The 40,680-nt window shown below is 68.9% G+C and carries 37 protein-coding genes and 1 tRNA gene (1 of these 38 only partly in view); 23 read left to right on the forward strand and 15 right to left on the reverse strand.

Annotated features, from left to right (window positions below; translation table 11 throughout):
* Positions 1–561, forward strand: partial view of a PP2C family protein-serine/threonine phosphatase gene (locus tag L632_RS0113405; protein WP_028713131.1) — the end only. It extends 711 nt beyond the left edge of the window; only the last 561 of its 1,272 coding nucleotides appear in the window; its start codon lies off the left edge, out of view; the stop codon is at positions 559–561.
* A gap of 6 nt (positions 562–567) precedes the next feature.
* Here the strand turns inward: L632_RS0113405 and L632_RS0113410 are convergent, their stop codons facing one another.
* Together L632_RS0113410 and L632_RS0113415 are read right to left on the reverse strand one after the other, a co-directional pair.
* On the reverse strand, positions 568–1,008 hold the full coding sequence (locus L632_RS0113410; RefSeq protein ID WP_028713132.1) for an NUDIX domain-containing protein: 441 nt from the start codon (positions 1,006–1,008) through the stop codon (positions 568–570).
* 198 nt (positions 1,009–1,206) lie between these two features.
* Positions 1,207–1,291, reverse strand: a tRNA-Leu gene (locus tag L632_RS0113415).
* A gap of 277 nt (positions 1,292–1,568) precedes the next feature.
* On the opposite strand from L632_RS0113415, the gene L632_RS22695 reads away from it, so the two are divergent.
* The 7 genes from L632_RS22695 (at position 1,569) to L632_RS0113450 (ending at position 13,068) form a co-directional block, all read left to right on the forward strand.
* On the forward strand, positions 1,569–3,167 hold the full coding sequence (locus L632_RS22695) for a GMC oxidoreductase (RefSeq protein ID WP_036698228.1): 1,599 nt from the start codon (positions 1,569–1,571) through the stop codon (positions 3,165–3,167).
* A gap of 31 nt (positions 3,168–3,198) precedes the next feature.
* Positions 3,199–4,191 carry a complex I NDUFA9 subunit family protein gene (locus L632_RS0113425; RefSeq protein WP_028713133.1) on the forward strand — a complete coding sequence of 331 codons (993 nt, stop codon included), beginning with the start codon at positions 3,199–3,201 and terminating at the stop codon, positions 4,189–4,191.
* Positions 4,188–4,994, forward strand: coding sequence for an undecaprenyl-diphosphate phosphatase (locus L632_RS0113430; protein WP_028713134.1), 807 nt, complete (start codon positions 4,188–4,190; stop codon positions 4,992–4,994). The genes L632_RS0113425 and L632_RS0113430 overlap by 4 nt, the downstream gene beginning before the upstream one ends.
* A gap of 150 nt (positions 4,995–5,144) precedes the next feature.
* The gene (locus L632_RS0113435) at positions 5,145–6,638 is read left to right on the forward strand and encodes an NAD(P)-dependent oxidoreductase (RefSeq protein ID WP_028713135.1); all 1,494 of its coding nucleotides are present in this window, start codon (positions 5,145–5,147) and stop codon (positions 6,636–6,638) included.
* Between the two features lie 67 nt (positions 6,639–6,705).
* Complete coding sequence (locus L632_RS0113440; protein ID WP_232220979.1) at positions 6,706–7,413, forward strand: hypothetical protein; 708 nt, start codon at positions 6,706–6,708, stop codon at positions 7,411–7,413.
* Positions 7,413–11,960 (forward strand): glutamate synthase large subunit, encoded by a 4,548-nt coding sequence (gltB, locus tag L632_RS0113445; RefSeq protein ID WP_028716955.1) that lies wholly within the window; start codon positions 7,413–7,415, stop codon positions 11,958–11,960. The genes L632_RS0113440 and gltB overlap by 1 nt, the downstream gene beginning before the upstream one ends.
* 220 nt (positions 11,961–12,180) lie before the next feature.
* Complete coding sequence (locus L632_RS0113450) at positions 12,181–13,068, forward strand: cation diffusion facilitator family transporter (protein ID WP_028713138.1); 888 nt, start codon at positions 12,181–12,183, stop codon at positions 13,066–13,068.
* Positions 13,069–13,077: 9 nt separating this feature from the next.
* Here the strand turns inward: L632_RS0113450 and L632_RS0113455 are convergent, their stop codons facing one another.
* The 5 genes from L632_RS0113455 to L632_RS0113475 form a co-directional block, all read right to left on the reverse strand.
* A complete protein-coding gene (locus L632_RS0113455; protein ID WP_028713139.1) occupies positions 13,078–14,070 on the reverse strand; it encodes an ABC transporter ATP-binding protein in 993 nt (330 codons plus the stop codon).
* Positions 14,071–14,095: 25 nt separating this feature from the next.
* Positions 14,096–14,935 carry a carbohydrate ABC transporter permease gene (locus L632_RS0113460; protein ID WP_028713140.1) on the reverse strand — a complete coding sequence of 280 codons (840 nt, stop codon included), beginning with the start codon at positions 14,933–14,935 and terminating at the stop codon, positions 14,096–14,098.
* A gap of 10 nt (positions 14,936–14,945) precedes the next feature.
* Entirely contained in the window at positions 14,946–15,863 is a 918-nt protein-coding gene (locus L632_RS0113465) for a carbohydrate ABC transporter permease (protein WP_028716956.1), read from the reverse strand.
* A 112-nt stretch (positions 15,864–15,975) separates the two neighbouring features.
* Positions 15,976–17,235, reverse strand: coding sequence for an ABC transporter substrate-binding protein (locus tag L632_RS0113470; RefSeq protein WP_028713142.1), 1,260 nt, complete (start codon positions 17,233–17,235; stop codon positions 15,976–15,978).
* Between the two features lie 48 nt (positions 17,236–17,283).
* Positions 17,284–18,162 (reverse strand): N-acetylmuramic acid 6-phosphate etherase, encoded by an 879-nt coding sequence (locus tag L632_RS0113475; protein WP_028713143.1) that lies wholly within the window; start codon positions 18,160–18,162, stop codon positions 17,284–17,286.
* Positions 18,163–18,315: 153 nt separating this feature from the next.
* Here L632_RS0113475 and L632_RS0113480 point away from each other — a divergent pair, with 153 nt between their 5' ends.
* From L632_RS0113480 to L632_RS0113500, 5 genes are all read left to right on the forward strand, one after another.
* Positions 18,316–19,149, forward strand: a complete 834-nt coding sequence (locus tag L632_RS0113480; protein WP_028713144.1) for a BadF/BadG/BcrA/BcrD ATPase family protein — start codon at positions 18,316–18,318, stop codon at positions 19,147–19,149.
* Complete coding sequence (locus tag L632_RS0113485) at positions 19,149–19,916, forward strand: GntR family transcriptional regulator (protein ID WP_036698233.1); 768 nt, start codon at positions 19,149–19,151, stop codon at positions 19,914–19,916. The genes L632_RS0113480 and L632_RS0113485 overlap by 1 nt, the downstream gene beginning before the upstream one ends.
* Complete coding sequence (locus L632_RS0113490; protein ID WP_028713146.1) at positions 19,916–20,941, forward strand: SIS domain-containing protein; 1,026 nt, start codon at positions 19,916–19,918, stop codon at positions 20,939–20,941. Before L632_RS0113485 ends, L632_RS0113490 begins: the two co-directional genes overlap by 1 nt.
* On the forward strand, positions 20,941–22,065 hold the full coding sequence (gene nagA / locus L632_RS0113495) for an N-acetylglucosamine-6-phosphate deacetylase (protein ID WP_028713147.1): 1,125 nt from the start codon (positions 20,941–20,943) through the stop codon (positions 22,063–22,065). Before L632_RS0113490 ends, nagA begins: the two co-directional genes overlap by 1 nt.
* 93 nt (positions 22,066–22,158) lie before the next feature.
* A complete protein-coding gene (locus L632_RS0113500) occupies positions 22,159–22,833 on the forward strand; it encodes a Crp/Fnr family transcriptional regulator (protein WP_028713148.1) in 675 nt (224 codons plus the stop codon).
* A 45-nt stretch (positions 22,834–22,878) separates the two neighbouring features.
* Here L632_RS0113500 and L632_RS0113505 read toward each other — a convergent pair whose 3' ends face one another.
* The 8 genes from L632_RS0113505 to L632_RS0113540 form a co-directional block, all read right to left on the reverse strand.
* The gene (locus L632_RS0113505; protein WP_028713149.1) at positions 22,879–23,112 is read right to left on the reverse strand and encodes a cytochrome C oxidase subunit IV family protein; all 234 of its coding nucleotides are present in this window, start codon (positions 23,110–23,112) and stop codon (positions 22,879–22,881) included.
* Positions 23,113–23,115: 3 nt separating this feature from the next.
* Positions 23,116–23,652 (reverse strand): cytochrome c oxidase subunit 3, encoded by a 537-nt coding sequence (locus L632_RS0113510; protein WP_028713150.1) that lies wholly within the window; start codon positions 23,650–23,652, stop codon positions 23,116–23,118.
* Positions 23,652–25,568, reverse strand: coding sequence for a nitric oxide reductase activation protein NorD (locus L632_RS0113515; protein WP_028716957.1), 1,917 nt, complete (start codon positions 25,566–25,568; stop codon positions 23,652–23,654). The genes L632_RS0113510 and L632_RS0113515 overlap by 1 nt, the downstream gene beginning before the upstream one ends.
* A gap of 15 nt (positions 25,569–25,583) precedes the next feature.
* Positions 25,584–26,396, reverse strand: a complete 813-nt coding sequence (locus L632_RS0113520) for a CbbQ/NirQ/NorQ/GpvN family protein (RefSeq protein ID WP_028713152.1) — start codon at positions 26,394–26,396, stop codon at positions 25,584–25,586.
* Positions 26,397–26,399: 3 nt separating this feature from the next.
* Complete coding sequence (locus tag L632_RS0113525) at positions 26,400–27,788, reverse strand: cbb3-type cytochrome c oxidase subunit I (protein WP_028713153.1); 1,389 nt, start codon at positions 27,786–27,788, stop codon at positions 26,400–26,402.
* A 13-nt stretch (positions 27,789–27,801) separates the two neighbouring features.
* Positions 27,802–28,254, reverse strand: a complete 453-nt coding sequence (locus tag L632_RS0113530; protein ID WP_028713154.1) for a cytochrome c — start codon at positions 28,252–28,254, stop codon at positions 27,802–27,804.
* 90 nt (positions 28,255–28,344) lie between these two features.
* Positions 28,345–29,241: an FAD:protein FMN transferase gene (locus tag L632_RS0113535; protein ID WP_028713155.1), complete on the reverse strand. Its 897-nt coding sequence runs from the start codon at positions 29,239–29,241 to the stop codon at positions 28,345–28,347.
* Complete coding sequence (locus tag L632_RS0113540) at positions 29,238–31,283, reverse strand: NosR/NirI family protein (protein WP_051476451.1); 2,046 nt, start codon at positions 31,281–31,283, stop codon at positions 29,238–29,240. The genes L632_RS0113535 and L632_RS0113540 overlap by 4 nt, the downstream gene beginning before the upstream one ends.
* 127 nt (positions 31,284–31,410) lie before the next feature.
* Here L632_RS0113540 and L632_RS0113545 point away from each other — a divergent pair, with 127 nt between their 5' ends.
* From L632_RS0113545 to L632_RS0113590, 10 genes are all read left to right on the forward strand, one after another.
* Positions 31,411–33,201 (forward strand): nitrite reductase, encoded by a 1,791-nt coding sequence (locus L632_RS0113545; protein WP_028713157.1) that lies wholly within the window; start codon positions 31,411–31,413, stop codon positions 33,199–33,201.
* Between the two features lie 65 nt (positions 33,202–33,266).
* Positions 33,267–34,181 carry a uroporphyrinogen-III C-methyltransferase gene (cobA, locus tag L632_RS0113550; RefSeq protein ID WP_028713158.1) on the forward strand — a complete coding sequence of 305 codons (915 nt, stop codon included), beginning with the start codon at positions 33,267–33,269 and terminating at the stop codon, positions 34,179–34,181.
* Entirely contained in the window at positions 34,174–34,485 is a 312-nt protein-coding gene (locus L632_RS0113555; protein WP_028713159.1) for a cytochrome c, read from the forward strand. Before cobA ends, L632_RS0113555 begins: the two co-directional genes overlap by 8 nt.
* Positions 34,482–35,633: a cytochrome D1 domain-containing protein gene (locus L632_RS0113560; protein ID WP_036698254.1), complete on the forward strand. Its 1,152-nt coding sequence runs from the start codon at positions 34,482–34,484 to the stop codon at positions 35,631–35,633. Before L632_RS0113555 ends, L632_RS0113560 begins: the two co-directional genes overlap by 4 nt.
* Positions 35,634–35,635: 2 nt before the next feature.
* Positions 35,636–36,607, forward strand: coding sequence for an AsnC family transcriptional regulator (locus tag L632_RS0113565; RefSeq protein ID WP_036698256.1), 972 nt, complete (start codon positions 35,636–35,638; stop codon positions 36,605–36,607).
* Entirely contained in the window at positions 36,604–37,077 is a 474-nt protein-coding gene (locus tag L632_RS0113570) for an Lrp/AsnC family transcriptional regulator (protein WP_028713162.1), read from the forward strand. Before L632_RS0113565 ends, L632_RS0113570 begins: the two co-directional genes overlap by 4 nt.
* Positions 37,074–37,556, forward strand: a complete 483-nt coding sequence (locus L632_RS0113575; RefSeq protein WP_028713163.1) for an AsnC family transcriptional regulator — start codon at positions 37,074–37,076, stop codon at positions 37,554–37,556. Before L632_RS0113570 ends, L632_RS0113575 begins: the two co-directional genes overlap by 4 nt.
* Before the next feature lie 13 nt (positions 37,557–37,569).
* Positions 37,570–38,793 (forward strand): heme d1 biosynthesis radical SAM protein NirJ, encoded by a 1,224-nt coding sequence (nirJ, locus tag L632_RS0113580; protein ID WP_028713164.1) that lies wholly within the window; start codon positions 37,570–37,572, stop codon positions 38,791–38,793.
* Positions 38,768–40,222: a nitrite reductase gene (locus tag L632_RS0113585; RefSeq protein ID WP_028713165.1), complete on the forward strand. Its 1,455-nt coding sequence runs from the start codon at positions 38,768–38,770 to the stop codon at positions 40,220–40,222. The genes nirJ and L632_RS0113585 overlap by 26 nt, the downstream gene beginning before the upstream one ends.
* Positions 40,179–40,445, forward strand: a complete 267-nt coding sequence (locus tag L632_RS0113590) for a hypothetical protein (RefSeq protein ID WP_028716960.1) — start codon at positions 40,179–40,181, stop codon at positions 40,443–40,445. The genes L632_RS0113585 and L632_RS0113590 overlap by 44 nt, the downstream gene beginning before the upstream one ends.
* Positions 40,446–40,680: the final 235 nt, after the last annotated feature.

The raw sequence follows: 40,680 nt of genomic DNA on the forward strand, positions 1-40,680 counted from the left end.
GCGGCGCTGCTCTCGGGCGCGACCGACCACAACATCGCGCTGCGCATCACCGAGCTGGGGCTCTACGACGCCCGCCCGCCTGCCGAGATCCTGCGCCAGCTCAATATGCTGATGCTCGAGGAATTGCGCACCGAATCCTATTTCACCATGGTCTATGCCGACCTGGACTTCCTGACCGGCCGGCTGCGGCTGGTGCAGGCGGGCCACCCGCATCCCGTGCTGCAACGCGCCGATGGCCGGATCGAGCGCATCGGCGGCGGCGGCCTGCCCGTAGGCGTCTTTTCCCATGCCGAATACGAAGAGGTGCAGCTGACCCTGAGCCCCGGCGACCGGCTGTTCATCAGCTCGGACGGGCTGACCGAAAGCGAGAATCCCCGCGGCGAGCCCCTGGGCGAAGAGGGGCTGCACGCCATCCTGCGCACCAATGCCATGCTGCGCGGCGACGCGCTGCTGGAATCGATCTGCTGGTCTGCGGCGCATTATGCCGGCGGCCAGCGCAGCGACGACATTTCGGCGGTGCTGATCGAGCGGCGTCCGGACGGGCAAGACCCTTGGGGCTGATCCGCCTCAGCGCCGGCGCAGCGCCGCCCGCACCACGGCGCGCGATCCCGGGTCGGGCAGCAAGGCCGCGACGCGCGGCAAGGGCACCCAATGCGCCTCATGCCCCGGCTCGGCTGGCGTGCCCAGGCGGGCGACCGGCCGCGCCAGCCAGACGGTGCAGAGCTTTTCCGCCCAGAACCCGTAATCCGGCATATAGCAGAAGCGCCGATAGGCACCGAAGCGGCGCGGATTGCCGATGCTCCAGCCGGTCTCCTCGCGCACCTCGCGATGCAGGGCGGCCAGCGGCGATTCGCCCGGATCGATGCCCCCGCCGGGCAGCTGGAACTCCGGCGCGGGCGCCTGCTGGAAGGTCAGCAGCGCCGCCCCGTCGCGGACCAGCAGCGCATAGGCGCCCGGACGCAGCCGATAGGCGCGCCGTCCGGGCGGCGGTCCGAAACGCGGTATCATGCAGGCCCCTTTTCTTCCCCGCCCCATGCTGCAAGCCTGCCGGGGCCGGCTGCCGCGACCCCAGCACCGAAAGCCGGCGGCTTCTTCGTTCCCCAAATACCCATGCGACGCCGCCGCAGGCAACAAGGCCCGCCTGCCCGGCCCTGTCGTCAAAGCAAAAGCCGCGCAAACCCAAGGGCTTGCGCGGCTTTTGTATCATGGTGCCCAGGAGAGGACTCGAACCTCCACGCCTTGCGGCACACGGACCTGAACCGTGCGCGTCTACCAATTCCGCCACCTGGGCAGGTCGCGTGAGCCGGGTGATTAAGCCCAGCCGCGGGGGGTGTCAACGGGGGGGCAACAAAAATCTTCGCCCACCCGAATCTTTTTTCCGCGCCGCCGCGCGGGTCGCGATATTCTTTCGCCAGCCGCGGCCCGCAGCGCCGCATCGAACGCCGTCCACAACCGCAGCGGGCGATATCCTATCCTTTCGGTCAGGTTGCTGCCGGGAAGCGCCCGGGACTAGAAACCCTTCACAGGAAGTCATTTGTTGCCAGTGCTCTGATAAACGGAATTTTTCCATGGACGACCTCAAGACCCGCGAATGGGACGCCATCGTGATCGGCACGGGGATCGGCGGGGGAACCGCGGGCCGGCGCCTGGCCGAGGCGGGGCTTTCCGTGCTCTACCTGGAAAAAGGGCCCGACCTGGGCGACGCCCCCCTGCCCGCGCTTGGGATCGAGACCCGCGATCCCGAGGCGCGGATGGCCAACGGCGCCTGGCCCTGCATGCTCGAGGCCAAGCTGGACGGCGCCTGGTGCGAGCTTGACGGCATGATCGGCACCGGGGTGGGTGGCACCTCGGCCTATTACGCGGCGACGCTGGAGCGTCCCGAGCGGCACGACCTGGACACGACCGAGGCGCTGCCGCATCCGACCGGCGGCTGGCCGGTCGGCTATGACGAGATGCTGCCCTGGTTCTCGCTGGCCGAGAAATATTTCCATATCAACGGCGAGGTCGATCCGCTCGCCCCCGCGGGGGCCGAGCTGCTGCCGCCGATCCTGCCGCTGCCGGCCTCGGATGCGGCGCTGATGGCGGCGCTGCGCCGGTCGGGCATGCATCCCTATCGCACGCATATGGCGGCGCGCTTCCTGCCGGGCTGCGAGAGCTGCTTCGGCCGGCGCTGCCCGCGGCGCTGCAAGATGGACGGCCGCTCGGCCGGGGTGCTGCCGGCGATCGAGACCGGCCGCGCCGCGCTGATCGACCGCTGCTCGGTGACCCGGATCGAGGCCGACGGCCAGCAGGTCCAGGGCGTCACCTGCCGCCGCGACGGGCAGGAATTCACCCTGCGCGCCCGGACCTATGTGCTGGCGGCGGGCGGGCTGGGCTCGCCCTCGCTGCTCTTGCGTTCGGCCGGCGAGGCCTGGCCCCGGGGGCTGGGCAACCGCAACGGCCTGGTCGGCCGCAACCTGATGTTCCACCTCAGCGAGATCATCGCCATCTGGGCCGGACAGGGCCGGGACGAGACCGGCGCCTCGCGCTCGATCAGCATGCGCGACCTGTATTTCATCAACGGCCAGCGGTTCGGCACCGTGCAATCCATGGGGCTGACGGCCGGCTATGGCGAGATCCTGCACGCGCTGAACGGCCGCTTCGACCAGTCGCCGCTGCGCCGCATCCGGCCGCTGCGGCACGGGCTGCGCTTTCCCGCCCTGGTCGCGGCGCGGATGCTGGGCAATGCCAAGCTGTTCGTGGGCGTGCTCGAGGACCTGCCCTATGCGCATAACCGCGTCCTGCCCGATCCGCAGGACCCCGACCGGCTGCGCTTCCGCTACGACATCTCGGACGAGCTGCGCGGCCGGCGGGCCGCCTTCCGCAAGGCGATGCGCGCGGCCTTCCGCCCGCATCGGGCGATGTTCATGGGCAGCGCGCCGCAGCTGAACTTCGCCCATCCCTGCGGCACGCTGCGCTTTGGCGACGATCCCGCCAGCAGCGTTCTGGACCGCGATTGCCGGATGCATGGCGTCGACAATCTCTTCGTGGCCGATTCCTCGTTCATGCCGACCTCGAACGGGGTCAATCCCAGCCTGACCATCGCCGCCAATGCGCTGCGGGTGGCGGACGCGATCGTCGCAGGGCTACGGCCACGGCTTGCCGCTGGCGGAAGCCTTGGGTATTGAACGATCAAGCAAGCCACGAAGGGAGCGCCGCATGTCCGCAGCCAAGCTGGTCACCATCTATGGCGGGTCCGGATTCCTGGGCCGGCAGATCGCCCGGATCATGGCCGCGCAGGGCTGGCGCATCCGCGTCGCCGTCCGCCGCCCGAACGAGGCCGGCGTCGTGCGCACCTATGGCGCGCCCGGCCAGGTCGAGCCGGTGCCCTGCAACATCCGCGACGACCTGTCGGTGACCGCCTGCATGGCCGATGCGGATGCGGTCATCAACTGCGTCGGCATCATGGTGCGCGAGGGCAAGAACACCTTCGACGCCATCCATGAGGAGGCGGCGGGCCGCGTCGCCCGGATCGCCGCCGAGACCGGGGTGAAGCAGTTCGTGCATGTCTCGGCCATCGGCGCGGATGCGGATTCGGAAAGCCGCTATGCCGCCTCCAAGGGCCGGGGCGAGGCCGCGGTGCTGGCGCATCGCCCCGATGCGGTGATCCTGCGGCCCTCGGTCATGTTCGGACCGGACGATCATTTCTACAACCGCCTCGCCGCGATGACCCGGCTGGGCCCGATCCTGCTGGTGCCGGGCGCGAATACGCCGATGCAGCCGGTCTATGTCGATGATGTGGCGCGCGCCGCCGCCGTGGCCGCCGCGGGCGAGGCGCAGCCCGGCATCTACGAACTGGGCGGGCCGGACGTCCTGACGATGCGCGAGATCGCGCAGCAGGTGCTGACCGCCATCGGGCGCCGCCGCGCCGTCATCGGCCTGCCGCATTGGCTGAGCCGCGTGATGGGAACGGCGCTGGACGGCGTGCAGACCGTCACCGGCGGGCTGCTGACCAACCGCATCATGACCCGCGACCAGGCGCGGCTGCTGCGCCTGCCGAACCGGGTCTCGGGCCAGGTCAAGACCTTCGCCGACCTGGGCATCGAGCCGACCGCCGCCCCCGCCGTCATCGAGGGCTATCTGTGGCGCTTCCGCCCCTCGGGACAATATGAGGCGATCACCGCCTCGGCGAAGAACCTGCGCAACAGCTGATGGACCACAACACCCTTGTTGCCGTCGCCCTGGGTCTGCTGGAGGGGCTGACGGAGTTCATCCCCGTGTCCTCGACCGGCCACGTGCTGCTGGCCGGGCATTTCCTCGGCTTCGATTCGCCCGGCCGCGCCTTCGAGGTGCTGATCCAGCTGGGCGCGATCATGGCCATCCTGGGCGTCTATGCCGGGCGGCTGTGGCGGATCTTCACCAGCGCGCCGCAGGACCCGCGCGCGCGGCGCTTCATCCTGGCCGTCCTGCTGGCCTTCCTGCCCGCCGTGGTGATCGGCGTGCTGGCGCATCGCATCATCAAGGAGGTCCTGTTCGAGACCCCCGGCCTGATCGCGGTCATGCTGATCGTCGGGGGCGTGGTGCTGCTGTTCGTGGACCGGATGGCGAACCGGCCGCGCTATTTCTCGGCCGAGGACTTCCCGCTGCCCATGGCGGTCAAGATCGGCTTCATCCAGTGCCTGGCGATGATCCCCGGCGTCTCGCGTTCGGGCGCGACCATCGTGGGCGCCCTGCTTCTGGGCGCGGACAAGCGTTCCGCGGCCGAGTTCAGCTTTTTCCTGTCGATGCCGACGATGCTGGGCGCCTTCGTCTATGACCTCTACAAGAACCGCGACATCCTGGACGCGACAGCGACCGGGAACATCGTGATCGGCTTCTTCTGCGCCTTTCTGGCCGCCGTCGTCGTGGTGCGCGGGCTGCTGAACTATGTCTCGACCTATGGCTACGGCTTCTTCGCCTGGTGGCGAATCGTGGTCGGAGCCGCAGTTCTGCTGGCTTTGCAGGCAGGTTGGTAAACTATGCTGACCTATTTTTCGCATTTGCAGCATGGATTTTTTAACGCAAGAGCTGGAAATCGTTAATTAGGTCAACTCTGCTGACTTTTCTTTGGCGGCGGCCTGACTTATCAGGCTGTGAACACCCTCGTCATCGAAGGACGCGCAGCCATGGCCACGCAGAAGATGCTCAAATTCGTCACCATCGGGCGCGAGATGCCCGAGAAACGTGACGCGGCATCCCGCTCGGAAGACTTTCACGAGATCTATCGCGAATTCGCCGAGGCCAAGGCCAAGGAACAGGCCAGCCGCTGCAGCCAATGCGGCGTGCCCTATTGCCAGAGCCATTGCCCGCTGCACAACAACATCCCCGACTGGCTGCGCCTGACCGCCGAGGGCCGCGTGCAGGAGGCCTATCTGCGCAGCCAGGAAACCAACACCTTCCCCGAGATCTGCGGCCGCATCTGCCCGCAGGACCGGCTGTGCGAAGGCAATTGCGTCATCGAACAGTCCGGCCACGGCACCGTCACCATCGGCGCCATCGAGAAATACATCACCGACACCGCCTGGGAAGAGGGCTGGGTCGCCCCCGTCGTCCCCATGCAGGAGCGCCCGGAATCCATCGGCATCATCGGCGCCGGCCCGGGCGGCCTTGCCGCCGCAGACCGGCTGCGCCGCATGGGCTTCCAGGTCACGGTCTACGACCGCCACGACCGCGCCGGCGGGCTGCTGATCTATGGCATTCCCGGTTTCAAGCTGGAAAAGCAGGTGGTCGAGCGGCGCACCCGGCAACTGGCCGAGGGCGGCGTGGATTTCGTGCTGAACATCAATGTCGGCGAGGATATCAGCTTCGACGCCATCCGCGGCAAGCATGACGCGGTGCTGATCGCGACCGGCGTCTACAAGACCCGCGACCTGGACATCGACAATGCCGCCGCCAAGGGCGTGGTGCGGGCGCTGGACTACCTGACCGCCTCGAACCGGGTCGATCTGGGCGACGAGATCCCCGATTACGAGGATGGCGAGCTGAACGCCAAGGGCAAGCGCGTCGTGGTCATCGGCGGCGGCGACACCGCCATGGATTGCGTGCGCACCGCCATCCGCCAGGGCGCGCAATCGGTGAAATGCCTGTATCGCCGCGACCGCGCCAACATGCCGGGCAGCCAGCGCGAGGTGCAGAACGCCGAGGAGGAGGGCGTCGAATTCGTCTGGCTCTCGGCCCCCGGCGCATTCACCGGCCATGTCACCGGCGAGGCGATGGTGGCGCAGGAACGCGACGTGGACGATACCGGCGACATCCCGACCATCAGCGCCGTGCGGGTGCAGAAGATGCGGCTGGGCGCGCCGGACGTCTCGGGCCGGCAGTCGCCCGAACTGATCGAGGGCGCCGATTACGACGAGCCGGCCGAGCTGGTCATCAAGGCCCTGGGCTTCGAGCCCGAGGAACTGCCGCGGCTCTGGGGCGTCGAGGGGCTGGAAGTGACGCGCTGGGGCACGATCAAGGCCGATTACCAGACGCATCAGACCAGCCTGCCCGGCGTCTTTGCCGTGGGCGACATCGTGCGCGGCGCCTCGCTGGTGGTCTGGGCGATCCGCGACGGCCGCGAGGCTGCCGACAGCATCGCCGGCTATCTTTCGGGCGCCGCCCGCGTCGCCGCCGAATAGGGGTGTGGCCATGGCGTCTGGACCAAGCATCAATCCCACAACGCGCCGCGCGGCGCTGGCGGCAGGAATGGCAACCTTGCTGACCTTTCTGCCGCTGCCTGCCGCCGCGGCGAATTTCACCCCGCCCTCGGGCTGCAAGCTCGAGGTGACGGTGCAGAACCGCGGCTGCAGCGTCTCGCAGCATTATCGGTGCAGCGCCGATGCGCCGGGCGACCAGTGGGTGACCTATTTCACCGCCGAGGGCCCGACCTTCCAGTCGCGCATCGACCGCGAGACGCGCTGGATGGAAAGCACCGACCTGCGCAGCGGCCTGACCGACGTGCTGGAGGACGAGGCCGAGGACCATGCCTCGTTCAGCACGCTGCTGGACACGGGCCGGGACGATTTCGACTTCTGGACCCGCTCGAACAGCGGCGAGCGGCTGCGCCATGTCGGCCAGGACGAGCTGACCGGCGAGACGGTGCAGATCGGCGGCGTGTCGCTGGAGGTCACGCGCTTCGAGCTGACCACCTACAGCGAATCCGGCCAGGTGCTGATCCGGCGCCGGGGCCAGCAATTCGTCAGCCGCGCGCAAGGGCGGTTCTATGGCGGCGTCGAGACCTCCGAGGACTGGACCGGCGCCGTGCAGCAGACCAACGACAGCCCGGTGACGTTCTCGTTCCCGGGGCAGCCCGGCTTCGGCTCGACCACGCCGGAATATGATTGCGACCTGCAGATGGTGGGCGGCGAAGGCGCCGGCATCCTGTGGCAGCTTATGAAGGAGGCACGGACGTGATGGACTGTGAACAGATGAGCTGGGAACAGCAGGAACAGGCCCGCCGCGACTGGATGGCGGAACATTCGCTCTACCGTGCCGAGGACGAGCATTCGTCCTGCGGCGTCGGCCTGGTCGTCAGCATCGACGGCAAGGCCAGCCGCAAGGTGGTGGAAAGCGGCATCAACGCGCTGAAGGCGATCTGGCATCGCGGCGCCGTGGACGCGGACGGCAAGACCGGCGACGGCGCCGGCATCCACGTGCAGATCCCGGTGCCCTTCTTCTACGACCAGGTCCGCCGCACCGGGCACGAGCCCGACCATGACAAGCTGATCGCCGTGGGCCAGGTGTTCCTGCCGCGCACCGATTTCGCCGCGCAGGAACGCTGCCGGACCATCGTGGAATCCGAAGTGCTGCGCATGGGCCATTACATCTATGGCTGGCGGCACGTGCCGGTGAACACCGCGGTCCTGGGCGAAAAGGCCAACGCCACCCGCCCCGAAATCGAGCAGATCCTGATCCGCTGCGACAAGGACATCGACGACGAGCAGTTCGAGCGCGAGCTCTACATCATCCGCCGCCGGATCGAGAAGGCGGCGGTGGCGGCGCAGATCGCCGGCATGTATATCTGCACGCTGTCGTGCCGCAGCATCATCTACAAGGGCATGATGCTGGCCGAGCAGGTGGCCGAATTCTATCCCGACCTCAAGGACGAACGCTTCGAGAGCGCCTTCGCGATCTATCACCAGCGTTATTCGACCAACACCTTCCCGCAATGGTGGCTGGCGCAGCCCTTCCGCATGCTGGCCCATAACGGCGAGATCAACACGCTCAAGGGCAACTCGAACTGGATGCGCAGCCACGAGATCCGCATGGCCTCGCGGACCTTCGGCGAGATGGCCGAAGACATCAAGCCGATCATCCCCGGCGGCTCGTCCGACTCGGCGGCGCTGGACGCGGTGTTCGAGGTGCTGGTGCGCTCTGGCCGCAACGCGCCGATGACCAAGACCATCCTGGTGCCGGAAGCCTGGTCCAAGGCCACCACCGACATGCCCAAGGCCTGGGCGGACATGTATGCCTATTGCAACTCGATCATGGAGCCCTGGGACGGTCCCGCCGCGCTGGCGATGACCGACGGGCGCTGGGTCTGCGGCGGGCTGGACCGCAACGGGTTGCGGCCGCTGCGCTATGTCGTGACCGGCGACAACCTGCTGATCGCCGGGTCCGAGGCCGGCATGGTCCCGGTCGACGAAACCACCGTGTGCGAAAAGGGCGCGCTGGGTCCGGGCCAGATGATCGCCGTCGATATGGCCGAGGGCAAGCTTTACCACGACCGCGAGATCAAGGACCATCTGGCCGCCAGCCAGCCCTTCGGCGACTGGGTGGAAAAGGTGGTGCAGCCCTCGGAACTGATGGCGAAGCTGCCCGAGACCGCGCTTTACGCCGGCGAAGAACTGCACCGCCGCCAGATCGCGGTCGGCTATACCGTCGAGCTGGTCGAGCAGATGCTGGTGCCGATGGCCGAGGACGCCAAGGAGGCGCTGGCCTCGATGGGCGACGACACGCCGCCCGCGGTGCTGTCGCGCCAGTTCCGGCCGCTGTCGCATTACTTCCGGCAGAACTTCAGCCAGGTGACGAACCCGCCCATCGACTCCTTGCGCGAAAGCCGGGTGATGAGCCTGCGCACCCGCTTCGGCAACCTCAAGAACGTGCTTGAGGAAAGCTCGACCCATGCCGAGATCACCATGCTGGAAAGCCCCTTCCTCGCCAATGGCGAGTTCGAGGAGCTGACCCGCATGTTCGAGGGCCAGGCGACGCAGATCGATTGCACCTTCGCCGTCGATGGCGGGCCGGACGCCCTGGCCGAGGCGCTGGCGCGCATCCGCGCCGAGGCCGAGGATGCCGTGCGGTCCGGCAACGGCCACATTATCCTGACCGACGAGGGCATCTCGGCCGACCGCATCGGCGTGCCGATGATCCTGGCGACCAGCGCCGTGCACAGCTGGCTGACCCGCAAGGGGCTGCGGACCTTCTGCTCGCTGAACGTGCGGGCCTCGGAATGCGTGGACCCGCATGATTTCGCGGTGCTGATCGGCTGCGGCGCGACCACGGTGAACCCCTATCTGGCGCAGGACACCCTGGCCGAGCGCATCGAGCGCGGGCTGCTGGACGGCAACCTGATCGACATCATGACCCGCTACCGCGAGGCCATCGACGCCGGGCTGCTGAAGATCATGGCCAAGATGGGGATTTCGGTCCTGTCCTCCTATCGCGGCGGGCTGAACTTCGAGGCGGTGGGGCTTTCCCGCGCCATGGTGGCGGAATATTTCCCCGGCATGCAGTCGCGCATCTCGGGCATCGGGCTGCACGGGCTGCAGGCCAAGCTGGAGGAAGCCCATGCCAAGGGCTTCCGCGCGCCGCTGGTCGATCTGCTGCCGGTGGGCGGCTTCTACAAGGCGCGTCGCTCGGGCGAAAAGCACGCCTGGGAAGCCAATACCATGCGGCTGTTGCAGCTGGCCTGCGAAAGGGCGTCCTACGACATCTGGAAGCAGTTCACCGCCACGATGCGGGCGAACCCGCCGATCCATATCCGCGACCTGCTGGACATCAAGCCGCTGGGCAAGCCGGTGCCGCTGGAGGAGGTGGAATCGATCACCTCGATCCGCAAGCGCTTCGTGACGCCGGGCATGTCGCTGGGGGCCTTGTCGCCCGAGGCGCATATGACGCTGAACATCGCCATGAACCGCATCGGCGCCAAGTCCGACTCGGGCGAGGGCGGCGAGGACCCGGCGCACAGCCACCCGCTGCCGAATGGTGACAACCCCTGCGCCAAGATCAAGCAGGTCGCCTCGGGCCGCTTCGGCGTCACCGCCGAATACCTGAACGCCTGCGAGGAGCTGGAGATCAAGGTCGCGCAAGGGGCCAAGCCCGGCGAGGGCGGCCAGCTTCCGGGCATGAAGGTCACCGACCTGATCGCCCGGCTGCGGCATTCGACCAAGGGCGTGACGCTGATCTCGCCCCCGCCGCATCACGACATCTATTCGATCGAAGACCTTGCGCAGCTGATCTATGACCTCAAGCAGATCAACCCGCGCGCCAAGATCACCGTGAAGCTGGTGGCCTCCTCGGGTGTCGGCACCATCGCGGCGGGCGTGGCCAAGGCCAAGGCCGACGTGATCCTGATCTCGGGGCACAATGGCGGCACCGGGGCCAGCCCGGCGACCTCGATCAAGTTCGCCGGCCTGCCGTGGGAGATGGGCCTGACCGAGGCGCATCAGGTGCTGGCGATGAACCGGCTGCGCGACCGCGTCACGCTGCGCACCGACGGCGGGTTGCGGACCGGCCGCGACATCGTCATGGCGGCGATGATGGGGGCCGAGGAATTCGGCATCGGCACCGCCGCGCTGATCGCCATGGGCTGCATCATGGTGCGCCAGTGCCAGTCGAACACCTGCCCGGTCGGCGTCTGCACCCAGGACGAGAAGCTGCGGGCGATGTTCAACGGCTCGGCCGACAAGGTGGTGAACCTGATCACCTTCTACGCCACCGAGGTGCGCGAGATCCTGGCCCTGATCGGCGCGCGTTCGCTGGACGAGATCATCGGCCGCGCCGATCTGCTGACCCAGGTCAGCCGGGGCGACAAGTCGCTGGACGACCTGGACCTGAACCCGCTGCTCATCACCGTCGATGGTTCGGACAAGATCGTCTACGACCGCTCGAAGCCGCGCAACGCCGTGCCCGACACGCTGGACGCCGAGATCATCCGCGATGCCGGCCGCTTCTTCTCGGATGGCGAGAAGATGCAGCTGTCCTATGCGGTCAGGAACACCCAGCGGACGGTGGGCACGCGGACGAGCTCGATGATCGTGCAGACTTTCGGCATGCGCAACACGCTGCAGCCCGATCACCTGACCGTGCGCCTGACCGGCTCGGCCGGGCAATCGCTGGGCGCCTTCGCCGCGCCCGGGCTGAAGATCGAGGTCTCGGGCGATGCCAACGACTATGTCGGCAAGGGGCTTTCGGGCGGCACCATCGTGGTGCGGCCGCCGATGGGCAGCCCGCTGAACGCGGCCGAGAACACCATCATCGGCAATACCGTGCTTTACGGCGCCACCGACGGCCATCTTTTCGCGGCCGGCCGCGCGGGCGAGCGGTTTGCCGTCCGCAACTCGGGCGCCAAGGTGGTGATCGAGGGCTGCGGCAGCAACGGCTGCGAATACATGACCGGCGGCGTCGCCGTGATCCTGGGCCGGATCGGCGCCAATTTCGGCGCCGGCATGACCGGGGGCATGGCCTATCTCTACGACCCCGAGGGCGTGGCGCGCGACTACATCAATGCCGAAACGCTGGTCCTGTGCCCGGTGACGCAGGCGCATTGGGAAGCGGAGCTCAAGGGCCTGATCGAGCGGCACCACCAGGAAACCCGCTCGCGCCGGGCCGAGGAGATCCTGCAGAACTGGGAGGAGGAGAAGCTGAACTTCCTGCAGGTCTGCCCCAAGGAGATGCTGCCGCATCTGAAGCATCCCATCGCCCCGGTCGAGGATCTGGCGGCGGTGCCGGCAGAGTAAACGCAGCGCGGATGACGACAGCGGGGGCCCTTTCGGCCCCCGTTTCGTTTCGGGACGATGAATCGCGGCTCCTGCGGCGGGGGATCGGCGGCGATTGCCGGGCTGCGCCGCTGGACCGGCCCCGCACCGCCATGATGCGGCCTTTTTCCGCGATGGCGGTTGGCCCGCCTCGCAATCGCGGCTAAACCCCCGCGCGACGGATTCGGAAAAGGAAGCGCCCATGTCCGCGACCGAAAAGATCGCCCTCGGCAGCATCCTTGTCGGCCTGGTCGTGCTGGCGCTCAAGAGCTTCGCCTGGTGGCTGACCGGCTCGGTCGCGCTGCTTTCGGACGCGCTGGAAAGCACGGTGAACGTCGCCACCGCCGTCGCCGCGCTGATCGCCATCCGCGTCGCCGCCAAGCCCGCCGACCGGGACCACCCCTATGGCCATCACAAGGCGGAATTCTTCAGCGCCGTGCTGGAGGGGGTGATGATCATCGTCGCCGCGCTTCTGATCCTGCGCGAGGCGTATCACGGCTTCCAGAACCCGCGCATGCTGGATGCGCCGCTGGAGGGGCTGCTGGTCAACGGCCTGGCCAGCGTGCTGAACGGGCTGTGGTGCTGGGTGCTGGTCAGCCGCGGGCGCCGGCTGAAATCGCCGGCGCTGGTCGCGGACGGGCGTCACCTGCTGTCGGACGTGATCTCGTCGGTGGGCGTGGTGGCCGGGGTGGCGCTGGCAGTCGTGACCGGCTGGGCGGTGCTGGACCCGGCGCTGGCGGCGCTGGTCGCGCTGAACATCCTGTGGTCGGGCTGGAAGGTGATGACCAGCTCGCTCTCGGGTCTGATGGACGAGGCGGTGTCCGAGGACACGCTGGCCGATATCCGCGCCACCATCTCGGACGCCGCCACCGGCGCCATCGAGGCGCATGACCTGCGCACCCGCCATGCCGGACCGCGCACCTTCATCGACTTCCACCTGGTGGTGGACGGCCAGACGACCGTCGATGCCGCCCACGACATCTGCGACCGCATCGAGCAGGCGCTGAAGCGCAAGCTGCCCGAGGCGCTGATCACCATCCATGTCGAGCCGGAGCACAAGGCCAAGCATTCCGGCGTCCTGGTGATCTAGCACAGTGATCTAGCGCAGCCGCCGGCCCTCGGCGTCGAAATGAAAGGCGCGGTTCGGCTCGAAGCCCAGGCCCACCACCTCGTCCACGGCATAGTCCTGCTCGCCGAACAGCCGCACGGTCAAGAGGCCGTGGTCCTCCGAGGAAAGATAGACCAGCGTCTCGCCGCCCAGCTTCTCGACATGGCTGACGCGGCCGCTGATCTGCCCGCCGCCGGGCACCAGATGCTCGGGGCGGATGCCCAGCCTGTCCGAGCGCAGGCCCAGCTTGCCGGCATCCAGGAAATTCATCTGCGGGCTGCCGATGAAGCCGGCGACGAAGGTGTTGTCGGGGTCGTTATACAGGTCCATCGGCCGGCCCACCTGCTCGACCACGCCGCCGCGCAGGACGACGATCTTGTCAGCGAGCGTCATCGCCTCGACCTGGTCATGGGTGACATAGATCATCGTCGCGCCCAGCTCGCGATGCAGCCGGGCGATCTCGATCCGGGTCTGCACGCGCAGCGCGGCGTCGAGGTTCGACAGCGGCTCGTCGAACAAAAACAGCTTGGGCCGCCGCACGATGGCGCGGCCGATGGCGACGCGCTGGCGCTGGCCGCCCGACAGCTCGGCCGGACGCCGCTCCAGCAGATGGTCCAGCGCCAGCATCTCGGCCGCCTTCCCGGTCGCCGCCTCGATCTGCGCGCGGGGCGTGCCGGCCTGCTTCAGCGCCAGCCCCATGTTGTCGCGCACGGTCAGGTGCGGATAAAGCGCATAGCTCTGGAACACCATGGCGATCTCGCGCCGGGCCGGGGCCAGGTCGTTCACGCGCGCGCCGTCGATGGTCACGTCGCCCGAGGTCACATCCTCGAGCCCGGCGATCATGCGCAGAAGCGTGGACTTGCCGCAGCCCGAGGGGCCGACGAAGACGCAGAACTCGCCATCCTCGACATTCAGGTCGACGCCCTTGATGACCTGGGTGGCGCCGAAGGACTTGGTGACTTGGGTAAGGGTCAGGGCTCCCATCGGGATCTCCTTGCTGCAAGACGGATCATTTGACGGCGCCGGCGGTGATGCCGCGGATCAGCTGGCGCGAGAAGATCAGGTAAAGCACCAGCACCGGCAGGATGGCGAGGCTCAGCGCCGCCAGCACGGCGTTCCAGTTGGTGACGAACTGGCCGATGAAGACCTGGCTGCCCAGGGTGACGGTCTTGGTCGCCTCGCTGGGCGCCAGGATCAGCGGGAACCACAGGTCGTTCCAGATCGGGATCATGGTGAAGACGGCGACGGTGGCCATGGCCGGCCGCACCAGCGGCAGCACCAGCCGGAAGAAGATGGTGTATTCCGACAGCCCGTCGATGCGCCCGGCATTCTTCAGATCGTCCGAGACGCCGCGCATGAACTCGGACAGGATGAACACCGCCAGCGGCAGCCCCTGCGCGGTATAGACCAGCACCAGCGCCGTCAGCGTGTTCACCAGCCCGGAGGCCACCATCATCTGCAGGATGGCGACGGTGCCCAGCCGGATCGGGATCATGATCCCCAGCGCGAGGTACAACCCCATCAGCATGTTGCCGCGAAAGCGGTATTCCGACAGCGCGAAGGCCGCCATGGCGCCGAACAGCAGCACGAAGAACAGGCTGGCCACGGTCACGATCAGCGAGTTCTGGAAATAAAGGACGAAATCCCCCTGCGCCAGCACCGTGCGATAGCCGATCAGGTCGAAGCTTTCCGGCGTCGGCACGGCCAGCGGATCGGCGAATATCGCCCGGCGGTTCTTGAAGCTGTTGATGACCACGACGAAGACCGGGAACAGCGCGATCACCGTGTAAAGGATCAGCACGGCATGGGCGGCCAGGCTGCGGGCGGTGGAATGGCGGGCTTGGCTCATGGCTCTCCCCTCAGAACTGATAGCGGCGCAGCCGGCGCTGGATGGCGAACAGGTAGAAGCCGACGCCCAGCAGGATGATGCCGAACATGGCGGTGGCGATGGTCGCGCCCATATGCGGGTCGCCGATCTGCAGCTGGAAGCCGAAGAAGGTCCGGTAAAGAAACGTCCCCAGAATGTCGGTCGAGAAATTCGGCCCGGCCAGCGCGCCTTGCGTCACATAGATCAGGTCGAAGGCGTTGAAATTGCCGACGAAGGTCAGGATCGAGATGATGCCGATCGAGGGCAGGATCAGCGGCAGCTTGATCTTCCAGAACTGCGACCAGCCGGTGACGCCGTCGATCTCGGCCGCCTCGATCACCTCGTCGGGGATCGACAGCAGCGCGGCATAGATCAGCATCATCGGGATGCCGACGAACTGCCAGACCGAGATCAGCGCCAGCGTGGTCAGCGCCGTGCCCTCGCGGCCCAGCCAGGGCGCGAACAGCGACTTCAGCCCGACGGCGTCCAGCATCCCCGGCGCGATGCCCCAGATCGGCGACAGGATCAGCTTCCAGACGAAGCCGACGATCACGAAGCTCAGGATGGTCGGGATGAAGATGGCGGTGCGATAGAACGCCGCCCCCCGCAGCCGCGGCGAGCTCAGCAGCGCCGCCAGCGCCACGCCGACCGGGTTCTGCACCAGCATGTGCACCAGGAAGAACCAGGCGTTGTTGCCGAGCGCGTTCCAGAAGCTCGCAGACCAGCGCGGATCGCCGAACAGCGTGGCGAAGTTCCGCAGACCCACAAAGACCCGCCCCTCCTCGCCGATGTTGAACAGCGACAGGTTCAGCGTCCCGAACAGCGGAACGATCATGATGGCGGTATAGACCAGTACCGCGGGGGCAAGAAACACCGCGATATGCCAGCGAAACGCTTTCCGCTGCGCCATGACGCCCTCCTTCTCTGTTTGAAAATACCCTCGGGGGGGGCGGAAGGCCCCCCGCCGCCGGGCCGTCAGGCCCGGCCAGCATTCACTTCGGGCCGTCAGGCCCGGCAGGCCGTCACTTCTGCTGCGGCGCGTACCACGAGGCCAGGCCCTGCTGCAGCCGCTCGGCCGCGGCCTCGGGCGTCTCGGCGCCGGTGATGACATTGGCCGAGGCGGTCCAGGTCTCGTTCTCCAGGTTCGGCGTGCCGCGCGACAGGATCTGGTAGGTCGAGCGGATGGTCGGCTCGCAGCTTTCGCGCCAGCCGACGAATTCCTTCGCCAGCGGATCTTCCATCTCGACCGGGGCCGAATTCAGCGAGAAAAAGCCCGGCAGCGCATTGGCGTAAAGCGCGGCGAATTCCGACGAGCCGACCCATTCCAGGAATTTCCGCGCCTCTTCCGGATGCTTCGTCGCGGCATTCATCCCCAGCGCGATATCGGTATGGTCGCTGATATAGCAGGTGTCGCCCTCGGCCGGGACGGGGGGCGGAAACGCGCCCATCTCGAAGGCGCCGCCGATCTGCGGGCCGAAGACGCCGATTTCCCAGGACCCGGCCGGATAGATGGCGGCGCGGCCCAGGGTGAACAGGTTCTGGCTGTCGGGATAGGTCTGCGCCTCGAACCCGTCGCCCAGATAGTCCTTCCATTTCGCCAGCTGGCGGAAGGGCGCGACCCAAGGCTCGTCGGTCAGCTTTTGCGTGCCCTCGATCAGCGCCTTGCGGCCTTCCTCGCCTTTCCAGTAGGTCGGGCCGATGTTCTGGTAGCCCATGGTCGCGGCCTCCCACTGGTCGGCGGTGCCCATGGCCATCGGGATATAGCTGCCGTCTTCCTTGATCTTGTCGAGCAGGGCAAAGAACTCCGCCTCGGTCTTGGGCGGGGTCAGGCCCAGCTCGTCGAAGGCGGTCTTGTTGTAGATGAAGCCATGGATCACCGAGGCCATCGGCACGCAGAAGGTCTGGGCGCCGTCATCGGTCTGCCAGGCCGATTTCGCCACGTCCGAGAAATTCGCCATCGCCGCCAGGTCGCTCAGATCGGCCAGCTTGCCCTTCTTGAACAGCTCCAGCGAGGCATCGAAGGGCCGGCAGGTGATCAGGTCGCCGGCCGAGCCCGCATCCAGCTTGGAATTCAGCACCGCGTTGTATTCCGGCGGCGCCGAGGGCGCGAAATTGATCTTGATGCCGGGATTGGCCGCCTCGAAGGCCGGGATGATCTTTTCCTGCCAGATGGCGAGGTCGTCGTTGCGCCAGCTTTCGATGGTCAGCGTCACGTCCTGGGCCCAGGCGGCGCTGCCCAGCAATGTGCTGGCCAGCAGCGCCAGGCGGATGGTCTTGGTCATGGTCTTCTCCCTTCGGCATCGGGTCTCTCGCGGACCCTCTGGTTGCAATCAGATCAGCGGGGCCAGCAGGCCCCCGGTTTCGGCCAGCCGCGCCCGGGCCATGTCGGGCGCCATGCCGCGCGCGACCAGGATGGCGGGCTTGACCGCGCCGCCGGTGTGCGACAGCGCCGCCTCGGCCGCCTCGCGCCCGACCCCCGCGACGGCGGCGACGATGCGGGCAGCGCGGTCCACCAGCTTGATGTTGTCGGCCACCAGGTTGACCATGTAGCCGTCATGGACATGGCCCAGCCGGATCGCCACCAGCACCGAGAGCATGTTCAGCGCCACCTTCTGCGCCGTGGCCGCCCCCATGCGGGTCGAGCCGGAAACCACCTCGGCCCCCGTCTCGATCAGCACCGGGATATCGGCGCGTTGCAGCAGGGCCGAGCCCGCCACATGGGCGAGGCCGGCGACGGTCACCCCCCGTTCCTGCGCCGCCGCGCAGATCGCCAGCGCATAGGGCGTCCGCCCCGAGGCCGAGAGGCACAGAAGCACATCCCCCGCCGCCAGCCCGGCACGATCCAGGTCGGCCAGCGCGAGTTGCGGGTCGTCCTCGACGCTGCCTTGCAGGTGCAAAAGCGCCTCGGCCCCGCCGGCGAACATCATCGGCGTGCGCTCGGGCGCGATGCCGAAGGTGCCGGCCAGTTCCAGGCAATCCGCCAGCGCCATCAGCCCCGAGGAGCCGGCCCCGGCATAGCCGAGCTTGCCGCCCCGGCGCAGCGCCTCTGCTGCGGCCTCGGCTGCGCGTTCCAGCGCGGGCAGCGCGGGCTGCAGCGCGCCCAGCGCCGCGACCTGCGCGTCCAGCAGGACACGCAGCACCTCGCCGCCCGGGCGGGCGTGAAGCCCTGCGGATGCCGGATGCCTTGCCTCGGTGCCGGATGCGGTCATGTGATTCCCCCTGTTCCGTTGATAATGCCAAAACAATACCACTTGTAAAGACCCTTCTTCAATATCCGCCAAAATTGGCGTTTCATGGCGCTTCCGAAAATAGCTCTTCCCTTTTGGTATTGTTTTGGTATCGTGCAGTCAAAGGGAGTCGCCATGTCATATTTCCTGGGCATAGACGGAGGGGGGACCGGCTGCCGCGCAGCCATCGCGGACGGCGCGGGCCGGATCATCGGCCAGGGCGCGGCCGGGCCGGCCAATATCTCGGTCGAGACCGAGGGGGCCTGCGCCAATATCCTCGCCGCCGCCCGCGCCGCGCTTCAGGACGCCGGACAGGGCCATCTGGACGAACTGACCGCCGTGCTGGGGCTGGCCGGGGCCAATGTCACCGCCGCCGCCCGCAGCCTTCGGGCCATGCTGCCCTTTCGCCGCACCCGCATCGTCACCGATGCGGTGACCGCCGCCACCGGCGCGCTGGGGGGCGGGGACGGCATCGTCGCCGCCATGGGCACCGGCTCGGTCTTCGCGGTGCAGATCGGCGGCGAGATGCGGCAATATGGCGGCCGCGGCTTCGTCCTGGGCGACGAGGGCAGCGGCGCGGTGCTGGGCCGGGCGCTGCTGGCCGAGGCCCTGCGCGCCGAGGACGGCTTCGCGCCGATGACCCCGCTGCTGCAGGCGGTGCTGGACGAGCTGGGCGGGATCGAGGGGGTGATCTCCTTCGGCTTCCGCGCCCGGCCGGCCGAATTCGCGCAATTCGCGCCGCGCATCATTGCCGGCACCGACCCGGCGGGCGAACGCATCTTTGCCGCCGCCGTGGCCGAGATCCGCGCCATGATCGACAGGCTGCAAGCCGGCCGCGGCCTGCCGGTGGTGTTCCTGGGCGGACTGGGCCCGCATTACGCCGCCCGCCTGCAGGGGCTATGGCCCATCCAGCCGCCCAGGGGCTCGGGCGTCGACGGGGCGCTGCATCTGGCCCGGCAGGAGGCGTGATGGGCGAGCTGTTCACCCCCGAGGCCTTCGAGGAAACCGGCGGCGGGCCGCTTTACCTGCAATTGCACCGGCTGATCGCCGAGGCCATCGCCTCGGGGCGGCTGCAACCCGGCGACAGCCTGCCGTCCGAGCGCGAGCTGGCAGCGATGACCGGCCTGTCGCGCGTCACCGTACGCAAGGGGGTGGCAGAGCTGGTCGCCTCGGGGCAGCTGGTGCAGAAGCGCGGCTCGGGCACCTTCGTGGCGCCGAAAGTCGAGAAGCTGGAGCAGGCGCTGTCGCTGCTGACCTCCTTCACCGAGGACATGGCCCGGCGCGGCCGCAGCGTCGAAAGCCGCTGGATCGCCCGCGGGTTGCACGCCCCGGCGCCCGAAGAGGTGATGGCGCTGGGACTGGGCGTCGGCGAGAAGGTGGCACGGCTGGAACGGGTGCGCAGCTCGGACGGGGTGCCGCTGGCCATCGAGCGCGCCTCGCTGTCGCAGGCGATCCTGCCCGATCCCGAAGGCGTCGATGCCTCGCTTTACGCGGTGCTGGAAGCGCGCGGCATGCGGCCGGTGCGGGCGGTGCAGCGCATCTCGGCCGCGAACCTGAACGCCAAGGACGCCGATCTGCTGGGCGTCAGCCCCGGCGTGGCCGGGCTGCGCATCGAACGCATCTCCTACCTGCCCTCGGGCAAGGTGGTCGAGTTCACCCGCTCGCTCTATCGCGGCGATGCCTATGACTTCGCCGTGGAACTGAAACTTGCCCCGGAAGGCGAAAGGAACCCGTGATGAGCCAGACCCATATGGCGCGCGAAGTGGCCGAGATCCCCGAAGCCGCCGCCCGATTCCTGGAACGCTCGCGCGATGCGGTGGCGGACGCGGCCAGCGCCCTGCGCCGCAAGGACCCCGACCTGGTGGTGACGGTGGCGCGCGGGTCGTCGGACCATGCCGCGACCTATCTGAAATACGCCATCGAGCTGGAGGCCGGGGTGCCGGTCGCCTCGGTCGGCCCCTCCATCGCCTCGATCTATCGCCGGCCCCTGCGGCTGGGCAAGGCGGCCTGCATCGGCATCTCGCAATCCGGCCGCAGCCCGGACGGGGTCGAGATGATGCGCGCCTCGGGGCAAGGGGGGGCGCTGTCCATCGCCATCACCAATGTCGAGGACAGCCCGATGGCGCAGGTCTCGGCCCATTGCCTGCCCCTGCAGGCGGGCGAGGAGAAAAGCGTCGCCGCCACCAAGACCTTCGTCTGTTCGGTGCTGGCCGGGCTGTCGCTCTTGGCGGAATGGCGCGAGGATCACGCCCTGCAGGATGCCGTCGCCGCCCTGCCCGAAGCGTTCGGGCAGGCCGTGGGGCTGGACTGGTCGCCCTTGTCGGCGCGGCTGGCGCGGGCCAGCTCGGCCTTCGTGCTGGGCCGCGGTCCCAGCTTCGCCATCGCCTGCGAATCGGCGCTGAAGTTCAAGGAGACCTCGGGCATCCATGCCGAGGCCTATTCCGCCGCCGAGGTTCTGCACGGCCCGGCCGCCATCGTGCAGGCCGGCTTCCCGGTGCTGGCGCTGGGGATCGAGGATGCCGCCCTGCCCCAGCTCAAGGCCACGGCCGAGCGGCTGGCGGCCCAGGGCGCGGATGTGTTCGTGACTGGCACCGAGGTCGGCGGCGCCATCACCCTTCCCTCGGTTCCCGGCCTGCATCCGCTGGTGGCACCGCTGGTGACCATCGCCGGCTTCTACGCCTTCATCGAGGGGCTGGCGCGGCGGCGCGGCTTCGACCCGGACACGCCGCCGCATCTGCGCAAGGTGACGGAGACGGTGTGATGGCGCGCGAGGTCCTGACCGGCGCGCGGATCTTCGACGGCGCGCGTTTCCTCGACGGCCATGCGCTGGTGGTCGAGGCGGGCAAGATCGCCGCCATCCTGCCCGAGGCCGAGGCGCCGGCCGAGGGGCGGCGGGCGGTGTCGGGCATCCTCGCCCCGGCTTTCCTGGATTTGCAGGTGAACGGCGGCGGGGGGCTGATGCTGGACGGTACGACCGATCTGGGGGGGCTGCACCGCATCTGCGCCGCACATCGCGCGCTTGGCACCGCCGGCGTGCTGCCGACGCTGATCACCGACACGCCCGAGGCCACCGCCCATGTCATCGCGCTGGGGATCGCGGCGGCCGAGGCAGGGGTGCCGGGCTTCCTGGGCCTGCATCTGGAGGGGCCGCATCTCGACCCGCGCCGCAAGGGCGCGCATGACCCGGCGCTGATCCGGCCGATGACCGACGATGATCTGGCCCGGCTTTGCGACGCCGCGCGGCGGCTGCCGGCGCTGATGGTGACGCTGGCGCCCGAGGCGGCAAGCCCGCAGCAGATCGCGGCGCTGGCCGGGGCCGGGGCGGTGGTCAGCCTGGGCCACAGCGATTGCAGCCATGACGAGGCGCAGGCCGCCTTTGCCGCCGGCGCCCGCTGCGCCACACATCTCTTCAACGCCATGAGCCAGATCGGCAACCGCGCGCCGGGACTGGCCGGCGCGGTGCTGGCCGGCGATGCGGGTGCCGGCCTGATCGCCGACGGCATCCATGTGCATCCGGCGGTGATGCGGCTGGCGCTGGGGGCGCGGCCCGAGGGCATCTTCCTGGTCAGCGATTGCATGGCCTTCGCCGGCACCGACCTGGCCGAGATGGAGCTGGGCGGCCGCAAGGTGCTGCGCCGCGACGGGCGGCTGACCCTGGCCGACGGCACGCTGGCCGGGGCCGACCTGACGCTGCCCCAGGCCATCGGCGTGCTGGTCCATCAGGTCGGCATCGCGCCGGAACGGGCGCTGCGCATGGCCTCGGCCATCCCGGCGGCGCTGCTGGGCCTGCAGGACCGCTACGGCGCCCTGGCCCCCGGCCGCGCGGCCGATCTGGTGCTGCTGGACGAGGATTTCGGCCTGCGCGAGCATTGGTTGTCGCCTTGAACGCCGGGAAAGGCCAAGCGGAATGCGCGGTCTTTCCCTCGCCGGCCGGGCGTGCCAGACTTGGGCGGCGCGAAACCATGGATGAGGAATCCGATGAACGCCCCCCTGCCCGAGGCGGTAAAGAAGTCCGTTCTGCTGAACGGGCTGGCCCCCGACATGCGCGACAAGCTGCTGAAGGACGCCCAGCGCCGCAGCTATCGCGAGGGCGAGACCATCTTTCTGCAAGGCGATCCGGCGCGGGCGGTGTTCATCGTCCTGAACGGATTCGTCAAGCTGTCGCGGCTGACGCCGAACGGAACCGAGGCGGTGGTGGCGATCCTGGGCCGCAACCGCAGCTTTGCCGAGGCGATGGTGCTGCGCGGCGAACCCTATCCGGTCTCGGCCGAGGCGATCTCGGACTGCACGCTCCTGCAGATCGACGGCGCCCGGCTGCGGCAGTTCCTGCTGGAGAACCAGGAATTCGCCATCAGGATGCTGGCCTCGACCTTCGTGCATCTGCAAGGGCTGGTGGACCAGATCGAAAGGCTCAAGGCCCATACCGGGGTGCAGCGCGTGGCGCAGTTCCTGGCCGACCTTTCCGATGCCGAGGCCGGCCCGACCGAGGTGCGGCTGCCCTATAACAAGCGGCTGATCGCCGGCCATCTGGGCATGCAGCCGGAAAGCCTGTCGCGCGCCTTCGCCCGGCTGCGCCAGCACGGGGTCGAGATCGAGGCCGACAAGGCCATCATCGCCGATATCGCCGAATTGCGCATGATGGCGATGGATTGACGGCCGCGGGCGCCGCAAGCTGCGAAGGCGCCGGGCCCCCGCGCCTCAGATGACATGCAGCCCCCAGATCAGCACCAGCCAGATCGCCAGCGGCACGGTGAAGGCGGCGCGCCAGCCCGTTGCCCGGTCGAGATGCAGAAAACCGGCAAGGATGGTGCGGGCCTTGAGCAGCGCCACCGCCAGCAGCGCCGCGGCGGCGGCGGGGCCGGGCACGAAGGCCAGCGCCGTGGTCGCGGCGGTCAGCGCCAGCAGCATCAGCCAGATGCGCGTCAGTCCCATCCCCTACCCCAGCAGATAGACGGGCGGCAGCAGCAGCACCCAGACCAGATCGACCATGTGCCAGAAGGCGGCGCCGGCCTGCACCTCCTCGGCGCGCAGCCGGATCGCCACCAGCGCCAGCACGCCGATGCCGAACAGCACATGCGCGGCGTGAAAGCCGGTCAGGAGGTAGTAGAAGGTGAAGAACGGGTGGCTCTCCATGCCCAGGCCGGCGCGCAGGTCGCCGGCATATTCCACCGCCTTCACCGCCAGAAAGCCCGCGCCGCCCAGCGCCGCCAGCGCCAGCCCGACGCGCGCCCGGCGCCGGTCGCCCAGGCGGCAGGCGCGCTCGGCCCGGGCAGCAAAGAAGCCCGAGGTGACCAGGATCGCCGTGTTCAGCGCCGCCATCCAGCCATGCAGCTGCGCCTGCGCCGCGGCAAAGCCGGCCGGGTCGGTCAGCCGGACCGCAGCCATGGCGGTGATGCCGGCGGCAAAGACCAGCAGCTCGGATGCGATAAGCACCCAGATGATCGGCTCGCCCGGCAGGTCCTGGACGCGCATCACGCCACCAGTTGCCGATAGATCACCGGCAGCGCCGCCAGCAGCCGGTCGGGATGCGGGATCAGCGAAAAGCCGCCCTGGCCGAAGATGCGGGGAAACCAGCTTTTCCCGTCGCGGTCCACGGTGATCCCGTGCACGGCATGGCCGGCCATGCGCGCCTCGCGCACGGCGCGGGCGCTGTCCTCGATGCCGTGGCGACCCTCGTAATGGTCAAGGTCGTTGGGCTTGCCGTCGGTGATGACCAGCAGCAGCCGCCGGCTGCCGGCCTGGGCCGAAAGCCCGGCCGAGACATGGCGGATGCCGGCCCCCAGCCTTGTGTAGAAGCGCGGCCGCAGCCCGGCGATGCGCCGCTCGACCGCCGCACCCATCGGCTCGTCGAAAGCCTTGCAGGCGCTCAGAAACACCCGGTCGCGTTTCAGCGAGGAAAAGGCGTTGATCGCGAAGCGGTCGCCGCAGGCATCCAGCCCCCAGGCCAGCGCCGCCAGCGCCTCGCGCTCGATCTCGATCACCGCGCGGCCCGTCACCGCGCTTTCGGTCGAGCGCGACACATCGAGCAGGATCGACACCGCAAGATTGCGCGCCAAGGGCCGGGACTGGCGCCAGATCCGGTCGCTGCCCTGGCCGGTGGCGCGCAGGTCGGCGGCGGCGCGCACGGTCAGCTCTGCATCCAGCTCCTCGCCGTCGCGATGGCCGGTCGAGGTCAGGCGGCCGGGGCGCAGGGCCTCGAACTGGCGGCGCACGGCGCGGATGCGCGCCTGCGCGCCGGGATCGGGGGCCGGCGCCTCGTCATGCTCGGGCGCGCGGTTTTCCAGCACGCGCACATGATGGGCCAAGTAGCGCCCGCGCCGCGCATCCCATTCGGGATAGGTGTGGATGCCGGCGACAGCCTCAAGATCCGCGTCCTCGGGCGCAAGATCGAGATGCAGCCGCAGGCGCGTCGCCGGGGCCTTCGACACCTGGCCAAGGCCCAGTTCCTCCTGATCCTCGGCCGCCTTCTTCGCATCGTCCTGATCGTCATCGTCGACATGCCGGTTGAGGTTCATCAGATCGGCCCAGCTCAGCAGGGCCTCGAACTTGTGCAGGATCAGGCTGTCGCGGCGCTGCGGCTGATCGCTGCGACGGCGGCGGGCGCGGAACATGCGCGCGCTGGCCGGATCGGCGGCGATGCCGTCGGGCGCCTCGCCCGGCACGGCGGCGAGCGCCGTCTCGGGCAGGGCCAGATCGGGCCACAGCGGCACCGGCCGCATCGGGCGATAGCCGCGCGGCGCCTGCGCCTGCGGATCGTCCAGCGCCGCCAGCCAGTCGCGGGCCAGCGGCGGCAGCGGCGCCGGATCGCCCAGCAGATGCCGGGCCAGCGCCTCGACCGCCGCCTCGGCCGGCGGCAGCGCGGCGCGGGGGCGCAAGGACAGCACCAGTTCGGCAAGGTCGTCGTAAAGCCCGGTCAGGCCCGGCGCATCCTCCAGCGTGGCGGCGACGGCCCGCTGCGCCGCGCCCAGCCGTGCCAGGTCGCGGCGCAGCGGATCGCCCTGCGCGGGCACCATACTGCCATGCGCCGCGCAAGCTGCGAGCCACAGGAAAAGCGCGCCGTTCGCCTGGCGCGATGGCAGCGCCGACAGCCGCTCCGGCAGGCGCAGGATCTCGCCGTCGAAGCTGGCATGCGGCGTCAGTTCCGCCACCGTGCCCAGCCGGCGGCGCCAGCCGATGCGATGCCGCGACGCCTGGGCGGCGGCGGGCCGGATCTCGACCGCCGCACCGCCGCCCAGCCCCCGGAACAGCACCGCGAGCCGCCCCGAGACCTCGGAAAGCGCCACCGCCTGATCCTCGAATTCCTGCGGCGCGCCGAAGCCGCTGGCCCAGACATGCCAGAGCTTGCCGACGGTTTCCTCGGGCTCCCAGGGTTCAAGGTCCAGACCCATGGCACGCTCTCCTTTTCAGCCGAAGATCGCCGCGACCAGGTCGCGCAACCCGCGCTTGACCTCGGCATCGTCGGTCAGGGGCTCGATCATCGCCGCCTCGATGGCGCGGTCGATCGGCATGCCGCCGGCGATCAGGCTGGCGGCATAGACCACCAGCCGGGTCGAGACGCCCTCTTCCAGGTCCTGGCCCTTGAGGCCGCGGATCTTGCCCGCCAGCCGCACCAGCCCGGTCACGCGGTCGCGGTCGAGCCTGCTTTCCCGGGCGACGATCTCGGCCTCGCGCGCCGGTTCGGGAAAGTCGAACTCCATGGCCACGAAACGCTGCCGGGTCGAGGGTTTCAGCGTTTTCAGGATGTTCTGATAGCCGGGGTTGTAGGAGGCGACCAGCATGAAGCCGGGCGCCGCCTCGATCTCTTCGCCGGTGCGGTCGATGGGCAGGATGCGGCGGTCGTCGGTCAGCGGGTGCAGCACCACCGTCACGTCCTTGCGCGCCTCGACCACCTCGTCGAGATAGCAGATCGCGCCCTCGCGCACGGCGCGGGTCAGCGGGCCGTCGGTCCAGACCGTCTCGCCGCCTTTGAGCAGGTAGCGCCCGATCAGGTCGGCGGCGGACAGGTCGTCATGGCAGGCCACGGTATAAAGCGGCCGGCCCAGCCGCGCCGCCATATGGGCGACGAAGCGGGTCTTGCCGCAGCCCGTCGGGCCTTTCAGCAGCACCGGCAGGTCGTTGGCGGCGGCGGCCTCGAAGACCGCGACCTCGTCGCCCTGCGGCAGGTAGAAGGGGGCGTCGGCCGCCCCGTTCCGTTCGGTTTTCACATGCGCGTTCATGGCTTACTCCGCGGCCTCCAGATGGCCGTCCTTGTGCGATTGCACCGGGCCGGGCACGACGACCTCGCGGCGCGGGAACAGCACCGCATAGATGAACAGCAGCGCGCCCAGCACCACGGCGACGCCCGAGCCGAAGCGCATCCAGTAGAACAGCGCCAGCCCGTCCTGCACGTCCATGAAGAACCCGCCCTCGACGCGCTGCAGATGGGTCTGCACCGTTCCGGCGAAGGTCAGCGTCACCGTCATGAACACCATGCCCGAGGACATCAGCCAGAACGAGGCCATGTTCAGCACCTGGTTGTAGGGGTCGCGGTTCTTCATCAGCGGCATGCAATAGGTCACAAGCGCCAGCACCAGGCAGACATAGGCGCCATAGAAGGCCAGGTGGCCATGCGCGGCGGTGATCTGCGTGCCGTGGGTATAGTAGTTCACCCCGTGCAGCGTGTGCAGGAAGCCCCAGACCCCGGCCCCGAAGAAGGCCAGCACGGTGCAGCCCAGGCTCCAGACCAGCGCGGCCTTGTTCGGATGGTCGCGCCGGCCCTTCCAGACCATGACGAAGGCAAAGGACATCATGGCGAAGAAGGGCACGATCTCGAAGCTCGAGAAGATCGAGCCGATCCACTGCCAGTAAGCCGGCAGGCCGATCCAATAGTAGTGGTGCCCGGTGCCCAGGATGCCCGAGAACAGCGCCGTGGCGACGATGACGTAAAGCCATTTCTCGACCACCTCGCGGTCCACGCCGGTCAGCTTGAGCATCAGGAAGGCGAGGATGGCGGCCATGATCAGCTCCCAGACGCCCTCGACCCACAGGTGGATGACCCACCACCAGTATTGCTTGTCCAGCACCAGGTTCGCCGGGTTGTAGAAGGCGAAGAGCCACAGCAGCACCAGCCCCCACAGGCCCATCAGCAGCACGTTGGTCACCGCCGTCCGCCGCCCCTTCAGCGCGGTCATGCTGACATTGTACATGAAGATCACTGCGGCGACGGCGATGCCGAGCTTGACCCATTTCGGCTGTTCCAGAAACTCGCGCCCCTCCTTGCCCAGCAGCCAGTGGCCGTGGAACAGGTCGAACAGATAGGTCACCACCACGCCCGCCGTGCCGAGCACGAAGATGCCCAGCTGGATCCAGGCCAAGAGCGGCGAATGGATCTCGCGCTCGGCCTCTTCGGGCAGGATGTAATAGGTGGCGCCGAAAAAGCCCAGGAGCAGCCAGACCACCAGGCTGTTGGTATGCAGCATCCGGGCGATGTTGAAGGGCAAGAGCTCGGACAGGAAGTTCGGGCTGACATAGATCCAGCCCATGATCAGGCCGATCGTGACCTGCACGGCGAAAAGCACCATGGCCACAAGGAAATAGGCATAGGCGATGCGTTGCGATTGGTATCTCATCGGTGTTTCCCCCTCAGCCCGCCTCGTTCGGCGGCCAGTTCTGGGTGTTGATCGTGCCGGTAAACAGCAGGAAGTCGGTCAGCGCCCGGTATTCCTCGTCCGTCAGCTCGAAGCGGGGCATCTGGCGGCGGCCCTCGATGCCGGTGGGCATGGCTTCCATCCAGCCCTTCAGCGTCTCGACGGCGGTTTCGGGGTCGTCCTGCACGCCCCAGCGTTTCATGACATTGCCCAGTTCGGGCGCGAAATAGGCGCCCTCGCCCAGCAGCGTGTGGCAGTCGATGCAGGCGTTGCGTTCCCAGATATGCTTGCCCTCGGCCACCGAGGCCGTGAGCTGGCTTTCGTCCACGGCCCTGGTGCGGGCGTAGATATGGCTGTGCACCGTCAAGGCGCCAAAAATCAGAATGAAGAATATGGACCCGCCGTAGAAGACGTTCCGGGCCATGTTCTTGGTCATGATGTCGCTCATGACGCGGGTCCCTATCTGTTATTGTCGGATAATGCCTCACTGGACCCGGGGGCCGAGTCGTTCATTGACGGAAGTCAAGCGGCGAAAAACCTAGGCTTTTCCCGAAGAAATCCCGCCCGGCGCGGGGATCGCCAGCTCGATCCGGCAGCCCGGCAGCCGCGCCAGCGCCGCGCGGGCCGCCACGGAGGGCATCAGGCAAAGCGCGGTCGAAAGACCGTCCGCCAGCGCCGCGCTGTCGGCGCTGACCGAGACCGTGTCCCAAAGCGGCGCCCCGCCGCCGGGCGCCAGGATATGCGGCAGGCCCCGCGGCCCGATCAGCGTGCCGCCGGGGGAAGAGGTGGCCAGCGCCCGCCCGGTCAGCCGGATGCGGCGATGCTCGCGCCCCGCGGCATCGGCCAGTCCCACGCGCCAGCCCCGCGGTCCCAGCGCCCGGATCTCGCCCGCGTCGATCAGGAGGTCGGTCAGGTCGTGGCGCGCGGCGGCCTCGGCCAGCCGGTCGGCGGCCCAGCCCTGGGCAAGGCCGTTGAAGGTCAGCGCCATGCCGGGGCGAGCCAGCCGCACCTCGGACCGCGACCAGGCGACCGCATCCCAGCCGGCCAAGGCGCGGGCCGCCGCCTCGTCCCCGCCCCGGGCCCGCGCCAGCCACAGCGGCTGCACGGTCGGGTCGAAGGCGCCGCCGGTGGCGCGGTGCAGCCGGTCGGACAGGGCCAGAAGTTCCACCATTCCGGCCGCGGGAAAGCGCAGCCGCCCGTCGCGGTTCAGCCGCACCAGATCGGAATCGCGATGCAGCGAGAACAGGCTTTCGACATGGGCCAGCAGCCGCGCCGCCTCGGCGAAGAAGCCGCGGGCCTGCGCCGGGCTTGCCCCGTGCAGCCGCAGGGCGACATCGGCGCCCATGGCGCGGCCCTGCCATTCCTCGGGCGCGGCCTTCGCCATGGCGGGCAGCGCGGCGCAGGCGGTCAGCAGCAGGAAGCGGCGGCGGTTCATGGCGCATCTCCGGCCGGGGCGGCGCTGCGGGCGCGGCGTTTCAGCACCGGGCAGGTGCCGGGGTTGTTCATCACCACTTGGCAGCGCAGGCACAGCACGCATTCGTTGGGATTGATCCGGCCCAGGGGATCGATGGCGCCGACGGTGCATTTCGTCTCGCACAGCCGGCATTCGCGGCCGCATTGCGGGCGGCGCTTGAGCCAGTCGAAGATCTTCAGCTTGGCCGGGATCGCCAGCCCCGCCCCCAGGGGGCAAAGGTAACGGCAATAGAACCGCTCGATGAACAGCCCGCCGGCCAGCACCGCAAGCGCGAAGAGCACGAAGGGCCAGGCGCGCAGGAAGCGCATCGAGATCGCGGTCTTGAACGGCTCGACCTCGGCCAGGATCAGCGCCTGCTCCATGCTGTAGAAGCTCAGCGCGACGATGGCGACGAACAGCGTGTATTTGATCACCCAAAGCCGCTCGTGCAGCGCCTGCGGCACGGCGATCTGCCGCACCCCCAGCCGCTGGGCGGCGGCATTGGTCAGTTCCTGCAGCGCGCCGAAGGGGCAGAGCCAGCCGCAAAACACACCGCGGCCCCAGAACAGCAGCCCCAGCGCCACGGCGGACCAGATCAGGAAGATGATCGGCTCGATCAGGAAGGTCTCCCAGCGAAAGCCGGAGAGCAGCGCGTTCAGGAAGGCCACCACCTGCACCACGGAAAGCTGGCCGTTCAGCCCCCAGCCCAGCACGAAAAGCGTGGTGGCCAGAAAGCCCAGCCGCACCCGGCGCCACAGCACGGGCCGGCGCACCAGCGCCTCTTGCCCGAACAGGATCAGCGCCAGCACGAATAGCATGGCCCCGACCACGGCGATGCCGGGGATCTTCTTCAGCCAGAACTCCTGCCACAGCGGGACGCTCTCGGGCTCGGCTGCGGCGAAGGCTTCGGGCAGGCGGATGGTGGCGCGGATGGGCAGCGCGGCCTCTCCTCCCGCCACCAGCGGCCGGGTCGCGCTCACCACCAGATCGAAGGGCCGGCGCGGGTCGATGCCGCCGGCGGCGGGGTCGATGTTCAGCCGGAACAGGCTGATTTCCTTGAAGGCGGGCGCGTCGGGCAGCGCCAGCTTCTCGACCATGACGAAATCGCCGTCGCCCGGTTCGATCCGCAGCGCGCCCTGTTCGAAACCGATGCGCTCGAACCGGCCCGAGCGGCGCCATTCCGTGCCGCGCGGACTGTAAAGCCCGCGCGACAGCACCGCGACCAGCGCCTGCCCGGGTTGCAGCGCGCCCGCGGCGGCGGTGAACGCCTGCGCGCCCAGCAGGTTGCGGCCGACGGTCGGCGGGTCGATCAGCCCGGCATAAAGCTCCAGGAAGGGGGCGTCCGAAGGCTCGACCGGCACCTTGGCACCGGCAAAGGCGCGCGCCGCCTCGGCCATCGAGACCGTGACATGGCCGAACGCCCCCTCGGCCAGCAGGTCGGCCCAGGTCGCGGGGCGGTAGCCGACGCGGTCGATGCCGCCGCCGCCCAGCCCCTGCGCCTGCGCCAGCACCCGGGCGCTGCGCAGGATGCCGTCGCGGATCACCCCGGTCGAGACCGTGGCGCGCGAGATCACCTCGGGCAGCGCCTGGCCGTCTCCCGGCCCCTGCGACAGATCGACGCCCCGGAAGCCGTCCACATAGGCGGCGATATGCGCCTCGGAAATGCCGAGGCTCAGCACCGGCTCGGTCTGGCGCACCAGTTTCGCGCCGGCAATGGCGCCCTGCGGCGTCACCGCGACCAGCACGTCCAGCGGCTTGCCGGAATAGCCGGCGGTCGCCGCGATCTCCCAGGTCGAGCCGATCATGCCCAGCGCCCGGCCGTCGCGGCTGACGTTCCAGCCCGGCACCGGCGTTTCGCGGCGGTCCAGCATCACCGGCCCGTCCGCGTCGAACAGCGCCTGCGCCAGCGCCGCATCGGGAACGGAAAGCGGCTCGGGCCGGGCCGGAAGCGCCAGCAAGACCAGCGCCAGCAGCGCCAGCAGCAGGCGGCAGGGGGCAAGGGATAGATCGCCGGGCATCGCCATCCGCATCCGTGGTTGCCCGCCCCTGATCGCGCAAATGCCGCACCCCGACCTTAACAAAGGTCAAAGCCCCGCGCGCGAAATGCGCCCAGGAACGGCTTGAACGCGCGCCAGCAAATAGGAAAGCCAGATGAGACAAAGGACTCCAATCGCCAGACCGGGCCTGCTGGCCTCGGCAGCCCTGGCCCTTGTCCTTGGGCCGCTTGCGGCTATCGCACAGGAACAGGCCCCCGCCGCCAAGGACCCCAAGGCCGCGCTGGAAGATCACCAGACCAAGACCGACAACCGATACGAACCCTCGCTGGACAATCTGGCGCAGCAGGACGTGGCCGCCCCCGGCGCGCCCGAGGGCATCCCGGCCCTGTCGGACGCCCAGTATAACGAGGCCAACAAGATCTATTTCGAACGCTGCGCCGGCTGTCACGGCGTGCTGCGCAAGGGCGCGACCGGCAAGGCGCTGACCCCCGACCTGACGCGCGAGCTGGGCTTCGACTACCTGCAGACCTTCATCACCTACGGCTCGCCGGCGGGCATGCCGAACTGGGGCACCTCGGGCGAGCTTTCGGCCGAACAGGTCGACCTGATGGCGAACTACCTGCTTCTGGATCCGGCCGCGCCGCCGGAATTCGGCATGAAGGAGATGCGCGAGACCTGGAAGGTCCATATCGCCCCCGAGGACCGGCCCCAGGCGCAGGAGAACGACTGGGATCTGGACAACCTGTTCAGCGTCACCCTGCGCGACGTGGGCCAGATCGCGCTGATCGACGGCCAGACCTACGAGATCAAGTCGGTGCTGGATACCGGCTATGCGGTCCATATCAGCCGCCTCTCGGCCTCGGGCCGCTACCTGTTCGTCATCGGCCGCGACGGCAAGGTCAACATGATCGACCTGTGGATGAAGGAACCCGCCACAGTGGCCGAGATCAAGATCGGCTCGGAGGCGCGTTCCATCGAGACCTCGAAGATGGAGGGCTGGGAGGACAAATACGCCATCGCCGGGGCCTATTGGCCGCCGCAATACGTCATCATGGACGGCGAGACGCTGGAGCCGATGAAGATCCAGTCCACGCGCGGCATGATCTATGACGAGCAGGAATACCACCCCGAGCCGCGCGTCGCCGCGATCCTCGCCAGCCATTACCGGCCCGAGTTCATCGTCAACGTCAAGGAGACGGGCAAGATCCTGCTGGTCGACTATACCGACCTCAAGAACCTCAAGACCACCGAGATCGAGGCGGAACGCTTCCTGCATGACGGCGGCCTGGACGGCTCGCACCGCTACTTCATCACCGCCGCCAACGCCCGCAACAAGCTGGTGGTGATCGACACCAAGGAAGGCAAGCTGGTCGCGATCGAGGATACCGGCGGCCAGACCCCGCATCCGGGACGCGGCGCGAACTTCGTCCACCCGACCTTCGGCCCGGTCTGGGCGACCTCGCATATGGGCGACGATTCGGTGGCGCTGATCGGCACCGATCCCGAAGGCCATCCGGACAATGCCTGGAAGATCCTGGACAGCTTCCCGGCGCTGGGGGGCGGTTCGCTGTTCATCAAGACGCACCCGAATTCGCAGTATCTCTATGTCGATGCGACCCTGAACCCCGAGGCCGAGATTTCCGGCTCGGTCGCGGTCTTCGACATCAAGGCGATGACCGGCGACGGCTCGGACCCCGACTTCGTCACCCTGCCCATCGCCGAATGGGCCGGCATCACCGAGGGCCAGCCCCGCGTCGTGCAGGGCGAGTTCAACAAGGAGGGCACCGAGGTCTGGTTCAGCGTCTGGAACGGCAAGGACCAGCAATCGGCGCTGGTCGTGGTGGACGACAAGACGCTGGAGCTGAAGCACGTCATCAAGGACGAGCGGCTGGTGACCCCCACCGGCAAGTTCAACGTCTACAACACCAAGACCGACACCTACTGAGCGGTCACGACCCAGGCGGGCGCGTTCGCGCCCCCGTCCAGGCAGATTTTCCGAGGGGGTCCGACATGGCCGGCAAGATGGTGACGAACGGCGCGGCGACAAGCGGGGCGGCGGCCCGACCGCCCGGCAAGACGGCGCGCGAGGCGGTGCAGGGCCTGGCCGCGCACGAGGCGGCGGCCCGGACGGCGGCATCCGGCGGGGGGGTGGGCCGCGTCCACCTGATCGGCGCCGGTCCCGGCGATCCCGAGCTGCTGACGCTGCGGGCCCTGCGGCTTTTGCAACAGGCGGACGTGGTGGTGCACGACCGGCTGGTCTCGGACGAGGTGATGGCCTGCATCCCCGCCCATGTCCGGCGCATCCCGGTGGGCAAGGCGGCGGGCTTCCATCCCGTCCCGCAAGAGCAGATCAACGCCCTGCTGGTCGAGCTGGGCCTTTCCGGCCTGACCGTGGCGCGGCTCAAGGGCGGCGATCCGACGATCTTCGGCCGCGGCGGCGAGGAGTTCGAGGCCGTGACCGCCGCCGGCATCCCCTGCGACTATGTGCCCGGCATCACCGCGGCGCAGGGGGCGGCGGCCTCGGCCCGCTTTCCGCTGACGCATCGCGGGCTGGCGACCGGGCTGCGCCATGTCACCGGCCACCGGGCCCGGGACGCGGCGCTGGATCTCGACTGGGCCTCGCTGGCCGATCCGCAGACCACGCTGGCCGTCTATATGGGCGCGGCCAACATGGCCGAGATCGCGGCCGAGCTGATCCGCCACGGCATGCCCTCCGACCTGCCGGTGCTGGCCGTGTCTCAGGCCAGCACCCCGCAAGAGCAGCGGCTGCACGCCACGCTTCAGGATATCCCCGACGCCCTCGCGCGCCGACCGCTGCCGGCGCCGTTGCTGTTCATCCTCGGCCATGTCGCGGCGCTGGCCGAGGATTGCGCCCTGCCCCAGGGGGTCGGCCGCCCGGAATGGCGGCTGGTGGCGCATGGCTAGGCTGGCGCTCCTGCTGGCGCTGCTGGCCGGGACCGCGGTCGCGGGACCGCCCGACGCCGCGCGGCAGGATCAGCTGCGCCATCTGGTGCGGCAGGATTGCGGCTCGTGCCACGGCTTGCGGCTGACCGGCGGGCTGGGCCGCCCGATCACCGCCGGGGCGCTGGCTGGGCGCGATGCCGAGGATCTGGCCGGCCTGATCCTGGACGGCATGCCCGGAACCGCCATGCCGGGCTGGCGCCCGCTGCTGACCGAGGACGAGGCGCGCTGGATCGCCGATTACCTTCTGACGACGGAGACGCAATGATGCTCAAGGCAATTCTCGCCGCCCTGATGATCGCCGCCCCGGCGCTGGCCGGGGAGTTGCGCGGCACCGGCGATCTGGGCCTGATCGTCGAGCGCGAGGCGGGCTCGCTGCTGGTCGTGGACCGCAGCGAACGCGCCGCGCTCGGCCGGATCGAGGGCCTGGGCGACCTGTCCCATGCCAGCCTGGTCTATTCCCCCGACGAACGCTTCGCCTATGTCTTCGGCCGCGACGGCGGGCTGACCAAGGTCGATATCCTGACCCGTCAGGTGGTCCGCCGCGTGGTGCAGGCCGGCAATTCCATCGGCGGGGCCATTTCGGACGACGGCCGGCTGGTCGCGGTGGCGAATTACGAGCCGGGCGGCGTCCGGGTCTTCGACGCCGAGACGCTGGAGCCGGTGGCGGATGTGCCGATGGGCTCGAAAACCGTGGGCATCGCCGATGCGCCGGGCTCGCGCTTCGTCGTCGCGACCTGGGACACGGGCGAGGTCTGGATCCTCGACCATGCCGCCGATCCGGCACAGCCTGGGGTGACGAAGCTGGAGGGCATCGGCGCCAATCCCTATGACGCGCTGCTGACCGGCGACGGGCGGCGCTATATGGTCGGGCTGTTCGGCGAAAAGGGGCTGGTGCAGGTCGATCTGTGGCAGGACCCGCCCGAGGTCACGCGCTTCCTGCCCGATTACGGCAAGGACCAGCCGGACCTGCCGGTCTACAAGATGCCGCATCTGCAGGGCTGGACGCTGGCCGAGGGGGTCTTTGCCCTGCCCGCCGTGGGGCTGCACCAGCTGCTTTGGGTCGATGCCGACGGGCTGGCCGAGATCGCCCGCACCGACCTGGCCGGGCAGCCGGTCTTTGCGCTGGCCCGCCCCGACAAGCGCGAGATCTGGGTGAATTTCGCCCCGCCCGACAATGACAAGCTGCAGGTGGTGGACGCGCTGACCCATGAGGTCATCGACACGCTGACCCCCGGCAAGGGCGTGCTGCACATGGAGTTCGCCCCGCGCGGGCGCGAGGTCTGGCTGTCGGTCCGCGACGAGAACCGGGTCGAGATCCGCGACGCCCGCTCGCGCGCGGTGCTGGGCGAGATCGAGGCGCGCGCGCCCTCGGGGATCTTCTTCACCGACCGCGCGCATCGGACGGGGCTGTGACCATGGACGACCTGGACCTGCGCCTGCTCGACGGCTTCCAGCGCGACCTGCCGCTGGTGACCCGGCCCTTTGCCGCCATGGCCCACCGCCTCGGGACCAGCCAGGCCGAGGTCATCGCCCGCCTGACCCGGCTGCGCGACGAAGGCATCGTCTCGCGCATCGGCGCCACCTGCCGGCCGAACACCGCCGGCGCCTCGACGCTGGCGGCGCTGCGGGTGCCCGACCGGCGCATGGAGGAGGTCGCGGCGCTGGTCGGGGCCGAGCCGGGCGTCAACCATGCCTATCTGCGCGAGGGCAGCGAATGGAACCTGTGGTTCGTCGCCACCGCCCCCGATGCCGCGGCGCTGGCCGAAAGCCTCGCCCGGATCGAGGCGGCGACGGGCCTTGCCGTGCTGTCCCTGCCGCTGGTGCGCGCCTTCAACATCGACCTGGGCTTTCCGCTGATCGGCCCGCGCCGCGCCATGGCGCTGGACCGGCCCGCCGACCTGGACGCCCTGCGCCCGCGCGACCGCGCGCTGATGCAGGCGCTTTCGACCGGGCTGGCGCTGATCCCGCGCCCCTTCGTCGCGCTGGGACAGGCGCTTCACCGCAGCGAGGCCGAGGTGATCTCGCGCATCCGCGCGCTGGCCGAGGCGCGCATCCTGACCCGGGTCGGGGTGATCGTGAAGCATCGCGCACTTGGCTGGTGCGAGAATGCCATGGTGGTCTGGCGCCTGCCCGAAACGGCCGTCGAAACCGCCGGCACCGCGCTGGCGGGGGTGCCGGGGGTGACGCTTTGCTATCAGCGGCGCTGCGTGCCCGGGCTGTGGAACTGGCCGCTGTTCTGCATGATCCACGCCCGTTCCCGCGCCGAGGCGATGGCGGTGCTGGCCGAGGCCCGCGCCCTGCCGGAACTGGCCCGCGTGCCGCATCGCATCCTGTTCTCGACCCGCTGCTTTCGCCAGCGCGGCGCCACCATCGAGGTCGCCGCATGAGACGCCGGACCCTGCCGCCCGAGGCGCTGGACGATACCGACCGCGCCATCCTGAACCGCCTGCAAGAGGGGTTTCCCCTGACTCCGCGGCCCTTCGACGATGCCGGCGCGGCGCTTGGCCTGACCGGGACCGCGCTGATCGAGCGGCTGGAACGGCTGCGCGAGATCGGCGCCATCACCCGCTTCGGCCCCTTCTACGATGCCGCGGCGATGGGCGGGGCCTTCTGCCTTTGCGCGCTCTCCGCGCCCGAGGCGGATTTCGACCGCATCGCCGCGCTGGTCAACGCCCATCCCGAGGTGGCGCATAACTATGCCCGCGACCATGCGCTGAACATGTGGTTCGTGCTGGCCACCGCCACGCCCGAGGGCATCGGAGAAACCTGCGCAAGGATCGAGGCCGAGACCGGGCTGACCGTCTGGCGCTTTCCCAAGCTGCGGGAATTCTTCATCGGCTTCCGGGTGGCGGCATGACGGCGCTGGACGATACCGACCGCCGGCTGATCGCCGCCACGCAGGCCGGGCTGCCGCTGGTCGAAGCGCCCTATGCCCGGATCGCCGCCGATCTGGGCCTGACCGAGGCGCAGGTCATCGCCCGGCTGGCCGCCATGCAGGCCAAGGGCGTGATCCGCCGCATCGCCATCGCGCCCAACCATTACGCGCTGGGAATGACCGCCAACGGCATGAGCGTCTGGGACGTGGACGACGCGCGGGCGGAAGCCCTGGGCGAAAGGGTGGGCGCGCTGGATTTCGTGACGCATTGCTACCTGCGGCCGCGCGCGCCGGTCTGGCGCTACAACCTCTTCGCCATGCTGCACGGCCAGAGCCGCGCCGAGGTCGAGGACAAGCGCGCCCGGGTCCGCGCCCTGCTGGGCACCGCCTGCCGGGGCGACGACATCCTCTATTCCACCCGCATCCTGAAAAAGACCGGCCTGCGCCTGAAGGACGGCTAAGAAAGGCAAAGCCATGTTCCGCCTGACCCAATACATGCACCAGCTTCTGGACCCCTCGCCGCCGCGCCGCCGCAGCCGGCCGGATGCGGTCCGCCCGGTGGTGATCTGGAACCTGACCCGCAGCTGCAACCTGAAATGCCGCCATTGCTATACCGTCTCGGCCGACCGGCCCTTTCCCGGCGAGCTGACGCATGAGCAGGCCATGGCGGTGCTGCGCGACCTGTCGGATTTCCGCATCCCGGCGCTGATCCTGTCGGGGGGCGAGCCGATGTCGCGCTTCGACTTCTGGGAACTGGCCGAGGAGGCGCGGCGGCTGGACTTCCGCCACCTGTCGCTGTCCACCAACGGCACCAGGATCGACGCCGGCAACGTGGAGCGGCTGGCCGGGCTGGGCTTCGACTATGTCGGCATCTCGCTGGACGGGATCGGGGCGGTGAACGACTGGTTCCGCGGCGTCGAGGGGGCCTTCGACCAAGCGCTGGCCGGCGTACGGGCCTGCAAGGCGCAGGGCGTCAAGGTCGGCCTGCGCTTCACCATCACCGAGGGCAATGCCCATCACCTGCCCGCCATGCTGGACCTGTGCCGCGACGAGGGCGTGGACAAGTTCTACCTGTCGCATCTGGTCTATGCCGGCCGCGGCGACAAGCACCGGGGCGAGGATACCGAACATGCCCGCACCCGCCGCGCCATGGACCTGCTGATCGCCCGCGCCTGGGAGGCGGTCGAGCGGGCCGAGCCGCTGGAGGTGGTCACCGGCAACAACGATGCCGATGCGGTCTATTTCCTGCGTTGGGCCGAGACGCGCTTTCCGCCCGCCGCCGTCGCGCATCTGCGCGCGCATCTGGAGGCCTGGGGCGGCAACTCCTCGGGCCTCGGCGTCGGCAATATCGACCCGCAGGGCCGCGTCCATCCCGACACCTATTGGTCGGACTATACCTTGGGTTCGGTCAAGGAACGGCCGTTTTCCGCGATCTGGACCGGGGACGACCCGATCCTGGCCACGCTGCGCACCCGGCCGCGGCCGCTGAAGGGGCGCTGCGGCGCCTGCGCCTATCAGGCGGTCTGCGGCGGCAATACCCGCATCCGGGCGCTGCAACTGACCGGCGACCCCTGGGCCGAGGATCCGGCCTGCTATCTCTCGGGCTCCGAGATCGGCGCAGAGGGCGCCGACCTGGACCGCCTTGCCGTCACGCCTTTCCGGGGAAAAAGCCATGATCCGGCCCATCGCTTTCTTTAGCCTGCTGCTCGCCCTGCCGCTGGTGGCCCAGGCCGACCCGGCCGCCGACTATGCCGAGCATTGCGCCGCCTGCCATGGCGAGGATCGGCTGGGCGGCACCGGCCCGGCGCTGATCCCCGAGACGCTGGGCCGCGTGCGCGGCATCGACGCGGTGATCGCCCAGGGCCGGGTCTCGACCCAGATGGAGGGCTTTGCCGACCGGCTGTCGCCCGAGGCCATCGCCGCGCTGGTCGGCTATGTCACCGCGCCGCTGGACCAGCGCCCGGACTGGAGCGCCGAGCAGATCGCCGCCAGCCGCGAGATGAATGCCGACTATCAGCCGGCGGACAAGCCGGTCTTTGCCGCCGATCCGCTGAACATCACGCTGGTGGTCGAGACGGGCGACCATCACGTCAGCGTGCTGGACGGCGACACGTTCGAGGTTCTGGACCGCTTCGCCACCCCCTTCGCCGTGCATGGCGGGCCGAAATTCAGCCCGGACGGGCGCTTCGTCTACATCATGTCGCGCGACGGCTGGGTGCAGAAATACGATATCTGGTCGCTGGCCGAGGTCGGCCGCATCCGCGCCGCGCTGAACAGCCGCAACATCGCCATCAGCCCGGACGGCCGGCGCATCGCGGTGGCGAACTACCTGCCGGAAAGCCTGACCATCCTGGATTCGGACCTGAACCCGCTGCGGCTGATCGACACGCAGGTCGACGGCATCCCCAGCCGGGTCAGCGCCGTCTATCAGGCGCCGCAGCGCCACAGCTTCGTGCTGGCGCTGAAGGACGCGCCCGAGATCTGGGAGGTCGCGACCGCCGACCTGTCCATCCGCCGCATCCCCATCGACGAGCCGCTGGACGATTTCTTCTTCTCGCCCGACTATCGCCAGCTGATCGGCGCCAACCGCGACGGCGACAAGGGCGTGGTGATCGACCTGGACGACGGGCACAAGGTGGCGGAGCTGCCCCTGCCGGGGATGCCGCATCTGGGCTCGGGCATCACCTGGGAACGCGACGGCCGCCGGGTCATGGCTACCCCGCATCTGGGCGAGGGCGTGCTTTCGGTCATCGACATGCAGGACTGGAGCCTGGTCAAGCAGATCAAGACCGACGGTCCCGGCTTCTTCCTGCGCGGCCATGCCACCAGCCCCTATGTCTGGGCGGACGTGTTCTTCGGCCCGCACAAGGACGAGATGCACATCATCGACAAGCAGACGCTGGAGATCGTCAGGACCCTCGCGCCCTTCCCGGGCCAGACCTTCGCCCATAGCGAATTCACCCGCGACGGCAGCCATGTGCTGGTCTCGCTGTGGGAGGACGAGGGCGCGGTCGTGGTCTATGATGCCAGGACGCTGGACGAGGTGAAACGGCTGCCGATGCGCAAGCCTTCGGGGAAATACAATGTCTGGAACAAGATCACCTTCGAGGACGGAACCAGCCACTGACGGCTGGCCCGCCTGGAAACTGGCGCTGCTGTTCTATCCCTTCGCGGCGGCGGCGGTCTGGATCAACCTGTTCATGCTGTCGCTGCTGGCCAGCTGGACCGGCCTGCCGGTGCTGGCACCGCTGCGGGCGGCCGGGGCCGCGCTGGTGCTGGGCGTGCCGGCGGCCTGGGCCTCGGGGCGCTGGATCCGCGGCCTGATGGACCGCGCCCGCCCGCGCGGCTGAACGGCTGAACGGCTGAACGGCTGAACGGCTGAACGGCTGAACGGCTGAACGGCTGAACGGCTGAACGGCTGAAGCACCTTGGGCAGGATCATAACTAAAGATTATCATAGCCATACAAACATATAAATTCCAAGTATTTTTAAAGCTGCTAGAACCTGTCGGCAGAGGGAGTGCAGATTCGCACGAGCCATCCGCTGCGGTCGCATGGCGGCCGCGGTCCGCACCCGGTATCTGC

The sequence above is a fragment of the Paracoccus sp. J39 genome (assembly GCF_000518925.1).
Lineage (GTDB): Bacteria > Pseudomonadota > Alphaproteobacteria > Rhodobacterales > Rhodobacteraceae > Paracoccus.

What these genes read in the sequence shown, in the direction of transcription:
- cobA (WP_028713158.1), top strand. Translation starts at nt 33,267, where the DNA reads ATGGCCGGCAAGATGGTGACGAACGGCGCGGCGACAAGCGGGGCGGCG.
- L632_RS22695 (WP_036698228.1), top strand. Translation starts at nt 1,569, where the DNA reads ATGGACGACCTCAAGACCCGCGAATGGGACGCCATCGTGATCGGCACG.
- nirJ (WP_028713164.1), top strand. Translation starts at nt 37,570, where the DNA reads ATGTTCCGCCTGACCCAATACATGCACCAGCTTCTGGACCCCTCGCCG.
- L632_RS0113510 (WP_028713150.1), bottom strand. Translation starts at nt 23,652, where the DNA reads ATGCGCGTCCAGGACCTGCCGGGCGAGCCGATCATCTGGGTGCTTATC.
- L632_RS0113570 (WP_028713162.1), top strand. Translation starts at nt 36,604, where the DNA reads ATGAGACGCCGGACCCTGCCGCCCGAGGCGCTGGACGATACCGACCGC.
- L632_RS0113560 (WP_036698254.1), top strand. Translation starts at nt 34,482, where the DNA reads ATGATGCTCAAGGCAATTCTCGCCGCCCTGATGATCGCCGCCCCGGCG.
- L632_RS0113565 (WP_036698256.1), top strand. Translation starts at nt 35,636, where the DNA reads ATGGACGACCTGGACCTGCGCCTGCTCGACGGCTTCCAGCGCGACCTG.
- L632_RS0113480 (WP_028713144.1), top strand. Translation starts at nt 18,316, where the DNA reads ATGTCATATTTCCTGGGCATAGACGGAGGGGGGACCGGCTGCCGCGCA.
- L632_RS0113485 (WP_036698233.1), top strand. Translation starts at nt 19,149, where the DNA reads ATGGGCGAGCTGTTCACCCCCGAGGCCTTCGAGGAAACCGGCGGCGGG.
- L632_RS0113455 (WP_028713139.1), bottom strand. Translation starts at nt 14,070, where the DNA reads ATGGGAGCCCTGACCCTTACCCAAGTCACCAAGTCCTTCGGCGCCACC.
- L632_RS0113555 (WP_028713159.1), top strand. Translation starts at nt 34,174, where the DNA reads ATGGCTAGGCTGGCGCTCCTGCTGGCGCTGCTGGCCGGGACCGCGGTC.
- L632_RS0113575 (WP_028713163.1), top strand. Translation starts at nt 37,074, where the DNA reads ATGACGGCGCTGGACGATACCGACCGCCGGCTGATCGCCGCCACGCAG.
- L632_RS0113505 (WP_028713149.1), bottom strand. Translation starts at nt 23,112, where the DNA reads ATGGGACTGACGCGCATCTGGCTGATGCTGCTGGCGCTGACCGCCGCG.
- L632_RS0113585 (WP_028713165.1), top strand. Translation starts at nt 38,768, where the DNA reads ATGATCCGGCCCATCGCTTTCTTTAGCCTGCTGCTCGCCCTGCCGCTG.
- L632_RS0113425 (WP_028713133.1), top strand. Translation starts at nt 3,199, where the DNA reads ATGTCCGCAGCCAAGCTGGTCACCATCTATGGCGGGTCCGGATTCCTG.
- L632_RS0113525 (WP_028713153.1), bottom strand. Translation starts at nt 27,788, where the DNA reads ATGAGATACCAATCGCAACGCATCGCCTATGCCTATTTCCTTGTGGCC.
- L632_RS0113440 (WP_232220979.1), top strand. Translation starts at nt 6,706, where the DNA reads ATGGCAACCTTGCTGACCTTTCTGCCGCTGCCTGCCGCCGCGGCGAAT.
- L632_RS0113470 (WP_028713142.1), bottom strand. Translation starts at nt 17,235, where the DNA reads ATGACCAAGACCATCCGCCTGGCGCTGCTGGCCAGCACATTGCTGGGC.
- nagA (WP_028713147.1), top strand. Translation starts at nt 20,941, where the DNA reads ATGGCGCGCGAGGTCCTGACCGGCGCGCGGATCTTCGACGGCGCGCGT.
- L632_RS0113450 (WP_028713138.1), top strand. Translation starts at nt 12,181, where the DNA reads ATGTCCGCGACCGAAAAGATCGCCCTCGGCAGCATCCTTGTCGGCCTG.
- L632_RS0113540 (WP_051476451.1), bottom strand. Translation starts at nt 31,283, where the DNA reads ATGGCGATGCCCGGCGATCTATCCCTTGCCCCCTGCCGCCTGCTGCTG.
- L632_RS0113475 (WP_028713143.1), bottom strand. Translation starts at nt 18,162, where the DNA reads ATGACCGCATCCGGCACCGAGGCAAGGCATCCGGCATCCGCAGGGCTT.
- L632_RS0113545 (WP_028713157.1), top strand. Translation starts at nt 31,411, where the DNA reads ATGAGACAAAGGACTCCAATCGCCAGACCGGGCCTGCTGGCCTCGGCA.
- L632_RS0113590 (WP_028716960.1), top strand. Translation starts at nt 40,179, where the DNA reads ATGTCTGGAACAAGATCACCTTCGAGGACGGAACCAGCCACTGACGGC.
- L632_RS0113530 (WP_028713154.1), bottom strand. Translation starts at nt 28,254, where the DNA reads ATGAGCGACATCATGACCAAGAACATGGCCCGGAACGTCTTCTACGGC.
- L632_RS0113520 (WP_028713152.1), bottom strand. Translation starts at nt 26,396, where the DNA reads ATGAACGCGCATGTGAAAACCGAACGGAACGGGGCGGCCGACGCCCCC.
- L632_RS0113500 (WP_028713148.1), top strand. Translation starts at nt 22,159, where the DNA reads ATGAACGCCCCCCTGCCCGAGGCGGTAAAGAAGTCCGTTCTGCTGAAC.
- L632_RS0113435 (WP_028713135.1), top strand. Translation starts at nt 5,145, where the DNA reads ATGGCCACGCAGAAGATGCTCAAATTCGTCACCATCGGGCGCGAGATG.
- L632_RS0113460 (WP_028713140.1), bottom strand. Translation starts at nt 14,935, where the DNA reads ATGAGCCAAGCCCGCCATTCCACCGCCCGCAGCCTGGCCGCCCATGCC.
- L632_RS0113410 (WP_028713132.1), bottom strand. Translation starts at nt 1,008, where the DNA reads ATGATACCGCGTTTCGGACCGCCGCCCGGACGGCGCGCCTATCGGCTG.
- L632_RS0113490 (WP_028713146.1), top strand. Translation starts at nt 19,916, where the DNA reads ATGAGCCAGACCCATATGGCGCGCGAAGTGGCCGAGATCCCCGAAGCC.
- L632_RS0113515 (WP_028716957.1), bottom strand. Translation starts at nt 25,568, where the DNA reads ATGGGTCTGGACCTTGAACCCTGGGAGCCCGAGGAAACCGTCGGCAAG.
- L632_RS0113535 (WP_028713155.1), bottom strand. Translation starts at nt 29,241, where the DNA reads ATGAACCGCCGCCGCTTCCTGCTGCTGACCGCCTGCGCCGCGCTGCCC.
- L632_RS0113465 (WP_028716956.1), bottom strand. Translation starts at nt 15,863, where the DNA reads ATGGCGCAGCGGAAAGCGTTTCGCTGGCATATCGCGGTGTTTCTTGCC.
- gltB (WP_028716955.1), top strand. Translation starts at nt 7,413, where the DNA reads ATGGACTGTGAACAGATGAGCTGGGAACAGCAGGAACAGGCCCGCCGC.